Below are 56979 nucleotides of genomic sequence, written 5' to 3' on the forward strand. Positions count from 1 at the left end.
ATCCTGAGCCTGTCGAAGGATGTGGGGCCAGCGCCACGCCCGCCGGGGGCTTCGACAAGCTCAGCCTGAGCGGGATCGAACCGACGGTTGAAACGAGCGGAAGGAGACGGCGCCCGCTTTTGTGGCATGGCGGCATGCGCCGAATGGCTGATGTGTTGGGGGAGTCAGCCGATAGGGCCAACGGCAACAGTGCTAGAAGGCGAAGAGCCGATTTGGCAGCAGGAACGCATAGCTGCCGTTAGCCAGCAAGACCAACACCAGCGGCTCGCAATCTATTCCCTGCGCAATAAGCCATTACGATCGCGGCCCATCCTAAAGCATGAGGGTCACCGAATAGATCAACAATAGTGCCGATAAAAAGAACTACCATGCCGACGCCGCATACTTTGAGAATTTGGTCGTGCCGAACTTGAAAATTAGGAACGGTTGTGGCTGTTGAATATGATAGCAATATTATAGATAGCGACGATGCCGTGACAACAAAAATTTCAGATCGCAAAATGGCAATGCAACTAGCCAATAGGTATAGGCAGCCCAACCATTTTTGGATCGAGCGGACTTCAATCATGTGTGTCATCGCCGCCCTCGCTCGCAGCACTGCCTGTCAGTGATAAGGCGCAACAATGCTTTCCCAAAAGCCGTTTGGAAATGGCCAGTATTAGCATGAATGATTTTTCATGGAGTGGCAGCTTGGTTGGCGTGTCCGAACCGGCGGGTTTTGGCACGAAGTCGCGCTCGGCAGTCATTGGAATCAAAAAAGGCAGGGAAGCGCGTGCTCCCCTGCCTTTCCTCGAAATCCGGCGTCCGGCTCAGAACTTGTAGTTCGCCATCAGCCCGAAGTAGTTGCCGTTCTTGCCGCCGTTTTGCTGGAACGAGTTGCTGGCGGCGAAGTAGGTTTCCCAAAGGCGGAAGGCCATCCGGTCGGTGACCTGCCACGAGGCTTCGAGGTTGAGGTCGGTACCGATCGTGCGGCTGCCCGCGTAAGGCGCGAAGCTGGCGCCCGAGGGGCCGATGTAAATGCCGTCTCCCTCACGCGCGCGCCACAGGAAGTCCGGGCCCGCCATCACGGTGATCGCCGGAGTCGGCTTGATGGTGACCGAGGGGTAGAGGTCCATCAGGTTGGAGAAGGTGAAGAACGCAGCCTCGCTGATCAGCGGCAGGCGAGCGGCGGCGGGGACGAACGTGCCCACCTTGTTGTCGGTCAGGTCCTTGTCGCCGCTGAAGTAGTTGGCGCGCAGGCCGACGCGCGGCTTCATCGCCGTCTCGCCGAAGGTGTAGCCGCCTTCGAACATCGTGCCGAAGGCCTTGATGTCCTTGCCGATGAAAGTGCCGCTCTGGTAGGTGCTCTCAAGATCGAGGTCCCAGTGCGGACCGCGCTTCCACAGGCGGCCGCCCCAGTTGTTGCGGTCGTCACGGCCGACGCCTGCGGCCAGCGTCGCCCGCTCGCGGTCCATCTCGTACCAGTAGATATCGGTGCCGAAGCCGGCGATGCGGTTCGGGGCGCTGATGTAGACGCCGTGGAAGTCGATCGCGTGGTTCGGGCCGTCGTCGAAGGTGCCCGGATCGATCTGGATCGGCTTCACCGCGAACATGTCGACCGAGACCTTGCCCGGCAGGATGTAGGTGGCGCGTATGCCCTGATAGGTGAAGCGCATGTTCAGGCCTTCGCGCACGCCCACCAGCTTGCCATTGCCCAGCGGCATTTCGAAGCGGCCGGGGCGGAAGGTGATCTTGCCGGCCTTGCCCAGCGGCACCGTCACGTCGACGAAGGCCTGGTAGATATCCACCTTGTCGCGGTTGGGCACGGTGGGGAACTGCTCGCCGAACTCGCGGTTGTCGCCCAGTTCGAGGTAGGCGCGCAGGTTCGGGCCGACATGCAGGTCCGCCAGCAGGCGCAGGCGCGACTGGACGGGATCATTGTTGTCGTTCGGCTTGAGGCCGAGCGACGAGTGATTCCAGTCGGTATAATAGACCCGGGCTTCGCCGCCGAGCGTCAGGTAGACGTCGTCATTGGCGATCGGGATGTGCTTGATCTTTTCCAGCAGCGGCGCGTTGGCGTCGGGCCGCTTGGACCAGTCCTCGGTCCAGCGGATGTTCTGCGGCAGGCCTGCGGGGCCGGGACGGCCACCGGGGACGGCCTCGGCCGGGCGCGACTGCGACTTGGCGGGGCGGATGCCCGGAGGGGCCTGGGTCGAAAGGGTGCCGCTCTCTCCGGTCTTGGCAGTGTCGGGCGGAACCGACTGGGCCAGCGCGGGATCGAAAGCGAAAGTCGCCGCAGCGGCAGTGCCGCAGGCAAGCAGGGTCAGGGCGCGGGGGCGCATGGTGAAAAATCCTCTCTGGAGCATGCTTCTAATTTAGATGGGTGACGGCCGGCAGGGGGCCGACCGTTCCCATTCTTTTGGTTTCGGGCCGTCAGGCGACTGCATTCTCGCGGTAACGGACCATCGAAAGAATGACACCGGCAACCAGCGTACCGCAGGCCAGCGTCATGGCGACGGGCGCGAGGCCCCAGCCTGCATTGAACAGCAGGCCTGCCGCAATCGGGCCGAACGCCGCGCCCGCACGGCCGACGCCGATCACCAGTCCGGTACCGCCGCCGCGCAAGGCGGCAGGGTAGCTCTGGGCGATCACGGCATAGAAACCCGCGATGGCCGCATTGGTGAAGAAGCAGGCGATGCAGGCTATCAGCGAAAGGCCGCCAAGCGTCGTGAAGCCCTGTCCAAACATGGCGACGGCAATCGCGCCGAGGACCATGGAGCAGACCACCAGCGGGCGAATGCCGATCTTCTGGCTGAGCAGGCTGACCGTGACCGAGCCGATGGCGCCGCCCACATTGGCCCAGACCAGCACGCCGCCTGCCGATGCCGGCGCGAAGCCGAGGTCGACGACGATCTTCGGAATCCACTTCACCAGGAAGTAGAAGGTCATCATGTGGAAGAAGCAGACGGCGGTCAGCATGATCGTCACGCTGGCAAGGCCCGGCGCGAAGAGCGCGGCAACGCTGGTGCGTTCCTTGACAGGATCGGCGGGCGGCAACGTGTCCAGCGGCTGGCGGTTCTGAAGGACCAGCGTGCGGTTGATCTTCTTGAGCGCGCCGGCGGGGCGCTTGAGCAGCAGGAAGGCCATCGTCTCGGGCACCAGCCAGAGGACCAGCGGGATGAAGCAGGCGGTCACGATCGCGCCGAATTCGAAGACCGATTGCCAGCGGCCGGTCGCGGCGAGTAGCCCGGCGGCGACCGAGCCGCCGACAATGGCGCCCATCGGATAGCCGCCCGCCATGATCGCGACGGTGAGGTTGCGGCGGCGTGCGTTGGAGCATTCGGCGACGACCGCATTGGTCGCAGCGAGCATGCCGCCGATGCCAAGGCCGGTGAACAGGCGATAGACCGAAAGGACGGGCACGCTATTGGCGGTGGATGCCATGAACATGCCGATGCTCATGATGACGAGGCAGGCGAGCAGCATGGGGCGGCGGCCGACGCGGTCGGCAAGGCTGCCCAACACGAATGCGCCGATGCCCATGCCGAACAGTTCCATCGACAGCACCAGGCCCAGTGCGGCACGATCGATACCCCAATCCTTGGAAATGCCGGGCGCGGCAAAGCTGATCGACAGAACATCGAAGCCGTCGAGGGCGTTGAGCGCGGTTGCGATGCCGACGGCAATGACTTGCCGGTAATGCATCGGTTCGCGCGCAATTATGGCGCGGGGGTCTTCCATGCACTTCTCCTGTAGTTCCGCTGCCGCTTGTCTTGCTCTTCAGGCGCGGTCGTATTTGTTGTCTCAGGGCGGTTCAGCCGTCACGGGCCGGTGCCGCCACCGAATATGTGCGCTGCTGGTCGCGGGTCTTCATGGAGTCCTCAAGCGTCTCTCTACGCATTGAGGCACAAATGCGCAGATTGGATAGCCTCGAAACTGCGACCAGTTCCTCCGGTGCGAGCAAGATTGCGCCGTGGTGAATCGGCCCCCGCCGATCGCGGCGGCGGGCAAGATCCTGTTCTTCCTTGGTAAGTTTGGAGGTGGTGAGGGCGGCCTGCTCGTAGGTCTGGAAGGCGGCTCGGGCGGCGGGGGCCACCAACGCGTGGAGCGCGCGGTTGAGGCGATAAGCTTTGGTGCTGCGGCCGAGCATACCGGTAAAGGAGCGTTCGATTCGCTCTGCGTCCGCCAACTGCTCATGCATGCCGGCTGTCCTTTATCCGCATCCGTTCCCATGCGGCGCGGTTCCGGATGCGCTGGAGCCCACCGGTCCTGCCGCTTGTGCCCCTTTTAGCACGCAGAGACGCGGAGACGCAGAGGGATCGTGTTGCGCCGTCATCTCCGCGTGAATCCAGAATAGCGGGGCCCCCGCCTTCGCGGGGGCGACGGGGGTCTTGGGAGGGGGAGGGGTTTCAGGTGATCGCTGCGGTGCCGGATCGCGCCGGAGTATTTGGCTGAAGCGGCGGGCGGACAGCAAAAAGGCGCCGACAGCATGTGCTGCCGGCGCCCTTTTCATTCGGCTGTCAGGGGCGTGCGCCGGTCAGCGGGAATGTGCCGAAGGGGCCGTTGGCATTGTCCCCGGTCATCCGGCCGTCCTTTACCGTCACGTCGTAACTGACGGTGATCGGCATCGGCATCGAGGCCTTGCCCTCGAACTTGGCACGGCCGTCCTTGATGCCGCCGGCGACGTTGACGGTGCCCTGCTCGGCGCTGACTTTGCCGGTCACCACGTTGCCGTTCACCATCAGGTCCATCACCGCCTTTTGCGGGCCGACCGGGGTCTGGATCACGATGTTCCACTTGCCCACGAAGTCCTGCGGTTTCGCCGTGCTGGCGGCGGCCGCCTTGGCCTTGTCCAGCAGGGCCTGCTTCTCGGCCGGAGCCGCTTGGGCGCGGGCCCGCAGGTAGAAGCGGATCGTCTCCAGATCGCTGTCCGAGATATCCGCGAAGGGCGGCATGCCGTTCATCTTCAATCCGCCTTCCTTCACGACCTGCCGGAACGTCGCGGCGTCGGTGATGATCGGCGAGTAACGCAGGTCGGGCGCCGCGCCGCCGCCGACGGCATTCCAGCCGTGGCAAACGATGCAGGCCCGGGTCCCGAACAGCATCGCCCCTGCCTGCGCCTTGGCGAGGTCAGGCTTGAAAGTGGGATCCTGCGGCGGGGTCGGTTCGACATAGGTGTAGGGCGGGATCGTGTCCGTGCCATTGAGCGCGAACGTCAGCACCCGGCGCGGCAAGCGATAGTCGGTGCGATAGGCCGCGTTGCCCAGCGACTGCATGCCCGCACCCTGACCGCCCGCGCCGGTGATGACGGTGACGTACTGCTTGCCGTTCATGCGATAGGTGATCGGCGCGCCGACGATCGGGCTCTCGGTCTTGAACGACCAGAGTTCCTTGCCGGTCTTGGCATCGCGGGCGACGAACTTGCCGTCCACTTGCCCTTCGAACACCAGCCCGCCGCCGCTGGCCATCACGCCGCCGGGCCATGTGCCGGGCAGTTCGACTTCCCAGGCCAGCGTCTGCGTTACCGGGTTCCAGGCGCGCAGGAAGCTCTTGTGGCCGCCGGGCAGTTCGACTTCGGGGATCAGCGTGACGCCCATGCCCTTGCTGATTTCGCCGCCGCCGTTCTGACCGTCACCGATCAGCGCGCCCATCTCCAGCACCGGGATATAGACCAGCCCGGTCTGCGGGCTGTAAGCCTGCGGCATCCATGAATGCGCACCGGTCGGCCCGGGCCACATCTCGAACATGCCGGGCTTGCCCGCATAGCGGATACCGGGGTTTTCGACCGGGCGGCCGGTCTTCTTGTCGATATGGTCCGCCCAGCTGACCTTGGCGATCTTCTCGGCGGAGATGAATTCGCCGGTCTTGCGGTCGATCACGTAGAAGAAGCCGTTCTTCGGTGCCTGCATCAGCACCTTGCGGTCCTTGCCGTCGATCTTCAGCGTGGCCAGCGACATGTCGGTGGTGGCGGTGCAGTCCCACTGCTCGGCGGGACAGACCTGATAGTGCCACTTGTATTCGCCGGTATTCGCATCGACCGCGACGATCGAGGCAAGGAACAGGTTGTCGCCGCCACCGGGGCTGCGCAAGTTCTGGTTGTAGGGGAAGCCGTTGCCGATGCCGAGGTAGATCATGTTTAGCTCGTGGTCGTAGCTGAAGGCGTTCCACGCGGTGCCGCCGCCGCCGCGCCGGGTGCCGTCGGGGTTCTTCCAACCGCTCGGCCATGTCTTGCGCATGACCGCCTCGGCCTTCTGATTGACCGGCGAAACCTCGTCTCCGGGGGTGGTGTAGAACCGCCAGGCAAGCTTGCCGCTCTTCTCGTCATAGGCCGAGACGAAGCCGCGCGCGGGGCTGATGTCCGCGCCGCCGAAACCGACGATGACCTTGCCCCCGAACACGCGCGGCGCGCCGTTGGAGTTGCGCGGGGCCTGATCGGGATAGTCGTAGGTCTTCCAGGCTTCCTTGCCGGTCTTGGCGTCGAGCGAGATCACATAGCCGTCGGTGGTGACCAGGAAGACATGGCCCGCGTCATAGGCGATGCCCTTGTTGCCCCAGTTCATCTGCAAGGCCGACTTCGCGCGCTCACGCGTGCCGCCGTCGTATTCCCACAGCTGCTTGCCGGTCACCGCGTCGAGCGCGCGGATATGCGAATGCCCGCTGGTGAGGAAGACCTTGCCCTCGGCCATCAGCGGGGTGCTGGCGGTGTAGCCCGGCTCCAGATCGGCATGCCACGCCAGCTTGAGATTGCCGACCGTGTCGGTGTTGATCTCGTCCAGCGGGGAATAGTGCGTTTCGCCCGGCGTGCGGCCCCAGCTCGGCCATTCGTCGGGATCGGCGATCATCCCTTGTTCGATGGTCTGCGCGGGTTTGTGGCAGGCTGACAGCGCCAGAGGCGTCAGCACCGCAAGGGCAAGGCGCAGCGCGGCGGTAACGGGACGTGCGTTCAAGGCTTCTTCCCCGGATTGTCTTTGTCTTTTCGGGACAAGGGCTATCAGCCGCGCGCCGCCTTGGGAAGAGTTGCTATACTGAGTGTATCATATCTTGAGGTCCTTCATCGCCCACGCGAAAGGCCCCGACCCTCCGCGCGAATGTTTCGCATGGAAAACCGGGGCCCTCGGGCATCAGACACCCAGGGGATTCAGCGGGTGCCAGTGCCCATGGGGATGGGGGTGCCTTCCTTCAGATAGACGCGATTGTCCTCGATCCGATCGACATTGTCGAAGGCGATGAAATGGTGGGCGCCGTCGGAACTATCGGACCGGGTCAGCTTGATCTGGTCATCCTTCACCTCGTCGATAGTGCCGACATGTTGGCCGCCGGCATCGGCGACTTCCATATGCTCACGAATGCGAAGCTTCTCGAACATGAGACGTTCTCCCGAATTTTTGCGTGTGATGCAGGAAGAACGGGTGGGCTTGGGCCTTCGTTCCGTCACTGGTCCGAGCGGGGCCACGGTTCGTGGAGTCCAAGCGGCGGTGCCGCGAAATTCGCCTTCAGCGAATTTCCAAACAGTCGGCCCTGCGACAATTTGCGGCTTGAGAAGGCGCGGCGCCCGCGCTTTTTATCCGCGCTTCTTTCCGGTGCGACCAATCCACAGAGACGGGGACATATTCGACCATGCGCAAATGGCATCGCTGGCTTTCGATCTTTTTCGGCATCTTCATTCTCTGGATCGCGGTCACCGGCGTGCTGAGTCAGGTCGCGGCGCTCTGGCCCACCGGACAGACGGCGGCCGAGGCGAAAGCGGCCGCCACGCCGCCGCCGGGCTTCGTCTGCCCTGAAGGCTGGCGCTGCATGCCGCCGCGTCCGGAAGGCGGCCTGCGCTCGATGGTGGGGCTGTTCCACCACCTGCATTCGGGCGAGACGTTCGGCCCGATCGGCACGCTGATCTCGGTGCTTTCGGGGCTGGCGCTGATGTTCTTCTCGTTCTCGGGGATCTGGCTCTACGTGCAGATGTGGCGCTTCCGGAACCGGCGGGAACTGGCGCCGCGCTGGTTCTGGAAGTGATCGGTCACAGGTCTGCTTGAAGGAGCGCCGGAAGCGATTCCGGCGCTCTTTTCATCTCAGGGTTCCGCGCCCAGCCCGAAAGTGGCGTCCCCGCGCGGCGCGAGCAAGATCCGCTCGCCATCGATGCCGTCGATCTCGCTCACCGTGATGAAGGGGTGCCCGGCTTCGGCCAGCAGGACTTCCTGACCGTCCACCCGATCGACCACGCCGAGCACGGCGCCTTCGGCATCGATCACGGTCATGCCCTTGCGCACGAAACCGGATTCGGTGGGCCAGGAGGTTTGTCCGTCATCGCTCATCATCTTTCCTCCAAAGGCCGTCATACCGGCTTGCAAGGCCCGCAATCTCGCGCGATCCGGCGAGTCGCGCAATCACCTCTGGTCTACCAGTGCTAGCGTCCCCATATTGGCGGAGGCGCAATATGTGCGCACACGGCTGTTGGTAACTCGCCGGAGCGCCTCCACAGGTCAGGTGTTTTTTGGTTATCTGGCGATCTTGCTTCGGCCATCGTGCTGCAAGCGAAGTGTTTTCGTCCCGGAACCCGCGCCGCGCCGCCATCGGCGCTTGGCGAATCGTTCCGGGCCGCCATGTGAATCGCGCACCGGAGTTGTCCGCCCATGTCCCTTCTCGAAGCCCGCAAGACCTACAAGCCCTTCGAATATCCATGGGCCTATGACTTCTGGAAGACGCAGCAGCAGATCCACTGGCTGCCCGAAGAAGTGCCGCTGGGCGAGGATTGCCGCGACTGGGCGCAGAACATCTCGGAGCATGAGCGCAACCTGCTCACCCAGATCTTCCGCTTCTTCACGCAGGCCGACGTGGAAGTGCAGGATTGCTACCACGAGAAGTACGCGCGCGTCTTCAAGCCCACCGAGATCAAGATGATGCTCACCGCCTTCTCCAACATGGAGACGGTGCACATCGCCGCCTATTCGCACCTGCTCGACACCATCGGCATGCCCGAGAGCGAATACGGCATGTTCCTTGAGTACGAGGAACTGAAGGCCAAGCACGACTATCTGCAGAAATTCGGCGTCGACAACGACGAGGACATTGCCCGCACGCTGGCCATGTTCGGCGGCTTTACCGAGGGCGTGCAGCTCTTCGCCAGCTTCGCGATGCTGATGAACTTCCCACGCTTCAACAAGATGAAGGGCATGGGCCAGATCGTCTCGTGGTCGGTGCGTGACGAATCACTGCACTGCGAAGGCATCATCAAGCTGTTCCACGCCTTCTGCGCGGAGCGGAACTGCCTGACCAAGGCGGTGAAGGACGACATTGCCGACCAGTGCCAGACCACGATCCGTCTGGAAGACAACTTCATCGACCTCGCCTTCGAACTCGGCCCGGTTCCGGGCATGACGCCGAAGGACATCAAGAAGTACATCCGCTACATTGCCGACTGGCGCCTTGGCCAGCTGGGCCTGAAGCCGATCTACCTGATCGACGAGCACCCGCTGCCCTGGCTCCAGCCGCTGCTCAACGGTGTGGAGCACGCCAACTTCTTCGAGACCCGCGCGACGGAATACTCGAAGGGCGCCACCCGCGGCGACTGGAACACCGTGTGGTCGAACTTCGATTCGCGCCGCAAGGTGAAGGCCAACGATGTCGATGTGGTCGAGGAGCACTCGGAACCCGACATGTTCGGCGGTACGCAGGCGGCCGAATAAGGTTTCGGCCTGACGAGCGTGGGGCCGAATAACCGCGCCGTTTTTGGCGGGGCACCGGCCTGATATTGTTGACGAATTATCAGTTCCACGACTTCGTCGCCCCCGCGAAGGCGGGGGCCCCGCTTCTTGTGGAGATCTCGGCTCTGCACAAGAAAAGCGGGATCCCCGCCTTCGCGGGGATGACGGGTTTTGGGGTCTGCTTCGAAGCATCTTAGCTGAGGGATTTGGCCACCCAGCCGGACCTCGCTGCGGTCGGCTCTGCATGTAGGGGCGTTGCCGGTCCTGAAACCCCGCATCGCCCCTCAGGCATGCGGGGTTTTGCTTTTCCGATTCCTCAGCACCAGTTGCGGCGATAGCCTATCCAGCGCTCGGCCAATCCCTCGTCCACCAGCACCAGACCAAGACTGTGCCCGCCGCGCGTGATGACGCGCAGTTGACGGCCATAGCGGTCGGTATCGCGGCCGTCGTTCCAGGGTTCGAGCGAGAAGGGCCCCTGATTGAGCAACTCGGTCATCCGCGCCGTGGCCCGCGCGCCGAGTGCGGCTTCCTGCGGGCAGGACGGCGTGCTCGTCTCGGGCGCGTTGATGTCCGCGATGCGGATCTTCTTGCCCTCGTACCAGATGGTGTCGCCATCGACGACGCAGGTACGGCGCGCGCGGCCGTGGCAATGCGCGAAGTGGGCGGCGTCGGTATCATGCACGGTGGCGGCGAAGGGAAGCCGGACGGACGGTGCGCCGGGCCAGAAGAACACGCCCGCCGCAATGGCGAGCGGGGCGACGATCCAGATCGGTGACAAACGCAAACGGCGCGACCTTGGAGGCGCTTTCGGGCGCGTGTAGCCCTGCTGCGGATCGCGGGCCCCGGCTATGGGGATCACATTGGAACGGCGGCGAAAAAACATGATTCACGCGGCAATGAGGGCTGGGTCAGGTCCCGTATTCGCGCGCTTCGGTTTCGTCAAATTCGCCCCGGCAAGTGCGGATCAGGCTGTCCAGCTCGGCGCGGTGGAAGGCGTGTGTCAGCCGGACACCCAGTATGCCGCCCTCGGTCCAGCGCACGCGCCCCTCGATCGGCGGTGCGCCGTCGATCTTGATGACCACCTGATCCGAAATTTCGAGCGCGAGGACATTGCTCTGGCCCGCATCGGACAGGCAGCCGATGCGGCAGCCCTCCTGCGAAAGTTCGACAAGCAGGCCGCTGCCGATGCGGCGGCCTTCGTGATGGATTGTTGCCTTTCGGCGTACGGCGAAGCGCTGATGGGCGCTGTATCTCAACACTCTCACAGGCGGCGCCCCCCGGTCTTCCGATCCTGACTCGAACTTTATTGCTCCGAATCGAGCGTGATCCTCTATGATTACCAATTGGTTACCGCGACTTGCTTGATGCGGCAATAAGATTGAATTTATCAGCCCAGAATCTCATAAATACGGCCGATCCAGCTCAACAGATAAGCCAGGAACGCCAACGGCAGCACGATGTGGAAGCGCCGGTTGGACGTCCACGCGGCCAGCAGGAACAAGGCGGCGCAGACGGTCAGCCGGATCGGGTATTCGGGGCCCAACGCCTTGAGATAGGCCGGTCCCTTGATCCAGGTGTCGATCCAGTCGGCCGCGCAGACGGCCACCAGCAGGCCGAAGAACCAGACGCGCCGGGACAGGAAGTAATCCTCGTAGCCGGCGTAATCGTCCATCCACTCGGGAAACAGCAGGCTGGCCAGCAGGTAATGCAGGAAGGCGTAGCCGAGGACGAAGGTGAACAGTTCGAAGCGCCAGACGGTGATGCGGTCCAGTGCGAACTCCCACCACCAGAAGTGGACGGTCATCACCAGAATTACCGCCACCCATGCCAGGTGCGCGGGATAGAGCGGACGCCGCCGAGGGTGCTGGACGATGCCCGAAATGCCGGACAGCAGACGGGTAAGCGCCAGACCGAGGACGACGCCCACCAGCACGCGAACGTGCAGGAAGACCTCGCTTGATGCGGCGCCGTGGCCCATCGCTAACGCTCCCGGTGGCGGCTTTCGCTCAGACCGTCCAGGTGCCGGGATTGGGCATGGGCAGATGCTTCTGCGCGTTGAGCAGGCTCATCACGCAGCGCACGATCACCAGCACGCCCACGGCCGCCAGCACCAGCAGGCCGATCACCACGATCAGCAGCAGGCCGCCGATGATCGAGCCGATCAGGCCGATCCAGAACGTGTTGATGAGGTACTGATAATGCGAAGCCTGCCAGTCTCCGTCCCCCGTCGCCTCGCCCCGCCAGACATAGGCGAGCACGATGCCGACGATGGCGGTAACCCCGGTCACGCAAGAGGCCAGATAGAGCAGGGCGATGATGGTCGGGTGGTTGAATTCGAAACCGGAACCCGAGGTGCTGCGGTCGAGATCGTCCATGATGCTCTCCCTGTATGGTCCGGGCATGATGGCCCAAGGCGGAATGCTGCCTCTATTGCCAACCCGGCGCAAGTGATGTTTCTCAAAGGGATATAGGGCCTGTCACCGGAGCGATCACTAAGGGCACCGGCATTTCGGTGCTGGTCTTGCGGCAGGTCCGGGTTACCACAGGCGTCGCACGGCCGCCACGTCAGGGCACGGAAGCGCGGCCGGAAACGAGGGGGAGAGAGGCCGTGACCGAGATCGTGATCGAGATGCGCAGCGGAGCCGTGTCCGGCGTTGGGCAGCCGGGGCTGACGCGCTTTCTGGGCATTCCTTATGCGAAGGCGGGACGCTTCGAGGTGCCGGGCCCGGTTCCGCCATGGCAGGGCGTGCGTGCGGCCGATCGCTTCGGGCGGCAATGCCCGCAGCAGTTCGGCGGCAAAGTCCGCCGCGATGTGCTGGAGAGCGAGGTCTATGGCGAGGATTGCCTCTACCTCAATGTCTATTGTCCCGAGGGCGGGGCACCAGAAGGCGGTGTAGGGGGCCCGAAACCGGTCATGGTCTGGATCCACGGCGGCGCTTTCCTTGCGGGCGGGGCCAATTCCTATGACGCTTCCCGGCTTGCGCGGGAGGGCGACATCGTGGTCGTCACCATCAATTACCGGATCGGCGTGCTGGGCTTCGTGAACTTCGGCGATGCGCTGGGAATCCCGGCGATCCCGTCCAATCTCGGTCTGCGCGACCAGATCGCGGCGCTGGAATGGGTGCGCGACAATATCGCCGATTTCGGCGGCGATCCGGGCAAAGTGACGATCTGTGGCCAGTCCGCGGGATCGATGTCGGTCTCGCTGCTCCTGCTTTCGCCGCTGGCGCGCGGGCTGTTTCACAGTGCCGTGATGCAGTCCGGCGCGGTCAGCCTGATCCATGATCGCGACCGGTCGATCCGGGACGCGCGGCGCTTTGCCGAAGTTCTGGGGTTGGACCAGTCGAGCCTGCAACGCCTCAGGACCATGGATATTGCCGAACTGATGGAAGGGCAGACGGCCGTCGGCAAGCAGTTGAAGAACGCCATTCCCGCCGCGCCCTGGTACGACGGGGATGTCTTGCCTGCCTCGTTCGAAGCCGCGCTTGCGACCCCGGCCGCGCCGGTTCCGCTGCTGGCCGGCGCCACGCGCGATGAAGTGCGGCTGTTCGACGTGATGCCGGGGGACATCCTGCCCACCAAATGGCCGGATCTTGAAGCCTTGTTGCACGATCAGTTCGGGCCCGAACAGGCTGCGCGTATTCTCGCTGCCTATCCGCGTAGCCGCAAAGGGCGGATCGCGCTGGGGTCTGACCTGACGTTCATGATGCCCACCCGCCACTTCGCAGAGCGGCATGCCCGGCACAGCCCGACGTGGTTCTACCGGTTCGACTATTCGCATCCGCTGGTCGGCCCCACGCACGGGCTCGATCTCACGGTGTTCTGGCCTTTCCGCGGGCTCAAGATGGCGCTGGTTCGGGGCGGTCCGGACAGTGGCCGCCGGGCCGAGCTGGGGCGGCGGATGCGTTCGCATGTGGCGCATTTCGTGCGGCACGGCGATCCGGGCGACATGTGGCCGCGCTATGAGGAGACGGCGCGCAAGGTGCGGATCTATGACCTTGCCGACCGTTTCGAGGCCAACCCGGAGGCGGAACGCTATGCGGTCTGGGCCGGGCGGGATGTGGAGCCGGGGCGGGGGAAGTAGGGCGACAGAGCCTCACCATTTTCCCCACAGAGCCTCGTCATCCCCGCGAAGGCGGGGATCCCGCTTGTTCCGGCGGCGTGGCGAAAAAGCAGCGGGGCCCCCGCCTTCGCGGGGGCGACGGAGTGCGTTAGAAGAGGGTCGCCTCAGCCACTTGGGCGCCTATCAGTTCAGTCCAAGGAACAGCCCGGCCAGCGCCGCGCTCATCAGGTTCGAAAGGCTGCCCGCGCAGAGCGCCCGCACGCCAAGGCGGGCGATGATCGGCCGCTGGTTGGGCGCAAGGCCGCCGGTCACCGCCATCTGGATCGCGATCGACGAGAAGTTCGCAAAGCCGCAGAGCGCGAACGTCACCACGGCAACCGTGCGCGCCGAAAGCGCGGTCATGTGGCCAAGATCGATGAAGGCGACGAACTCGTTGAGCACGATCTTGCTGCCGAACAGGCTGCCCGCCTGCAACGCTTCATGCCAGTCGGGCGTGGCGAGCAGGTAGAAGATCGGCGCGAAGACATAGCCGAGCAGGCCCTGGAACGTCACGTCGGCAAAGCCGAACAACCCGCCGACCCAGCCGACGATGCCGTTGGCCAGCGCGATCAGCGCGACGAAGGCCAGGACCATGGCGCCCACGGCGACAGCCAGCTTCACGCCGGTCTGCGCGCCTTGCGAGGCGGCCATGATGATGTTGGCGGGCTTTTCCTCGTCATGCTCGACGGCTTCGGGCTCGTCGATGTGGACGCCGGGCAGGTGAGTCACATCGGCGCGGTTGAGCGCGGCGGCGGCGGCACCGGCAGGCGGCAGGGTGCTTTCATGCACGTCCGCCTCGTCCCCGACCGGGCGCGGATCGGGCATGATCATCTTGGCCATGAAGATGCCCCCCGGCGCCGACATGAATGCGGCGGCGACGAGGAAGTCGATGCGGATGCCCATCGAGGCATAGGCCGCCAGGATCGTGCCCGCCACACCGGCAAGACCCACGCTCATCACGCAGAACAGCTGCGAGGGATTGAGCGAGGCAAGGTAGGGGCGGATCACCAGCGGGGCCTCGCTCTGGCCCACGAAGATGTTGGAGGCGGCGCAAAGGCTTTCCACCTTGCTGATCCCCGTCACCTTCTCCAGCGCGCCGCCGATCCAGCGGACCACCAGCGGCATGATCTTCAGGTAGTAGAGGATCGAGATCAGCGAGGCGAAGAAGATGATCACCGGCAGTGCCGAGATCGCGAAGCTGTGGCCGCCGATCTCCGGGCTGGCGAGCGGGCCGAACAGGAAATCGACGCCCGCATGCGCGAAGCCGAGCAGGCTCTGGACGCCGGACGCCGCGCCGCCCAGCATGTCCTTGCCGAACGGAATGTAGAGCACGAACGCGGCGAGCCCCGCCTGCAAGGCGAACGCCGCACCCACTACGCGCAGGCGGATTGCCTGGCGGTTGGTGGAAAGAAGAAAGGCGGCGGCCATGATGAGAACGATGCCAAGCAGGCTGTAGGCGACGTGCATCGTCCCCATTTCTCCGAAAAATGTGCTGAATCTGTGCGCAAACCTAAAGGCGCACTTTCGTGACGGCTAGTGCAATTGTTTCGCGCCCGTTAGAGCATCGTCATGGAACCGCAAGCCCCAGTAAGCGCGCAATCCCGCGCTGTGACGATCCCCCGTTCGATGTTCGTGTACATGCCGCTCTATGGCGGGCTGGTCGTGCTCGCGGGGGTTCTGGGGATCAAGATCGCCTCGCTGGGCCACTGGCCGGTGGTCGGCAATCTGGCGGTGGAATCGGGGATCTTCGCGTTCCTGTTGCTGGTGGTGCTGTCCAGCGCGGTGGCCGAACTGCACGGCACGGTTGTCGCCACCCGACTGGTGCGCTTCGGTTTTATCCCGCTGATCGTTTCGATGAGCCTGCTGACCCTGGTGATCCACGTGGTTCCGCCCGCCCCGTTCTGGAGCGATCAGGACGCCTATGCCCGCCTGCTGGGACAGGGCGCGCGGATGCAGTTTGCGGGGCTGGTTTCCTACGGCGTGTCGCAGACCCTCAACGTCACCGTGTTCGCGCGCCTTGCCGCCGGGCGCGAGGGCAGCATGCTGATGCTGCGCGCGTGGATTGCCAGCCTGTTGTCGCAAGTGGTCGATACGCTGATCTTCATCACGATCTCGTTCGCGGGCGTGCTGCCGCTGTGGTCGATCATGGAAGGGCAGATCATCTCCAAGGTGCTGCTGTCCACGATCATGGTGCCGCCGTTCATCTGGCTCTTCGTGAAGCTTGGCCGCAAGCTGGATGGTGTATAAGATTGCGGTGAAATAATCGGTCTTTCGGGGCCGGAAACGGGTTTTAATTCTGTGCAAGGGGTCTAAAGCGCCTCCATGCCGAATCCGCACGATCCCGCCATGCTCTCGAAGGCCGAGACGCTCGTCGATGCGCTGCCCTACATGCAGCGTTATGCCGGTCGCACGTTCGTCGTGAAATACGGCGGCCATGCCATGGGCGATCCTGAACTGGCGCGAGATTTCGCGGAAGACGTGGTCCTGCTCAAGGCCGTCGGCATCAACCCCGTGGTCGTCCACGGCGGCGGCCCGCAGATCGGTGCCATGCTCAAGACCATGGGCGTCGAATCGCGCTTCGTGGACGGGCTTCGCGTCACCGACAAGGAGACCGCCAAGGTTGCCGAAATGGTGCTCTCGGGCGTCATCAACAAGGAAATCGTCGGCTGGATCGCCGAAGCCGGTGGCAAGGCCATGGGCATTTCCGGCAAGGACGGCGGCCTCGTTACCGCTTCCAAGGTCCAGCGCACTGCCAAGGATCCGGACAGCAATATCGAACGCGTCGTCGATCTCGGCTTCGTGGGTGAGCCTGCGCGGATCGACATCGGCGTGATCGAGACGATCTCGGCTGCCGGGATGATCCCGGTGATCGCCCCGATCGCGCCGGGCGAAGACGGCCAGACCTACAATATCAATGCAGACACCATGGCCGGTGCCATCGCCGCTGCCCTCGGTGCCGCGCGGCTGTTCCTGCTGACCGACGTGCACGGCGTGCTCGACAAGCAGGGCGAACTGCTGACCGACCTCCGGCCCGCCGATATCAAGGTGCTTCAGGAAGACGGCACGATCTCCGGCGGCATGATCCCCAAGCTGGAGACCTGCGTCCACGCGGTCGAGGCCGGGTGCGAGGCGGCCGTCGTGCTTGACGGGCGGGTTTCGCATGCCATGTTGCTGGAAATATTCACGCAGGAAGGCGCCGGTACGTTGATCCGGGCCGGCTAGCTCTTCCCGCAGCAGGGGAACCTCCGGCAGAAAGGCCCATTCTATCAAGATGCGTACCAGATTCGTTCTCACCAGTGCCGTTCCGGCCTTCATGCTCCTGCTTGCAGCCTGCAACCAGCAGCCGGCCGCCGAACCGAGCGGGGGGGCAAGTCTGGATACGAGCGAGGCCGCCGTCGTCGAGGACACGCCCGGTGACGATGCCACGGCCGCGGCCGCGGGCAGCCCCGCGATCAAGCTCGACGCGGATGCGCTGAACGAGCGCCGCGATCCCGAGCGTCTGCTGCGCTTCTACACCAATGCCCTGCGCGCCGGTGACTGGGCTTCTGCCGCCCGCGCCTGGAGCCTGGATGCGCAGATGACGCCGGAGAAGCTCGCCAAGGAATTCGGCGGCGATGCCAGCCCGAAGATCGCTGTGGGCAAGGGCGACGTCGAAGGCGCCGCCGGTTCGCTCTATTACGAAGCACCGCTGGTGATCGACTTTGCCGACGGCCGTCCCTCGCGCCGGGGCACCATCGTCCTGCGCCGCGTCAACGACGTGCCGGGGGCGAGCGAGGAACAGCTCAACTGGCGGATCGAGCGCACTTCGACGCTACCCTGACCTGCAAGAACGCGCTGCCGGGCCCATCGCGGCCCGGAGCGAAACCGGTATTGGTCGATCCGCGTCCCACCGTGGTGGACGCGCCCTTGCCCCGGCGCGGCCTACTCGGCTATCAGCGCCTGAGAATATGCTGGAAAGTCCGCATTTCGCGGGCAGGACAGGCATGACCCCCAAGCATTCAAGGAGCCGGCGTTGCTGTTCCTCACCCTCTACCAGATCATCGACTACCTGATCAGCATCATCGTCTTCGTGGTGATCGTGCAGTTCGTCCTCGGCCTGCTGCTCGCGTTCAACGTGGTCAACCGGCACAACCAGTTCGTTTCGGCGATCTGGACCGCGCTCAACGCGATCCTGGAACCGATGCTCCGGCCGATCCGGCGGATCATGCCGAACACCGGCGCGATCGACTTCTCGCCGATGGCGCTCATCATCGGCCTGAAGATCCTGCAAATCATTCTCGGCAATCTGGCAAGGGCTTACTACTGATGGCGCAGGCGTATATCATCGACGGCAAGGCTTTTGCCGAAGGCCTGCGCGCACGTGTCGGCACCGCCTCCGTGGGCTTCGAGGCCCGCACCGGCCGCAAGCCCGGCCTTGCCGTGGTGCTGGTGGGCGAGGACCCGGCCAGCCAGGTCTATGTCCGCAACAAGGGCAAGCAGACGCTGGCCGCTGGCATGGCGAGCTTCGAGCACAAGCTGCCCGCCGAAACCAGCGAGGAAGACCTGCTGGCGCTGGTGCGCGAACTGAACGAAGACCCGCGCGTCGACGGCATCCTCGTCCAACTGCCGCTGCCTGCGCACATGAACGAGCAGAAGGTCATCGCCACGATCAACCCCGACAAGGACGTGGACGGTTTCCATGTCGTCAATGTCGGGCGCCTTGCCACCGGGTTGCCGGGCTTCGTGCCTTGCACGCCGCTGGGCTGCGTGATGCTGCTGAAGGACAAGCTGGGCTCGCTTTCCGGCCTTGATGCCGTGGTGATCGGCCGCTCGAACATCGTCGGCAAGCCGATGGCGCAGTTGCTGATCGCCGAAAGCTGCACGGTCACGGTCGCGCACAGCCGCACCAAGGACCTGCCCGAAGTGGTCCGCCGCGCCGATATCGTGGTGGCTGCCGTCGGCCGTCCGGAAATGGTCAAGGGCCACTGGCTCAAGCCCGGCGCTACCGTGATCGACGTGGGCATCAACCGCGTCCCGGGTGCCGAGGAAGGCAAGACGAAACTTGTGGGCGATGTCGATTTCGCCTCCGCCGCCGAAGTTGCCGGTGCGATCACGCCGGTTCCGGGCGGGGTCGGCCCGATGACCATCGCCGTCCTGCTGCGCAACACCCTCGTCGCCGCCCACCGCAACGCCGGTCTGGAATTCGACGAGGGCGCCCTTTGAGCCTCGGCCGGGCTCTCGCCGGCGTGGCGGCGCTGGCATTGGTGACAACACCGGCGCTGGCCCGTCGCCCAGATCGAGCGCCCGGCGTGGGCACTGCCAACCCTAGCGCGCTGATCGCGGCGGAGATCGCCTTCGCCCGCATGGCGCGCGAGAAGGGGCAGTGGACCGCCTTTCGCGAAACCGCCGCCGAAGACGCGGTGATGTTCGTGCCGGAGCCGGTCCGCGCGCAGCAATGGCTCAGTGGCCGCAAGGACCCGCCCGCCGCCGTGCAGTGGCAGCCCGCGCAAGTCTGGATGAGCTGCGACGGCACCTTGGGCGTCACCAAGGGCGCCTGGCAGCGGCCGGACGGTTCGGTCGGCTACTTCACGACGATCTGGCAGAAGCGCTGGAAGAAGACCGATTACCGCTGGGTGCTCGATCAGGGCGACACGCTGGCGCAGCCTTTGCCGAATAGCGACATGCTCTCGGCGTCCGTGGCGGATTGCCCGAGCGGAGGCCCGCGCCCCGATGTGCAGCGTCCCGAACCCGCCAAGGGCCCTCCCGGCATGACCGGGGAAGGCCGTTCGGACGACGGTACGCTGACATGGTCCTACCGCGTCGCTGCCGACCAGTCCCGCTCGCTCGTCGTCTCGCTGATGAAGAACGGCACCATGACCGAAGTGATGCGCAGCGACGTCGCCGCGCCCAAGGCCCCGTAAACCGCATGTACGAACTCTTCCTCAGCGCGTTCGTTACGCTCTTCGTCGTGATCGACCCGCCCGGCTGCGCGCCGATCTATGCCGGCCTTTCGGCCGAGGCGAACCGCTCCCAGGCGATCTCCATGGCCGGCCGCGCCTGCCTGATCGCCACCGCCATCCTTGTGGTTTTCGCGCTGTTCGGCGCCCAGTTGCTGGGCGCGCTGCACATCGAACTCAACGCCTTCCGCATCGCCGGCGGCATCATGCTGTTCATGATCGCCATCGACATGGTCTTCGAAAAGCGCACCCAGCGCCGCGAGGAGCGGGCCGAGAAGATCATCGCCCACAATGCGGAAACGCCTCAGGTGGATGACGTTTCGGTGTTCCCGATGGCGATGCCGATGCTGGCGGGACCGGGCTCGATCGCGACGATCATGCTGCTCACCTCGCGCGCGCAGGGCGTGGAGCAGAAGCTGGCGATCCTTGCGGCGATGGTATCGGTGATGGTGCTGAGCTTTGCCGCGTTGGCCGCTGCCGGACCGTTGATGCGGGTGCTGGGCGACAAGGTGGAGGCGGTGATTACGCGTCTGCTGGGCGTGCTGCTGGCAGCATTGGCGGCGCAGTATGTGATCGACGGTGTGAAGGCCGTTCTGCTCTGATTTCGGGTGGAGGTACCCTCCGCTGGCAATCAACCTCCCCAACCATAACCCGTCATCCCCGCGCAGGCGGGGATCCCGCTTGTTCTTTTAAAGCACGCAGAGACGCGGAGACGCAGAGGGTGCAGAACCGCTCGGCCTCTCTGTGTGAACCAAAAAAGCGGGGCCCCCGCCTCCGCGGGGGCGACGAAGTGATTTGGGGTAGTTGGCGGCGGGCCGGGGCCGAAGCTGGGGCCGCGGGTTACCCCGCTAAAGCCAGCTTCGCGGCTTCTTCGCGCACCACGCGCGGCTGATCCGGCCAGATCCCGCGCGTATCGTAGACCAGCTTGTCCGCACGCTCGGCCAGCGGCACCACGCGGAACACGTCGTGGTCGACGAGGACGATCAGGATCTCGCAGGTCTCCAACGCATCGTCGATGTCGATCTGCACCGCGCCGGTATCGGTGAATTCGATGGGAAGCTGCGCCGCATAGGGCTCCACCACGTGAATCCGGCTGCCGAACTTGCGGGCGAGGCGGCTGGTAACGAAGCGCGCCGGGCTCTCGCGGAAGTCGTCGATGTTGGCCTTGAAGGCGAGGCCGAGGCAGGCGACTTTCGCCTCCGGATTGGCCTCAACCAGCGCTTCGGCCTTGGCGATCACGTGGTGCATCTTGTGATCGTTGACGCCGCGCGCGGTGCGGATCAGCGGGGTTTCCTCGGGCGCGCCGTGGACGATGAACCACGGGTCGACGGCGATGCAGTGGCCGCCGACGCCGGGGCCGGGCGTCAGGATGTTCACGCGCGGGTGGCGGTTGGCGAGGCGGATCACCTCCCACACGTCCAGCCCCATGCGGTCGGCCACCATCGACAGTTCGTTGGCAAAGGCGATGTTGACGTCGCGATAGGCGTTCTCGACCAGCTTGGTCATCTCGGCCGAGCGCGCGTCGGTGGTCACGCATTCGCCGCGCACGAAGCGCTTGTAGAAGGCCAGCGCCTTGCGCGCGCAGCGCGGGGTGATGCCGCCGATCGAACGGTCGTTGTTGGTCAGTTCCTCAAGGATGCGGCCGGGCAGCACGCGTTCGGGGCAGTACGCAATCGAGACATCGGGGGTGTCGCGCGTGAGGCCCCCCTTATCACTACAGGGAATCTTCAGGTCCGGCCGCAGTTCGGCGATCAGGTCGCGCAGCTGTTCGGTGGTGCCGACCGGCGAGGTCGATTCGAGGATCACCACATCGCCCGCCTTCAGCACCGGCGCGACCGAGCGACCGGCGGCAAGGACATAGGAAATGTCCGGCGCGTGGTCCTTGTCGAACGGCGTCGGCACCGCGATCACGAACACGTCTGCAGGCGCGATCTGCGTCGAGGCCGAAAGCAGCCCGCGCGCAACCACGCCCTGCACAAGGCCGTCGAGATCGACTTCCTCGATATGAATCTCGCCCCGGTTGATGGTGTCGACCACCACCTGCGAGACGTCGAGGCCGAGTACCTTGCACCCGGCGCGGGCGATCACGGCGGCGGTGGGAAGGCCGATGTAGCCGAGGCCGACAACGCAGACGTCAGGCTTGGTTTCCGATTTCATTCGCAAGCAGCTCCACGATTCGGCGCGATGTCTGCCCATCCCCGAACGGGTTGTGGGCACGCGCCATGGATTCGTAAGCTTCTCTATCGTCGAGCAGTGTTGAGATTTCGGTAACGATCGTCTCGGCCGAAGTTCCGACCAATTTCGCGGTCCCGGCCGCCACGCCCTCGGGCCTTTCGGTGGTCTCGCGCATGACCAGAACCGGCTTGCCCAGCGCGGGGGCTTCCTCCTGCACGCCGCCCGAATCGGTCAGCATGATCTCGGCGATGGAGATCAGACGGGCGAAGTGCGGATAGTCGAGCGGTTCGATCAGGGCGACATTGTCCAGCCCGGAGAGGCGCTCGTTCATCACCTTGCGCACGTTGGGGTTGAGGTGGACGGGGAAGATCACCGCCACGTCGGGCCGCGCCGCGATTTCACGGATGGCCGTGGCGATCTGCTCCATGCCCTCGCCGAAGTTCTCGCGCCGGTGGCTGGTGACGCCGATGATCCGCTTGCCCGCGAAGCGCGCTTCAAGCTCGGCAAGGTCCGAAGCGAGCGCGGGCTGGCGCTCGATTTCAGCGGTAACCCAATGCAGCGCGTCGATCACGGTGTTGCCGGTGACGTGGACCCGGTCCGGGGCGATGTTCTCACGCAGCAGTGCGGCCTCGCTGGTGCCGGTCGGCGCGAAGTGGAGGCTGGCCATGCCGCCGATGATCTTGCGGTTCACTTCCTCGGGCCAGGGGTGATGGATATTGCCCGACCGCAGCCCCGCCTCGACGTGATCGACCGGCAGTTTGCGGTAATAGGCGGCAAGCGCGCCGGCCATGGCCGTGGCCGTGTCTCCCTGCACGATCACCCGGTCGGGCCTGACTTCGTTCATGACTTTGCCGAGCCCGGTCAGCAGGTTGGCGGTCAGTGCATCCAGCGTCTGGTCGGGCCGCATCACGTCCAGATCGTGATCCGGCACGATTCCGGCAATCTCCAGCACCTGATCGAGCATCTGGCGGTGCTGCGCGGAAACGCAGACCACGCATTCGAAACGCGGATCGGCTTTCAGCGCATGGACCAGCGGGAAGAGCTTGATCGCCTCTGGCCGGGTGCCGAAGACAAGGAGGATGCGGGCCGGAGAAACAGGGGCAGGCTTGGTCATGCCGCGGGCCTATCAGGTTAGTATTAAGCTTGGATAAAGCGGCTCATGCGGCCAGCAGGGCGGGATGCGGGTCATCGTCGTTGGAGGACGATGGCCGGGTACGTGGACGCCTGCGCGTTCCGGCCACGCGTTTGCGGGTGTGGCGCCGGGGCGCGCGCAGGAGGGCGGAAAGGAACGTGCCGAGGGCCTTGATCCGCACGCTTGCCGCCACGAGCGCAACGGCGGTTATCGCATCGATCAGCGTCGATATCTCGAACGTCATCGCCCAGGAGGTCAATTCCGGCAGCGCCATCGACGAGAGGTGCAGACCCTCGCCGCCGAGCAGCCAGGACACCAGGCCGACGAACCCGGCAAGCGTCAGCACCAGCAGCACGTGCCCGCGCGTTACCCGCGACAGGCGCCGGGCGAGGGGGATCACCAGTCCGTCATGCCAGATCCGCCCACGTAGACTGGTTCGCGGCGCGGTGGCCAGAGTCAGCAGGGCGAACAGGCATAACGATTCGAGAATCATTGCGGACGCACCTTGGCTGACTCGCTGGAAAGGCTGGATAATGTCCGGTCATGAGGCGGGTACGAAGTTAAATCCGCGCAAGCTGGCGGCGGTGCTTTATTGGCGCGGATGGAGGGCTCCGTGGACAAACCCGCCGGGGCTATTGCCCCACCCCGCGCCATCGGGAATGACTGCGGCATGTCTATCCTGAGCGACAAGTGGATCCGCGAGCAGGCGCTCGAACACGGAATGATCGAGCCCTTCGTCGAGGCCCAGCGGCGCGACGGGTGCATCTCTTACGGCCTCTCGTCCTACGGCTACGACGCCCGCGTCGCGCCGGAGTTCAAGATCTTCACCAATGTCGATTCGGCGGTGGTGGATCCGAAGGATTTCGACAGCAATTCCTTCGTGGACCGGCACACCGATGTCTGCGTGATTCCGCCCAATTCCTTCGCGCTGGCGCGCACGGTCGAATATTTCCGCGTGCCGCGTGATGTGCTGGTGATCTGCCTTGGCAAGAGCACGTATGCGCGCTGCGGCATCATCGTGAACGTCACGCCGCTCGAACCGGGCTGGGAAGGGCATGTGACGCTGGAGTTCTCCAACACCACGCCGCTGCCGGCCAAGATCTATGCCAACGAAGGCGCGTGCCAGTTCCTGTTCCTCAAGGGCAATGAGCCTTGCGAGACCAGCTATGCCGACCGTGCGGGCAAGTACATGGGCCAGCGCGGGGTGACGCTGCCGAAGCTTTGAGGGCTCACGGCTGGTCCTCGCTTCAGAGCCTCCTTCGCAAAACAACCCTCGTCATCCCCGCGAAGGCGGGGATCCCGCTTGTTCTTTGCGGGCGCGGCGAGAAGGAAGCGGGCCCCCGCCTTCGCGGGGGCGACGGAGTGATTTTGGGCGAGCCGGGGTTAGCGCGCTTCTTCGCCCGATTACTTACCCGACCACACCGGCTTGCGCTTTTCCGCGAAAGCACGCGGGCCTTCCTGAGCGTCCTCGCTGTTGTAGGTGTGTTCGTGCGCGGCACGCGCGGCTTGTAGCGCGGCGGAGCGGCCCATTTCGGTCGACAGCATCACCGTCTCGCGCGCGGCCTTTACCGACAGCGGCGCGCCTTCCAGCACTTCCAGCGCCAGTTCGATGGCCGCGTCCAGCACCGCGCCGGGCTCGGCCAGGCGGTTGACGAGGCCGATCTCGTAAGCGCGCTGGGCGGTGATCGGCTTTCCGGTCAGCATGATCTCCATCATGATCCGCTGCGGGATCATGTGGATCAGCGGCGAGGCCCAGGGGCTGCCGCGCCCGACCTTCACCTCGGTAATCGCGAACTTGGCATTGGTGCTGGCGACGCAGAGGTCGCAGGCCTGCGCGATCATCCAGCCGCCGGCGAAGGCGTGGCCGTTGACGGCGGCGATGGTCGGCTTGGTCAGTTCGATGGTGTCGTAAGGCAGCGCGTAGAGATCGCGCGGCGGCACGGCCATGCCGGTTTCGACCATTTCCTTGAGATCGCCGCCCGCGCAGAAGGCTTTGTCGCCGCTGCCGGTGAGAATGGCGATGCGGGCCGAGGCGTCGGCTTCGAACGTCGCCCACGCCTCGCGCAGTCCTTCGCGCACTTCGCGGCTGAGGCAATTGCGCTGTTCGGGGCGGTTGATGGTGATGACCGCGATGCCGTCTTCATGTGCGTCGTAAATAACGGCTTGGGTCATCGCTTCAGGCTTTCTTGGGATTGGAAGACAAGGGGTTTCGCGCGGAGGCGCGGAGACGCGGAGAAAACGTGGGGTGCCGTAGGCACTATCCCGCTTCCGAACCTTGCATTGTACGCTGGCGTTTCAGTGAATGAGTCTTCGGCGCGGGTCAGCTTCTCCGCCTCTCCGCGCCTCCGCGCGAAATCGTTGTGGAGGAGCGGGCCCACCGTCAGAAGCCTCGCCGCGCGATCTCGAATGCCTCGCGGTCGAGCGCCTCGCGGAAGTCGGGATGGGCGATGGCGACGAGCCGTTTAGCGCGTTCGGCCAGGGTCTGGCCCTTGAGCTGCGCAGCGCCGTATTCGGTGACGATCACGTCCACTTCGGTCCGCGCAGAGGTGACCGGCCCGGAGAGGGCGGTGACGATCTTGCTAACCGTGCCGCCCTTGGCGGTGGAGGCCAGCACCATCAGCGAGGCACCGCCCGGCGAGCGCGCGCCGGCGCGCACGAAGTCCACTTGCCCGCCGGTGCCGCCGAGATAGCTCGCGCCGGATTGCTCGGCATTGACCTGTCCGGTGAGGTCCACTTCCAGCGCCGAATTGATCGTGACGAGGCGCGAGAGCCGCGACAGCGTCCCCGCATCGTGGGTGTAGCTGGTGGGCGTCATGCGGATCGCGGGGTTGTTCGCGGCCCAGTCATAGAGCCGCCGCGTGCCGATCAGGGCGCCGTTGATCGAGATACCCTTGTCGATTTCCTTGCGGGCATTGGTCAGCACGCCGGCTTCGGCAAGGTCGACCAGTCCGTCGCCCAGCATGCCCGAATGGACGCCAAGGTCGCGGCGGTCGTGCAGCAGGCGCAGGATCGCGTCGGGCACCGCGCCGACGCCGGTCTGCAGCACCGCGCCGTCGCCGATGAATTCGGCACAATGGCGGGCGATGGCTTCGTCGGTGGGGCCGATCTTCGCGGGGGCCACTTCCACGGGCGCGCGGCTGACGTGGACGGCCACGTCGATCAGGTCACCGGGGATCGTCTCGCCCGGAACGTAGGGCACCTGCTCGTTGACTTCGGCGATCACGAAGCGCGCCTTGTCCACCGCCGCGCGCACGTAGTCGGAGATCAGGCCGCAGCTGTGATTACCCTGCGCATCCGCCGGGCTGACCTGAATCATCGCGACGTCGCAGGGCATGATCCCGGCCTCGATCAGGCAGGCGACCTGGCTGACGTGGACGGGGATCACGTCCAGCGCATTCGCCTTGGTCATGCTCCGCAGTGCGCCGATCGCGCCCATGCTGGAGAGGCGGAAGGCGCGCGCGCTGTCGGGCGTGAACAGGCCGGAGAAGCTGGTGGCGATGAAGGCGTGGAGGCCGCCGACAGCCTCGCCCTGTTCGATCAGCGCTTCGACCAGCGTGGTCGGCTCGCCGCAGGCCTGGCCGAACACGATGCGGTCGCCCGGTTTCAGGAACCGCGAAAGGTCGAGCGTTTCGGGGGTGAGTTTGAGGGTCATGACACTACCTCTCCAACCCCACTCCGCTCATCCTGAGCTTGTCGAAGGATGGTTCGCAGCGCAGCGCCAGCGCCCTTCGACAGGCTCAGGGCGAGCGGAGTTGGGCGTATGAGGTTCATTGCGTGCTCACAGCTTCCCCGCCTGCCGCAGCAGCCGTTCGGCGCGGGCGAGGTAGGGGCGGTCAAGCATGCCGCCCTTCCAGCCGATGGCGCCGACGCCCGGATTGGCGGCGAAGATGTCGACGATTTCCTGCGCCTCGGCGATCTCCGCCTCGGTCGGCGTGAAGGCCTCGTTGATCACCGGCACCTGCGCCGGGTGGATCGCCATCATCCCGCGATAGCCGTCGCGGCGGACCTTCTCGGCGCGGGCCTTGAGCGCTTCCAGATCCTTGAAGTCGGCGCTGATCGTCTCGATCGCGGTGACGCCAGCGGTCGCCGCGCCCAGCACGGTCAGGCTGCGCGCCAGTTCGTACGTGAAGGAGTACGATCCGTCCGCATTGCGGTTGGACGATGCGCCGATGGAATCGGCCAAGTCTTCCGCGCCCCAGGTCAGCGCCACCACGCGCGGCGCGCCCTTGTAGTTGCCGGTGTGGAACATTGCCTCGGCCGTTTCGGTGATCAGCACGATCACCGGGGTCGATCCCTGTTCGATGCCGTTGGCCACTTCCAGCGCTTCGAGATAGCGGTCCAGCGTCTCCACGTCCTGCCGGCCATAGACCTTGGGCAGCATGATCCCACCGGGACGCGCGGGCATCACCGCCACGAGATCGTCCAGCGTATGCGGCCCGTCGAGCGGGTTGATCCGGACCCACAGGCGGCCGCGCTGCTCGGGGTTGGCCTTGATGAAGTCATGCACCATCGGACGCGCGGCGGCCTTGGAGTCCGGTGCGACGGCGTCTTCGAGGTCGATGAGGACGATATCGGCCTCACCCTCCATCGCCTTGGTCATCTTCTTTTCGCTGTCGCCCGGCGCGAAGAGCCAGGAGCGGGCGGCGATCGGTTCGTGCTGGAACGGCAAGTCTTGGATCCTTTTCCCTCGTCGCCCCCGCGCAGGCGAGGGCCCCGCTACCTTCTTACCCGCCGCGAGGAAGCGGGGTCCCGCCTGCGCGGGGACGACGTGATGTGATTACGCAGGGTTCACGAAGGATTGAATAGCCCGTTTCCTCAATAGGACTTGGGCAGTTCCAAAACCCTCTCGGCGATGAAGTTCATGATCTGGTGCGGGCTGACCGGGGCGATGCGCGGGATCATCACTTCGCGGAAGTAGCGCTCGACATGGTATTCCTGCGCATAGCCCATGCCGCCCATGCTCATCATCGCGGTCTGGCAGGCCTCGTAGCCGGCCTCGGCGGCGAGGTACTTGGCGCTGTTTGCCTCGACGCCGCAGTCGAGACCCTTGTCGAACAGGGTCGCCGCCTTGAACACCATCAGGCTGGCCGCTTCCACTTGCATCCACGCCTTGGCGAGCGGGTGCTGGATCCCCTGATTCTGGCCGATCGGTCGTCCGAACACCACACGCTCGCGGGCGTAGCGCGAAGCGCGCTCGATGGCGACGCGGCCCAGGCCGGTGGCCTCGGCGCCCAGCAGCACGCGTTCGGGATTGAGACCCTTCAGCAGGATGCGGAAGCCCTGTCCCTCCTCGCCGATGCGATCTTCCTCGGGAATGAAGAAGTCGGTGATGAACATCATGTTCGAGCCCACCGCGTGGCGGCCCATCTTGGGGATGAGGCGCGTCTCGATCTTCTCGCGGTCAAGCTTGCAATAGAAGAGCGTCAGGCCGTCGGTCTTCTTCTTGACCTCTTCCAGCGGCGTGGTGCGCGCGATCAGCAGCATGCGGTCGGCGACGTGGGCGTTGGTGATCCAGATCTTCTCGCCGGTGACGCGGTAGCCGCCGGGCACGCGCTCTGCACGGGTCTTGAGGCTGGTGGTGTCGAGCCCGGTGTTCGGCTCGGTAACCGCGAAGCACATCTTCTCCTCGCCCGAAAGGATCGGCGGGATCATGCGCTGCTGCTGTTCCTCGGTGCCGAAGAGGATGACGGGTTCGAGCCCGAAGACGGGGCCGTGGATCGCCGAGGCGGCCGTCATGCCGCCGCCGCTTTCGGCCACTGCCTGCATCATCACCGCCGCTTCGGTGATGCCGAGGCCCGCGCCGCCGACGCTTTCAGGCATGGCGACGCCGAGCCATCCGGCATCGGCCATCGACTTGTGGAACTCGAACGGGAATTCGCCGCTGCGATCCTTTTCCAGCCAGTACTCGTCAGAGAACTGCGAACAGTGCTTGAGAACCGCCTCGCGGATGTTCTGCTGGTCGTCGGTAAAGGCGAAATCCATGGCAATCCTCTTGTCTTCCCGCTGATCGAAGTAGCAGCGCGGCCCATCGCTCACAACCATCATCGTGCCGATATGCGCCCACCAAACGCAAATACGAATGGTTTTCGCTCCGGCGGTGAGTTACCCATGGCATGACAAGAAGGAGAGGGCCTTGACCGCGAGCAAGGAAAACAAGGGAACGGGGCCATTGGCGGGCCTGCGCGTGGTGGACCTCACCAGCGTGGTCTTCGGGCCCTATGCCACGCAAATCATGGCGGATATGGGCGCCGAGGTGATCAAGGTGGAGCCGCCCGAAGGCGACAACACCCGCTGGATCACCAAGGGCCCGGTGCCCGGCATGGGCGGCATCTACGTCAATGTGAATCGCGGCAAGCGCGGTATGATGCTCGATCTGCGGCAGGAGCAGGATCGCGAATCGCTGCGCCGCCTGATCGCCACGGCGGATGTCTTCATCCACTCGATGCGCGGCAGCGCGATCCGCAAGCTCGGCTTCGATTACGAGGCGGTACGCGCGATCCGGCCGGACATCGTCTACACCAATTGCTACGGCTATTCGCGTCGCGGGCCGGAGGGCGACAAGCCCGCCTATGACGATACCATCCAGGCCGAATGCGGCATTCCGCATGTGCAGGGCCTGATGAACGGCGAGCCCGGCTATGTCGCCACGATCATGGCGGACAAGGTGGCGGGCCTCCACGCGCTCTACGCAACGATGATGGCGCTCTATCACCGCGAGCGTACCGGAGAGGGGCAGGAAGTCGAAGTCACCATGTTCGAGGCGATGACCTCGTTCATGTTGGTGGAGCACGCCAACGGCGCGATGTTCACGCCGCCGACCACGCCCGCGCACTACCACCGCGCGGTCGAGCCCAACCGGCGGCCCTACAAGACCAAGGACGGCTATGTCGCCGCGCTGGTCTACAACGACAAGCACTGGAACGCGTTCATCGAATCGGTGCAGCCGGAATGGGCGTCTGACGAGTTCTCCACTCTGGAAAAGCGCGCGCGCCAGATCGGCCGGGTCTACGGCTTGCTGGGCGAGACGTTCCTCACCCGCACCACGCAGGAATGGCTGGATACCTTGCAGGCGCTCCACATTCCCTGCGCGCGCCTGCGCTCCACCGACGATCTGTTCGACAACGAGCACCTGAACGCCATCGGCTTCTTCGAAGAGGTCGAGACCGAGCAAGGCCCGGTGCGCTTCCCCGGCGTACCGACGTGGTTTTCCGCCACGCCCGGCAAAGTGCGCGGCCCCGCGCCGATGCTCGGGCAGGACAATGAAAGCGTCCTGTCCGAACTCGAAAGCGTCGCCGGGGCGATAGCAGTCGATTCGAAGTAAACAGTACTGTTGATTTCACCTGACAGCGTCCCGAGGCTTGCGCTAACCACCTGTTCAAGCCGGGCGCTGCGAAAGGCAGGTTCCCTGAGAACTGCCGGCACCGAAAATTGGGATCGAGAAGAAAGGCACCACCATGTACGACGACCAGCCGCAAGCCGAAGCGCCGGCCAAGGCCCAAAAGGGCACCCCGGTTTACAAGCGCATTCTCGACCTGTTCGAGGCCGAGGGCATCAAGACCCTGTTCGGCATTCCCGATCCCAACTTCGTCCACCTCTTCCTTGAGGCCGAGACGCGCGGCTGGACCGTCGTTTCGCCGCACCACGAAGCGTCTGCCGGCCACATGGCCGCTGCCGCTGCCCGCATCACCGGCAAGCCGGCACTCTGCATCGGCACGCTCGGGCCGGGCATGGCGAACATGATGCCCGCGATCCAGTGCGCCAAGGTCGAGAACGATCCGGTGATCTTCATGGGCGGCCAGCGCGCCCGCATCACCGAGCGCCGCGTGCGCCGCGGCCGCATCCAGTTCGTCCGCCAGGAGCCGATGATCGAGGATTCGGTCAAGTTCTCCAGCTCGATCGAATATGCCGACCAGACCGACGAAATCGTCCGCGAGGCGATCCGCGTCGCCATGTCGGGCACGCCGGGACCGGCCTATATCGAATATCCCGCGCATATCATTCTCGAAGAGCTTGATCTGCCGCCGGTTCTGCCGCCGCACCGCTACCGCCTGACCAACCAGGGCGCCGACGGTGATCGCATCGCCGAAGCGGCCGAGATCATCCGCAACGCCAAGAACCCGGTGCTGCTGGTCGGCCACGGCGTCCACACCTCGAAGTCGGGCGCGGCGGTTCGCGAACTCGCCGAACTGATGCAGTGCCCGGTGATCCAGACCTCGGGCGGCACTTCGTTCATCGAAGGCCTTGAGGATCGCACCTTCCCCTACGGCTTCTCGGAAGCCTCGATCGACGCCGTTGTCGAAAGCGACTGCTGCGTGGCGCTGGCCACCGAACTGGGCGAGCCGAGCCACTATGGCCGCTGGCGCCACTGGGTGGACAACGAAGCCAACCGCAAGTGGATCTACGTCCAGCAGGACCCGACCGCCGTTGGCGTCAACCGTCCGATCGACGTGCCGCTGGTGGGTGACGTCCGCGCCGTGGTTCCGCAGCTCGTCCGCGCGCTGAAGGACACGCCGCGCAAGGCTGCTCCCTCGCTGGCCGAGTATATCGAGCGTGACGCCCAGCAGCTTGTCGAACTGGCCGAGGACGCCGCGTCCAAGCCCGACGGTTCGACTGCGAAGATGCACACTAGCCAGTTCGTCACCGAAGCGACAAAGGCCTTCCCGAAGGATGGCATCCTGATCCGCGACGGCGGCGCCACGGTGATCTTCCAGTGGACCTACTCGCAGGCCAAGCCGCATGACGTGATCTGGAACCAGAACTACGGCCACATCGGCACCGGCCTGCCCTATGCCACCGGCGCCATGCTCGCCGACCAGGCCGAAACCGGCAAGGTCCGTCCGGGCATGCTGCTCACCTCGGACTCGTCGTTCCTGTTCCACGTCGGCGAACTCGAAGTCGCCGTGCGCAAGAACCTGCCGCTGGTGATCGTGGTTGGCGTCGACTTCCAGTGGGGTCTCGAAGTGGGCGTCTACAAGCGCACCTTCGGCAAGGGCACCAAGGAAACCGGCGTGCACTGGTCCGACAAGGTCCGCTTTGACAAGATCGCCGAAGGCTTCGGCGCGGCGGGCGAATATGTCGAGAAGGCGGCGGATATCGGCCCGGCCATCAAGCGCGCTTACGAGCGTGGCGGCTGCACCGTGATCCACGTGCCGATCGACCCGGCCGCGAACTCGGAAGAAATGCCGAACTACTCGGAATTCCGCACCTGGTACGCTGAGGGCACCCAGTAAGCCGGACACCGGAAAACCAATGCAGACCTGAAGCGAAATCGCTCCCTCTCGATCCGAGTGTGGGGCGGTTTTGCTTTAGGAACGGGAGAGAACGATGCGCAATTACACCCAGTTCTATATCGACGGGCAGTGGGTCGATCCCATCGCGCCGCGCACCGCACAAGTCGTCAATCCGGCGACCGAGGAAGTTTCCGGCACGATCTCGCTCGGCACCGCCGCCGATGTCGACAAAGCCGTCGCCGCCGCCCGCCGCGCCTTCGCCACGTTCGGCGAGACCAGCGCCAAGGAACGCCTCGATCTGCTCGAAGCGATCCTGGCCGAATACCTGAAGCGCGAAGCCGAGCTGGGCGAGGCCGTCAGCGAGGAAATGGGCGCGCCGATGTCGCTCGCCTGCGGGTTCCACACGCTGCTCGGCAAGGGACATCTCTCCACCGCGATCGAGGTCCTGAAGGAATTCAAGTTCGAGGAACAGCGCGGCGTCACCCTGATCCGCAAGGAGCCCATCGGCGTCTGCGGCATGATCACGCCGTGGAACTGGCCGATGAACCAGACGTGCGTGAAGATCTTCCCGGCCCTCGCCGCCGGTTGCACGATGATCCTCAAGCCGCCGCAACTGGCGCCGTATTCGGCCCAGATCCTGGCCGAAATCCTGCATGACGCGGGCGTTCCGGCGGGCGTGTTCAACATGGTGCAGGGCAAGGGCAGCGAGATCGGCACCGCGCTCTCCACGCATGAGGACGTGGACATGATCTCCTTCACCGGGTCGGAGCCGGTGGGCGTTCAGATTCAGAAGGACGCCGCCGATACGGTCAAGCGCGTGGGTCTCGAACTCGGCGGCAAGTCGGCATGGATCGTGCTCGACGACGCCTCGCTCGCCGCTAACGTCGCCGCCGCCACCGGGGGCATGATGGGCAATTCCGGCCAGACCTGCTCGGCCGGTTCGCGCCTGCTGGTGCCCAACGCGCGCATGGACGACGCCATCGCCGCCGCCACCGAGGCCGCGAACGGCGTGACCGTGGGCGATCCCAAGGGCAACTTCGCGATGGGCCCGGTCGTCTCGAAGAGCCAGTACGAGATCATTCAGGGCTATATCGAGAAGGGCATCGAGGAAGGCGCCAAGCTCATCGCCGGCGGCCCGGGCAAGCCCGAAGGGCTGGACAAGGGCTACTACGTCAAGCCCACCGTCTTCGTCGGCACCAACGACATGGTGATCGCGCGGGAGGAAATCTTCGGCCCCGTCCTCGTCATCATCGGCTACGACGATGTGGACCACGCCGTCGCCATCGCCAACGATTCCAACTTCGGCCTTGGCGGCTATGTCTCGGGCGAAGACCTCGACACCGCCCGCGCCGTTTCCCGCCGGATGCGCACCGGCGCGATCTGGGTCAACGGCGGTTTCGACTTCCACGCACCGTTCGGTGGCTACAAGCGCTCCGGCAACGGCCGCGAGTGGGGCGAACATGGCTTCGCCGAATATCTCGAAGTGAAGTCGGTGGTCGGCTGGAACGCCGCCTGAGCCATCAGGTCAACCGCAAGGGAACTGGCGGCACACTTGAATCGCCAAGTGTGCCGTCGCCCCCGCGAATGCGGGGGACCCGCTTTTTTTGGGGCATGCGGTCTCTTTGCGAGGTGCGTGACCCCACAAAGAACAAGCGGGATCCCCGCCTACGCGGGGATGACGGGCAGTTTGGGGTGAGGGGCCCGACGTTGCCGACGTTCTGAGTTCCCGGTTCTCGCGACTTCTCACCGTTTCGCGATGCTTCAGGCGTGCCCGTTTTGGGCCAGCGTGGCGGAAGCCATGAGGCGCCAGATATTGGCCGCATCGTTGCGATAGGCCGCGTCCGATTCGTCCGGCCCGACATGGCGAACGATCTCGGCACCCGCTTCCATCATGAATTCGTCGGGTTCATGCAGCGTTTCAAGCACGGCGCGTGCGGCCGTGTTGAACTGCCTTTGACGCGAGGCGTCCAACGCCTCCCATTCGCGGCCATCCAGAGATGCCGCCAAAGCCCGCGCGGTCCGTTCGAGAAATGTCATCGCACCATCCATGCCCAGTGGAGATTGCCAGCGGACACCAACGCGCCTCGGAATGCAATCGTGATGCGGCTTTCGCCGACCGGATTTCACATTCGTAATGGGGGGAATGGCGGCGCAGTCGGCTGGCCATTGACGGACCGTCACCGATGGCAAACCACGGATTCCGGCCCGCCGGAAGATGGCGAAGGGGCTGGATTCCGCAGGTTTGGGAATGGTGGGCGATGACGGGCTCGAACCGCCGACCCTCTCGGTGTAAACGAGAGTTCGCCACCTAAAATCCACGATTTCCGTTCCCTTGCCGTAGAACGGAGCGTGAATCAATGTCGAACATATGGGCATCCGCTGACCATTTGCTGACCACTTTTCGCGACCTCATCATCCCCGTGAAGGGCATCTACTTCGACCAGATCGCCGCCGGCACGAAGTCTCATGAGTTCCGCTCGCAGGACGAGCGGTGGACCAAGCGGCTCGATGGCCGGACCTATCGCCATGTGGTGATGACGCGCGGCTATCCGAAGGGTGGCGGTGTGGAGGGCGAGACCCGTCTAACGCGGGTGTGGCGCGGCTTCGACCGGCGGACCATCCAGCATGAGCACTTCGGCGCAGATCCGGTCGCGGTCTTCGCGATCGATGTTTCGGAGGCGGCGGTATGAAGATCGCAGCGCACCACATCCCCGGCACGTCGGAGCACAAGCTATCGTCGATGCTCCACAGCAACGCGTCGTGAAGCTGCTGCCCTCCGCGCCTCCCGAGCCACACACGGGAGATGAAGGATGAGCCGGAGGCACAGGCTCCGGCTCATCCTTGGCTTATGCGGCTCGCATCAACTGCTGTGGATCGTCGCCGTAAAGGTCTCGCATCCAACAGTGGATCTGCTCATTCACGATCCGATGTAGCACCTTCAGACGCTTCACTTCCGATGGATGCGCCTTTTCGGCTTCTGCTTTCGCTATCGCCAGTTCCAAGCGATTGCGCTCTTGGCGCAGCAAGGTGAACAGCCTTTCCTGCATGGTCATGGCTCCCGGGCATCAAGGCTGCGCATGGCAGACATTATGTCGACGAGACGGACTGGTTCGGACGCGCCAGGCGGTTGCCTCAGATCGGGACGATCTTCGACTGCACGGGCGTCGGAAGCCCAGGACGCCAAGATTGCGCGTTTAACTTCCGGCTCTAGCTGGGGTCGTTCCATGAACTCGAATGGATGATGAAATTTGGAGAGGGACATTGCGTTGCCTCCTTTCTTCCAACTCTCCTCGCATTGGCGGTGATTCCGCCGCCCAAAATATTTGCATTCTGGGTCTTGAGGTCAAGGGCTTTTGCGCCGCCGCCCTCTAGTCGTTCCGACTTAGAAGCGCGACCGGATCGATCGTGTAGGCAGCTCCAGCCCGGTCTGCAATGTGGCGCGGGGTGCTCAGCTTTCCGTCTCCTCCTCTCCACCGGCGCGAGCCTCAGCGAGCAGGGCATCAACCATTCTGGTCCATGCCCACTCCATGTCATGCCAATCGATGCCGTGGCGGGCCTCATGGCCAAGGCACTTCTCGCCTTCGCCGCTCACCGCGCGCGATGGCAGCCGGATCGCCTGGATCACGGCGCGGGCGTTTTCCTTGAGTTCCTCCTGCAAGTCCTTGTCGAGGCCGTCCCAATCGTCGTGTCCGCTCTCTGACTCGGCCAAGGCTCGTGCTGCGCGTTCGATCATGAGCATCGTGTTCTCCCTCCACAGATGATGAACGGAAGGTAGCTCACCTGGAGGCTGGCGTGGCATGAACTTTCGGATAGGGCGGCCGTCATGATTCCGGACGACTACTTCTATCTAGAGTGGTCAAAATCTGACGCTTGTTAACCGTCCGGCCTGGTTCGGCAATGGCCGAGGTTGGTGGATTGCGTACTTCGACCGTTAGCTCCGGAGAGGTGACCGAACGGTAAGAAGCGCAGTGAAGTCCGGGTTCTCCACCGCTGCATCCTCGTCAGCCAATTGGTAGATGCCAGGTTGTGCATACTCGATAGCATCGAGAATGGGAGCGATGACGAAATCTTCGCCAGTGTCTTGTTGAATGACGATGCCGGACACCTGATCGGCTGACGTGACCGTTCCGTAAACCTGCTCACGCCGTATCAACTGATCATCGTGATCGACATACGTAATGCCGACAAGAACCGTTGAGCCGATGAGGTCATTGGCAAACTCATCGCTCCAGCCGTCTTCGCCATCCAAGCTTTCGAACTCTGTCATCCCCTCTTATGCTTCACGCGGCGAATGTCTGCAATGGGGCGGATGCTGCCATTCTCGCAAAATCGTCCCGGAAGGGCGCGAAGTGGTGGGAAGCTGCCGTTCCCATTCTGGTCCGAGGCGCGGCTACAGCTGCCGTCCGTGGAGCGCGCCGCCGAGGCAGCAACGCGCCCAATTCAGACACAAAGAGGCCGTCGTGGCGATCCCGACAGCGGACGGTGGGCGTTATCTGGGCAGCGGCCACGTGCACGGCAGCGAACGACAAATTGGCGCGCTGATTCGAACGGCTCGGATTGGAGATCGGCACCGTGCCCTATTCCGCTTTAGCGGTGACGGCTACCCACCAACCTACGCGGAAGGCGCATCGATCAGCGATCGACGCGCCTTCTTGAACCTCTCGTCAGTTCCCCGTCGGCATTCCGATCCGGAAACCTTCACTGGCGAGCTGGTCCTTGATGTGCTTGAAACGCTCGTATTGAGTGAGCGTGATCGGCCCCGAATAACCCTCACCCTGCATCTTGCGAGGCGGGTATTCGAGATAAGTCTTCATGAGTTCCTTGATCGCCTTGTTGATCGTCACCAGCGTCCAGGTGTGCTCGGTGTAGTTGTTCATGAAGATGTCGTAGCGTTCCTGCGGGTCCTGCCAGAGATCGAACACCTGGGGCACCGTCGCGACATAGGCATTGGGGCCTTTCCATCCCAAGTTAGTATCGACGGCAAGACCGCCCGTGGCCGCCCCGTTGTCGCCACGTACGTTAAAGCATGCCTTGTAGTTCCCCACACGCGCGGCACCGGGGGTGAGTTCGTCTTCGGTGAAATAAAACCAGCTGTCGCGTTCCGACTTACCTTTGCCGAAGAGGACCGGTGACATGTCATAGCTGTCGAAGATGATCGGTTCGCCTTCACGATCCTTCTCTGGTAGCTTGATGCCGGCCAAGGAGGCGAATGTTGCCATGTAGTCGAGGCCGCCCACGATGTCGGCGTTCCTCGTGCCCCCCTCAATGCCGGGGCCCCATGCCAGCGAAGGTACGCGATTGCCGCCTTCGCGGATTGTGCCCTTGGTCCCGCGATAGGGCGTATAGCCGGCATCGGGATAGACATCCTGCCATGCGCCGTTGTCGGTGGTCCAGAAGACGTAAGTGTTGTCATCAAGGCCCAGCTCGCGGAGCTTGTCCATGATCGCCCCGATGCGCGCGTCATTCTCGACAAGCGAATCCGAATACTTGGATTTCGACAGTGACTTACCCTTGAAATCGGGGTGGGGCATGCTGGGCTGATGCATCTTCATGAAGTTGATGTGCATGAAAAATGGCTCTTTGGAATCCTTGACGCTGTCAAGATAGTCGAGCGAAGCCTTTTCAACATACGAATCGTAGTAGGGGATGCCGACTATACCATTGTCCGGGTCGTCAACGTACTGCCCGTTGACTTTGAACACTTCCTTCGGCTCCTCTCCGGCGTTTCCGGAAAGGGCCCCCTTGGTCACCTTTTCGAACATCGTGCGCAGTTCCTCGTCCATGTCAGGGAACCACTCGGGGTCTGCATAAGTGTAGGCGTTCAGGTGATAGAGGCCGACATATTCCATGCGGTCGTAACCATGGGCGGTGGGCATCGCATAGTCGGACTCGCCCAGGTGCCACTTGCCGGTGAAGTAGGTCTTGTAGCCGGCTTCCTTGAGCACTGAGCCCAACGTCCACTCGGCCGCAGGAAGACCGCCGCCGTCACCCTGAAAAGCCACCGTCGTCATGCCGCTACGGTTGGGGATACGTCCCGTCAGGACGGCCGCGCGACCTGGAGTGCAACTGGGCTGCGCGTAGAACGACAGGAACTGCATGCCTTCAGCCGCGATGCGATCAAGGTTGGGAGTAGGCATTCCGCGATTTTCGCCGCCCCCGTAGCAACCCGCATCACCATATCCGAAATCGTCGGACAGGATCAGAACGATGTTTGGCTTGCGCTTGTCTGACATTAGGATCTCCTGCTGATAGCCTGGACGAGATATCTCGTCCGCACCGCGAGTGCTTTCACACTGCCATTGCGCCTCCTGCAGGCACTCGGGAGGTGCCGCGGCAGCAGACTTCTATCGGTTATTCCCTCGTGGCTGTGGCGCGCCAATTGGGGTTTACCCTATGTTGCACGCGTGCTGGCGCCCAGATCACTGTCGGAGAAAGTCGGAATCCCGGTCAGGCTCGCGGGTTGGCTTGCGGCAACGGGAAACCGTTTCGGTGGGGAAAGCTGCAAAGGGCAATTAGGCGACGTTTCGGTCGAAATCCGCAAGTCCGGAATCGGCCAGCCACCGTCATAAACCGGGAACGAGGGAACGGCGGGTTTCAGGGAATCCGCCCCGTGTCGCAAATGTCCGCAAGGGGGCGGTTTCTGCCAGACCGGTTTCGGATTAAAATCCTGCAACCCTGCCATTCCGGTTTCGGGAGCCTGGCTGAGCACCTCCTAAGCCCGGAAGTGGTGGATAGCGGACGCTTACATACCAGCCGAGGGTGCCCGAGCGTTCGTGAAACGACCTGCTCCATAGAAGCCGAGTGCTCCGTGCATAGAAACCCTGATGGCAGCACCGGTCCGTGCGCCGGTATACCTAATGGCCTTGCGGGCGTTGGGCCGCGATCCTCTGGAGGGTGCTATGACCGCTGCCACCAAGCCAAACATCGTCATGATAATGGCCGATGACGTAGGAATCTGGAACGTCAGCGCCTACCATCGCGGAATGATGGGCGGCAGCACCCCCAACATCGACCGTCTCGCGAGCGAGGGTGCGCTGTTCACCGACTACTACGGCCAACAGTCATGTACGGCGGGACGGGCCGCATTCATCACCGGACAGACGCCCTTCCGCACGGGCCTGCTTAAAGTCGGCCTTCCGGCGGCAAGACAGGGCCTACAGGATTCCGACCCCACCATCGCCGAATTTCTCAAACCGCTCGGCTATGCGACCGCGCAGATTGGCAAGAACCATCTGGGTGACCGGAACGAGTACCTGCCCACGGTGCACGGCTTCGACGAGTTCCACGGGATACTCTACCACCTGAACGCGATGGAGGAGCCTTACTACCCGGATTATCCCAAGTCCGATGAGTTCCTCGCCAGGTTCGGCCCGCGCAACATCATCAGCAGCGTCGCGACTGACGTGGATGACCCGACCGAAGATCCGCGCTGGGGCCGGGTGGGCAAGCAGAAGATCACCGACGCTGGCCCGCTGCCGCCCCGTCCCGGTATGGACCCGGCCGCGAAGGTCAATATGGAGGACATCGACGCGGACCTGGTGAAGCGATCGTGCGATTTCATCGACCGCTCGTTTAAAGCAGGCCAGCCGTTCTTCCTCTGGCACAACTCCACCCGTTGTCACTCGTGGACGCACCTCTCCCAGGAATGGGACGGAAAGACGGGGTACGGCCTATTTGCTGACGCCATGGCCGAGCTCGACTGGATCGTGGGCGAACTGCTCGCTAAGCTTGATGAGCTTGGGATCGCAGACGACACCATTGTGCTGTTCACGAGCGACAATGGTGCGGAGGTGTTCAGCTGGCCTGACGGCGGCAACCATCCCTTCCGAGGCGAAAAAGGAACGGTATACGAAGGCGGGTTCCGGGTGCCGATGCTTGCGAAGTGGCCAGGCGTCATCGAGCCAGGCGCGATCATCAACGAGGTCATGTCGGCCGAAGACTGGCTGCCGACACTCGTTGCGGCCGCCGGCGGCGATTCCGGTCTGAAAGAGAAGCTGCTGGACGGCTACGAGGCGGGCGGGAAGACGTTCAGGACCCATCTCGACGGGTACAACTTCATGCCGTTTTTCGAAGGTGAGGTTTCCGAAAGTCCGCGCCGCGAGTTTTTCTACTTCAGCGACAACGCTGACCTCATGGCACTCCGCTTCGATGAGTGGAAGATTACCTTCAAGACAATCGTGGGCAACCTCTTCAGCGGCAAGGAGGACACGACAAACGTCCCGATCGTCACCAACCTGCGCGTCGATCCGTGGGAGAGATATCAAACAGAGTCGACGTCATATGGCGAATGGTGGGGGAAGAAGCTGTGGGTCATGATGCCCGCGACGATGATCATGGGCAAGTTCCTCGCCACCTTCAAAGACTATCCGCCGAGCCAGATTTCCGGCTCCCTCAGCGTGGAAAAGGCATTGCAGGCGCTAGAGGAAGGTGGCCGGAAGAACTGAAAAGCGCGGTCGGGTAGCTGTTGACGGCCGCTTCGTCCGCTTTGGGGCGCTCGCTGCCGTTTCCCCGGCGGGTGCCAAGCGTGTGATCTCCACCTCTGGCCCTTAGCAGTGCCCGATTGCTCGGGCTGCTTGCACGGTCGTTAGCGGAGCACTCTTGTCCCAGCGCGTCGCAGGATTTCGAAGATATTCCGCCGACGCGCTAAGATATTTGATCTCCTCCTTAGATGGCGCTTCGCCGTAGCCCCTGGGAATGACGGAACATCCGAACTGTTCAACGCTGATCTTCTGTGCTTCGAAGGCCGACCCTGCATATTCGGCGGCGCCCTTAATCTCGTCTTCGGTAGGCTCAATTGGCCATAAGAGGAGGCCTTTCAGCCAGCCACCCTTTCGCACGTGGGTGGCCATCCATTCGTCATAGCGGATGACCTTTTCGACAGCAGCGGCGCGTTGCTGAATGCCCGATTTGCTTTCCAATTTATCTGTGATTGGTGTGGCACAGACAAAACGGATTACGAAGTAAGCAAGCAGCGCCACGCCCCCCAAGGCGTATGGCATTGCTTTGATAGCTGAACGCACCTTCGGATGCCGGGCCTCTTGCTTGCGGAAATACGGCGTGAAATGCTCCGAAATATAGTCTAGCGCGGGCACCCAAGACGGATCGCAACTGCCCTTTATCTCCGCGATTTGCTGTTCCACAATAGTCGGACCATTTTCCCGACCATCGGCGGTCTTCAGCAGAGCATCGACGTACTTGCCTCTAACTTCGTTGAAGCGGGCGACTGCGGCATCGTGGCGGGTCTTGGCTTCCTTCCACTGACTTTTGTCCAGAGTACTTTCAGCGTCCACCAAAGAGACGATTTCTGCCGCCAACTCTAAAAGCTGATCGAAGTAGTCTTCCGCCATGCCGAATGCCCCATCGACGAATCATATCACGAGCGTGTTCGCTTACCCTCGCGCGACTATGTTGGAAAGTTGACTATTCCCTTCCTAGGGCGCTTCGCACGGCTCTGTGCCGGACAAATTCATTTCGGAGGGGAAGCCCGGCCGCCGGGCGCCTATTTGCTGTCAAAACCCCTCCGGCTTTGGACGTAACGCGAGTGCCCGGATGCCACCGGGAAGCAGGTTGCCGAACGTCCGCAATTGGGCGGTTTCTGCCGTTTCTTCGGCGGGTACCAAGCGTGCGATGTCGACCACTAGTCGACGCCGAGACCGGACGGCCCATGGCATCTGCTCTCACGGGGCCTGAACGGGCTGCGGAGCGAAGGAGGGCGGCGCGCATCGCACTCGGAGTGCGGCCGCCCTCCGGCCCATTCCCGTTCAGAGGCGTGGGCCAGTCGCTGACGTACGGTGGGAGCCTGTGGTTAGACAAGATGCTCACCCGGAAGAGTTGAGCGCTTTGTGGCTGTAATCCAGTCGGAAGGGGCCGCCACCGCCAGTAAGGTGTGCCGGCCCCCCTGCGATGTCGCCCGGCACCCGAGGGCAGGGATCAACCGAGCTGCGACCCGTGACAGAACGTCTACAAGTCTGCCGGGTTCCAACATCACGACGGCCGGTTCACCCGATACCCGTTCACGCCGGGCCGGGCTGCGGCGCCACGACCTCAGAGAAGGATCGGTGGCTTCGATGTGGCCGGCGCCGATCGCTGGATCCACGGCACGTCGGTTCGATCAACCACCAGCGGTAATTCCCACGTCCGCAGCAGGGAGAATGCTTCGTCCGGAGTGCCGTCAGTCCATCGCGCCCGGTCTTCGGACGGGAGGATAGTCGGCATCCGGTCGTGCACGTCGGACATCTGTTCGCTGCCCGGAACCATGACCATCGAATAGGCATCGCCCCACTCGATCGTCGGGGTCCAGATGCCGGCGACAATGAATGGCTCGCCGCCCGGCAGCGAATACCAGGTGCGGGTCATCCGGCCCGCTTCGCCCTCGGCCTCTGCCCACGCGGTGACCGGGATCAGGCAGCGCCGGTCCCGGAAGCTGTCGCGCCACATCGGATTGCCGCGAAGCTTGTCGTCGCGCGCGTTATTCGTGGCGGTGGGTTTCAGGGCCTTGCCGGTCTTCTTGCTCACTGCGTGCCGTGGAAAGCCCCACGTCATCGTGCGCACCGCGCCCTCGGCGATCACCAGCCCCGTGTATTTCGGGTAGACCTCGGACGCGAAATTCGCCCCGACAGCGGGCATGGCCGAGAACAGCTTGGCGACCGCGTCGGCCGGCGACGTCATCCGGTAGAGATTGCACATGCCCGCATGATGGCCGTGCGACGAACAGAGTCAATCCGACTCCCCATGCCGGTATGTTCTCTATATGTTCGAATCCAAGATGACGAATCGGAACGCCTGATGCGCTGGTCGAAAGACGGACTGATGGAGCCGACGTGCATATTCGAGGCCGCGACCCTGCATCACTCGGTGCAGGTCGTCTGCCGGTGCGGGCATAGCGCGCGGTTCGAATCGCATGGTGTGTGGTGGCACTTCACGCGGCGAGGTTGGGACGACCGCTTTGGCCCGGCACGCAAGCGGTTCTGGTGCCGCGTGTGCCGGTCGAAGGAGCGGAAGAAGGTGCATCCCGTGAAGCTGGAGCCCGTGAACTGGAAGGAGGGCGACTTCGAGTTGCCTTGGCCGGACGAGCGTCGGTGGAAGGAAGCAGTGAGAAGCGTTCGATGAAGGAGGAACCGATGAAGGACAAAACGAAATTGACGGACGACCTCATTCGGGAGCTGAACCTACAATGCAGCGGCTACGGCGGGATCCGCAACGAGGAACTGGTGCCGGCCGACAGCCGGTTACGGCAGATGGGGAGGGTGGAGAGCCCCGCCGAGCGCGGACCGTTCGGCCGGTGGCTCGTGCGGCAACAAGCCGCAAAGGGGTTGTTGGCGCGCCTGGTGAGCGCGGCGAATGCCGATCCGAAATTTCCGTTGGATGGCGATCCCGAGGCAGTGCGCGACCGGCTTCGTACGTGCGGAGCGGACGGGAACATGTTCGCGGCGATCGACGACGCGGAGCTGGACTGGCTTTCGCTGTGACTGCCGATGTTCGGGAGTTCCCGTCTGACGGTTTCCTTCTCGGGCCCGGCCATTGCGGCGCACCGAGCGAAGACCGCAAATCGCTGTGCCTGCTGTCCAAGGGGCATAAGGGCGAACACGAGATGGCATGCTGGGAAGGGTTCCGTATCAGGTCGCCATGGAATGACGGCAGAACAATCCCGTTTCGCGGCTTCGCGGGGTAGAATGGCAAATTCTAAACCAAATGATTCGTGGATCCGAGATTACGCCGTAGCGCGCGGCATGAACTTCAAGTGGCGCACGTTCCCGGACCAAGGGCGCTGGAAGGCAGAAGTGACGCTTGGACACCAAGGCTCCCCGGGGTGCAGCTGGGTCGGGAGAGGGGATACCGAACAGGAAGCCCTCGACCAAGGGATGCACTACGCAACCTCGTATTACGATGCGATCCGCGATGCCGGAAAGCAGCATGGGACCCCGCCGGCGGGGTGGTGAGATGCTACTTGGCCGCTTGGGCCAGATCCTGCGCGATTAGCCCTTGGGCCCATTCGTGGGCACTGCGGGCATAGACGTAGCTGGCGTCGCAGGCGGTGAGGTCGGCTTCGGAGACCGCCACGAGGGCGGCGTCGGCGCTTTCAGCATGAACTTCGGCACCGTCACCTTCGGCGGGGGCGGCGGCAGAGGTTCCGGCGGACTGCCGCACGCGGTGAGCAGCGATGTAATACCGCAGGCCAGCATTATCGGCCAGCAGCGCATCATGCGTGGTCTGGGCATCTTGGGCGATCTCCTGTGATTTGTGCTCGGCCGATGCGGTGGCGGCCTTGGCGGCGGCGACCTGCTTGGCCCAGTCCGCTCGCGCGCCGGCCAGTTCGGTCTTCGCGGCGTCGCGCTGGTTGAGCGCATCGGTCTTGCCGCTCCACAGCCACCAGCAGAGAGCCAGCGCGACGATGAGAGCAACCTGCCAAGGGTAGCGCTTGGCGGTATCCCGTAGCCACGACAGCCCGGACCAGCCGATGCGAAGGATTGCCAACGCCCAACTCATCGCATCCACCCCTTGAGCTTGGCGAGCTGGGCTTTCCGGTCGGCAAGGCCATTGACCCCGCCGTTGATGCGGTGCGTGATGCCCTCGACATCGTCCTTGTCGGCGAGGGCGTTGAGGCCGTTCATCTTCCAGAATTCGAGAGCGATCCTCAGGCCGATGGCCGGATCGGCGGCGAGGGCCGGATTGCCTTCCAGGTCGATCCCGAGGCGCTGGCCATAGGCTCGGTAGTTCGATCGCCCGGTGATCTGGATCGGGCCGCGCCCTTTGTAGCGCTTGCCGTCCCCCGGCTGGCTGTTGCCGAGATCCGCGCGACCTTCGTAACGCTGCTGCGCCGGGGTGGGGCCCCAGATCTCCTCCATGTAGTGGAAGCCGCCGCTTTCGTGGATGACCTGCCCGAGGAAGTGCGCAAGCCGCAGCGGGCTATCCATGATGCCGTAAGGCGCGAAGTATCGCGCGGCGGTGGCAGCGAGGGCGGCGGCGCGGTCGGCGGAGGCGCCGCAGCGCTGGAACAGGGCAGCGAATGATACGGGGCCGAAGACGCCATCAGGCTTGGCGCCGACGGCGGTTTGCAGGGCACGAACGTCCATCGTTCATTCCTTTCGATGCGACACGTAGTCGAGAAGGTGGGTGATGATGCGGCGTGCGAACGGGTCGACTTCCAGAAGCAGGCGATCCAGCCGCCAAGCTCGCCAGTGACAGAATGCCGACAGGCCGACCGAGATCAGCAGCACCAGGGCGAGCGTTTCGTTCACGGCGCGCTGTCCTTCATGTCGCTGTCCATGCCGATCCGCTTGCGCACGATCGTTTGGAGAGCATCGAGGAAGAACGCGAAGCCGAGGGCGCCGAGCACCATGGAGAACAGCACCACAGCCTCCACGGGCCAATCGCGCAGCTTGCCGATGACGACGGACAGGGTAGCGAAGGCTGGAAGGGCGGAAAGCTCCGAGAACACCATCCAACGGCGTTTCCGTTCCCAGAGGTCGAGGGCCACCGGATCGGAAGGCATGTCGGGAGCCATCCCGAATAGCATCCAGCCGAGCCGCGCGCCGCAGAGCGCGAGGCCGCCGAACAGGGAAAGCAGCCACAGAATGAAATCGTCGAGTTTCATGAAATGCCCCGGGAATGGAAGTTGAGCGCGGCACAGCTGGCCGCGGCGATCTGTCGGCGCGGAATCTGGTCTGTCAGCGTTGGGGTTGGTTTGGATGGAGGGGCATCACCCCTCCATCAGCATCGCCATCTGGTAGAATTCATACGCGCGGTGGCAGTGGCCGGGGCCTTCGCCGACCCGCTGGGCGAGCCAGTCCACGACGGCAGCGGCGCGGATACCCCACGCCATCCCATTATGCTGGGCGAGGCCCACGTAGGCGCTGATCGTCTCGCGGCCGTACGGCCGATCCGCGAGGCCAAGCGGATAGAGGGCAGAGAGCCAGACGGCGCAGAGCAGGATGTCGAAGGCCCGGAGCAGAGCCCCCAGCGACTGGCGCAGCCGGCGGATCATGAGGGCCAGCCTTCCGCGATCCCGGCCTTTGCGGCGGCGAACTCCTCATCGGACATAGCCTCGGTCCTGGCGTCGACCTCTGCATCGATCGCGTTCTTGCGGAGCTGCGCGGCGCTGATGAAGCGTGCCACCGTCGAGCCGACGGCAACCATGGTCGCGGCATCGAGCGTGACGATCGAGTTATCCGACAGGCGCCAGTCCATCGAGAAATCAGACGTCGTCATCGTGGCGAGGGCCACTGCGCCGACCAGATTCACGCGGCTGGCCAGATCGGTATCGATCCGCTTGGTTTCCTCGCCGATTTGCACGGTGCAGCCGCCCGCCTGCACCGCGTTGCGCTGGAGGCGGGCGAAGTAGCGCAGCGTGGCCTGCTGGCAGGCGAGCGGGAAATCGGTCTTGGACACGATCTTGCCGCCTGCATAGGGCCCGGCGTCGCTCGCGAGCCACTGGACAACCGAGAGTAGGGAGAGCTGATCGCGGGGAACGGCATCCGGAGGCAGGTTGATGCTGGTCCAGTTGACGAAGCTGTCGCTTCCCATGCCGATCGGCGCGATGGTGACGCCGGCGATGCCCCGGGTTGCGACGGCCACGGTGGTGGTCGTGTCGTCGTCCCCAAGCGTGACGCTGCCGATATCGTAGATCGTGGGCACGTCGTCCGCGTCGGTCGTGAAAATGTACATGAAATTGCTCCTGATGGGCCGGTGTTGATGCTCAGCGGTCGTCCAGTTCCGGCTTCCCTGCGCGGCTGGCGGTAATGGCGCCGTTGATGGCGAAGTTGGCGGCGGCGGTGGCGGATCCCGCCGCGTTCGTCGCCGACGTGGCGGCCGAGGTCAGACCTGGCGTAGTCGCCTTGCTTCCCGCCCGGGCGCGAGCGCGGCCCAGCAAGAAGCCGAGGCCGAACAGAGCCCCCGCGAGAGCGAGGGCGACAAGAATCCATAATTCCATGGGGTTATCCTTCGGTGCTGATGATGGTTGCGCGCTGGGTGTTGCTGCCCGCGCCGTTGCCGGTGCCGGTGTATGTGGGGAAGGCGCGGTTATCGATGAGGACCCGGTAGTAACAGGCGGTCGTGCCGGTCGCGCCGTTGTCCGTGAAGGTGAAGTTTCCGGCGATATTCATGCTCAGAGAGCCCGGATCGCCGCCCGCTGCGGGGGTGAATGAGTAGCTGCCATTGTAGGTATTCTGGGCAAGCTGGGTCCAGTTCGTGCCGTCTCGGCTGCGGTAGAGCGTGACGCGGAACGTCGGCGTCGTGGTGGTCGTCATGGTCGGCCCGCTGGAGAAGCTTCGCGACATGTTGAACACCGCACTGACGGCAACGGTCTTGGTACCGCCGTTAGTGCTGAACGGCCCGAGGATCGTTTCCGAGCTCGGGTCCATGTTGGTCGTGCCCGTAATGCTGTTCCTGAAGCTGCCGGTCGTGATGGCGCCGCCGAAATATGCCTGACCGTCCGTCCGGAGGTACTGGACCGCGTTGGCCTCGTTGCATGCGGACAGGTTCGACTGATACGGCCCATACCATTCGATGAACTGGTTCGACGAACCGAACGGCGCGCCGGTGACCTTCATGTAGCCGCCGCTCTGCACGACCGTCCGGCCGTTCGTGATGTCCATCGAGTAGGTGCCGCCGGCATTCTTGATCGTGCCCGCTGTCAGGGTGCCGACGTTGGCGGCGATGGCATCGAGCGACGTGACCGCGATGTTGGCCGCAGTGACCGCGCCGACGGCGAGCTTATCCGTCGTGATGACGCCGTTCGCGATCTTGGTACCGCCGGTCTGCTCGGTGATTTCCACGTCCGAGAAGAAAAGCTGCACCGGGCCATTCGCCCAGTTGTAGATCGCGAATGAGGCCCAATACATGCCTGCGGGGCACGTCCACGTCATGGCATAGTCGGTAAACCCGGCAACGATTGGACCATTACCAGCGACAAGTTCCGTGAAACCTGCGCGACTGCTCACCCGCACATATCCGTCAGCAGGCTGCGTCGCCGTGTAGCACATGCGCATGTAAAGGCCGTTCGTCGTCACGGCGCTTCCGCCCACGGTGGCGCGCACAGAATACGTCCGGCCGGGGACGACTGGGAATGCCTTGTTCAGCGCGCTGACCGTCGCGGCGGTGGTGGGCTTGGTGTACCAGAAGCCGGATCGCCCGGCATCGCCCCAGCCGAACCCACCGACGAGCTGTCCGTTGTTCGAACCCTCATCCGTCACCCAGCCGCCAACGCCCTCCAGAGCCTTGCCGTTGGTCACGAGGTTGGAGCCGGTCGTTCCGACGAGGAGCTTCTGCGTGGTGATCGTCCCATCAACGATCAGCGAGGCGTCGGCGAGCTTTTCAAGCTCCATGTCGCCGCAGAAGGTGCTGCCGACGACGTTCTGCGTGCCGTCCGATTTGCCACGGTCGACCCAGAAGCCGTAGGTAAACGAGGTCGCTCCCGCAGGCACCGTGACGGTCGCTGTCTGGTACTTCCACCCCGCAACGGTGTTATTGGCCGCAACCTGCCCGGTGATGACCGCGCCCGTGACGTCATACCAGTAAAAGCAGAAGCCGACGCCCCCGGTAGGGGTGTTGCCCGTGTCGATCCACGTCCAGCCGCTGATTTTGTACTGTTCGCCCGCCTTGCAGGTGATGCGTCCGTTCCAGACGTTGTCGCGGGCACCGAACGAGGCGCCATAGGTGCAGGGCCACGCGTTCGCTGTCGAAGCCGGAGACCGGCTGAGCCAGCCCGCCCACATGGTGGCGCCGCCGAGGAACGTCGGGTCAAGGTTGAGACCCTTGTTCGTCACGGCCATGTTCTGCGCCTGGACCGCGCCGGCTCGGAGCTTGCCCGCGAGCGTGGCGTTGCCGTTCTCGATCACGAGCGCGTCGTAGTAAGCCGAGCCATCGGTGTTCGCGAGTTGGATCTTGGAACCCGCGAGGCTCACGATTGCCGTGGTGCCGTCCGTTTTGGCTGCGATGACGGCGGTAGACGTGCCCGCGCCCGCGACGGTCTGCCAGTAAGCCGAGGTCTTGCCTTGCAGCGTCGTGATCGCCCCGGCCTGAGTGGTCACGCTGGCGCTCAGCGTAGCGATCTGGCCCGTGCTGATTTCCGCGTCCGATGCAGGCCGCACCGAACAGCGGTACACGTTGATCGTCTTGGCCGTCAGCGTTCCCATGGAACTCCAGTTGGCCATGAGGAACAACGACGCCTTCACGGTGGCGGTGTTGGTGATCCGCACCATCTTGCGGATGGGATATACTTTGCCGACTACCGGGGACGGAACGAAGTCCGAGAACTTCATCGTCAGGTCGTCGGTGACAGCGTTGGATGCGTCGTTGCCTCGGAACAATACGCCCGCAGCGGAGAAGTCCCCGCTTACGAGTTCCACGTCTGCTTCGATGACGTAATAGCCCTCGCTGATCTTCGCGAGACCGGTGCCAGCGGGGTAAATCTGCTGGAGGCCGGTGTTGGCCGCTGTGGCCACGAACTGCGCATAGTAGGCCGAGTTGCGACCCGTGGCCTGCTTCGTGGGCGCGGTGCCAGCCCAGTTAGCCCATCCGGTAGGGAGACCACTTGTGGGCCAGTCGTTGAAGGACGGGTTCGTGTTCAGGCCGCCAACCGCGACCGTCGCTGCAACAGTTGCACTGGTCGTCGCGCTCGCGGCGCTGGCAGTCGCGCTCGCCGCCTGAGTGGTGGCGACGCTCGCGTTGGTTGCGGCGGCGTAGCTGCTGGTGACGTCGGTGATGGTGATACGGCGGAACTGGACCTGCGAACCGACGACAGAACCGGACGCACGCTGGTGGCGCAAATAGGGGCGCAGCCATACCGGGGCGGCGCCCGTGCTGTCATTGCCCCACGCGACCACGGCGGGCTGACCATTGGCCGCCGCAATAGCCACGTCGCTGAAATACCCGGTCAGTTTGTAGACGGTAGCGGTGTCGGCAACAGTCTGGTTGGCGTAGGTAACCCCGGCGTTGCTGGCGTAGCTCCCGTCAAACTTGCGGATTTGCAGGGAAAGCTGCGGCACGTCGCCCGACGCGAAGACGGTGCACTGCGCCTCCGCCTCGACCTTGTAGATTTTGCCGGGCGTGGCGGGAAGCAACGCGCGCGGACCAAAGTCCACGTACGTGAGAGATGCTGAAATCGGGAGACCCTGATAGACCAACCCGTAACCAGCCGCCGCTACGACCTGCGCGGGATCAATACGGGCGACCGCCGCAGGGGCCGCCTGAGCGGTTACGGCATTGACGAAGTTGTAGGCGTCGTCCGCGATGGTCATCCGCTCCGGGAACGTGCCCGCGACGACGTTGCCCGCGTTGACTGCATCCGTGATGTCTTCGATGACAAGATCGGTCCAGAGCACGCCGAACGGCGAGTTCGAGCGCACGAACGGACGCGCGGTGTCGAAGGTGCCCGCCGGGACGGTCAGCACGCCCGTGACGAAGGACCACGTATCGGCAACCCAAGCACCTACGGTCACATAGCTGCTGGGGTTCGTAATGGTGCCCCCGGTGTTCTTGGTACCGAAGAAGCCGAAACCAATGCCGCCGCTGCCCGAGGTCGAAGGCACCTTGACCCAACCGGAGACCTTGAAGGTGCGACCGTTGAACGACCCCGCGTACTCGGTCCCGTAGTACATGTTGAAGCTGGTGTTGCTGAGCACGTAGGATCGTGCCGGGGACGGCGGGCTGTCTCCCGCCACGACCGACGCGCTGGACCACAACCCGACCGAGTTGGACGTAAGGACTGGCTGACCGATCAGGTTGCCACTCGTCATCTGCTGCGCAGCGGCAGCCTGAGTGGACGCCGTGAGCGCACTGGCGGAAGCGGCAGTAGCCGAGGCCCCTGCGGCGGTCGATTGCGTGCTGGCCGTCGTGGCGCTGGTCGCCGCAGCGTTCGCGCTGGCGTTCGCGTTATAAGCCGCGGTGATATCTTCGAGTAAAAGCTGGCAGCACTGGGAATTGTTCGCGACGCCAGCAGGGTAGCCGAGGGCAACCTCCGCCTTGATAGTTACGATGGTGCCCGCGACGGCGGACGCGTCGATCTCTGCAACAATCGTCTGCCACGTCGTGCCACCAGACGAGTACACGCTGGTATAGGCCGTACGTGCGTTGCTGCTGTCAAAGCCAGCGAGACGGACGAACGGACGATGGGTCGCGTCAGCCGTGCCGTTCCGAACCTTGGCGGTCGCCCGGTACCGGTGGCCCGGAATGATTGGGAGGCCGTTCTTGGTCCGGAGCAGGGCGTAGTTGGTGGACGCGCCCGTGCTTACGGTGGCGCCACCGTCCGTGGTGCTCCACGTAACTCCGCTGGCTGGCAGACCTTCGAAGTCGAAGAACTCCCCACTATTCTCGAAGGTGCTTGGGATCGTCGTTGCGGCGCTTTTGGAAGCAGCGGCAGCGCTGGATGCTGCGACGCCCGCCTGCGTGGTCGCCGTCGTCGCGGAGCCAGCCGCGCCGGTCGCGGAGGTGCTGGCGTTGTTCGCGTAGGTCTGCGCATTACCGGCCTGCGTCGTCGCCGTGGTGGCGCTGGCCGCAGCCGCAGTCGCGCTGTTCCCCGCATCGGTCGCCTTGGTCGATGCCGTGCTTGCCGAGGTCGCGGCAGCGGTGGCCGATGCGTCTGCGGCATAGCTTTCGGTGATGTCGGTCCAAATGAGATCGGACCACATGACACCGTACGGCGTGTCCGACCGAACGAACGGGGCAGCCGTGGCGAAGTTACCCGGCGTGCTGATCGTCACGTCGAATGGCGTCCAGCCCGTGGTGGTCGTGATGGTGAGCTTGGTGTTGAGGGAACTGCCGTCCGTACTGCTGGTGCCGAGGATGCCGACGCCGACGTTCGCCGCGCCGTTCGGGTTCTTAACCCAGCCCCGGCAGCGGATTTTGCGGGACGACCAATTGCCCGAACGATAGGCGCCATCGCGCACGTCGTTGCCGTTGCCCTGCAACAGGACTTTGGTGTGGCCCATACCAGTCGGACCCGCGTCTGCCGTGACGGTCGCGTTGAGCCACTGGCCTACGCTATTGTCGTCGAACGTGCCCTTCGAGAGCAGGTTCTGCTGCGCGTAGTTCTGCGCGTAACTCGCCTGCGTGGCGGCAACGCCTGCCTGCGTTGTAGCAGTCGTCGCAGAACCCGCCGCGCCCGTGGCCGAAGTCGCAGCGTTGTTCGCGTAGGTGCTCGCATCACCCGCCTTCGTGGTGGCGATGGTCGCTTGGTTCGTGGCGGTAGTAGCCGACGTGCTGGCGTCGCTTGCCTTCGTGGTCGCGGTTGCGGCCGATGCCGCCGCCGCCGATGCCGAGGAGCCCGCATTGCCCGCCTGCGTGGTGGCAACGCCTGCCTGCGTGGTCGCGGTCGTGGCCGACCCGCTGGCGCTGGTCGCGCTGCTCGCCGCGTTATTGGCGTAGGTCTGCGCATCACCGGCCTTGGTCGAGGCTGTGGTCGCGGCAGTGCTGGCCGTCGTGGCGCTGGTTGCCGCGTCGCTGGCCTTGGTCGTCGCTGTGGTGGCAGCAGTCGAGGCGGCCGTCGCGCTATTTCCTGCGTTGGTCGCGGCAGTAGACGCCGTTGTGGCGTATCCACTCGCTTGGCTCGCCGAAGTTCCCGCGTTGGTCGCCGAGGTGCTCGCCTGTCCCGCACTGGTCGAGGCGGCGCCAGCCGATGAAGCGGCGTTGGTCTCGCTCGTCTTCGCGTTGGCGGCAGCGGTCTCCGCCTGCGTTTTCGCGGTCGCCGCGTTGGTCGCTGCGGTATCTGCGCCCGTTTTGGCCGTCGCTGCGGCAGTTGCCGAGGTCGCGGCAGCGGCCTTCGAGGCGTCGGCGAGCGTCTGCGCAGCTTGCGAGGCGTCCTTTGCCGCCCCGGCCGCTGTCGCATAGTTGGATGCGGCCGTTTTGGAAGCATCCGCAGCCGCTGCGCTGTCCGCCGCGCTGGCGGTAGAGCCGTAAGTCTCGATCAGCTCGTTGATGTTGTCGGCGCTGGTATGGACGGTGCTTACGAAATCCGCGGCGAGTTGCGCGGTCGCGATCTCGCCGGAAATATCGGCGCCATCCACGCCCGTCTTCCAGGCGCCGTCGGTGAAGGTGTAGAGCTTGCCACCGAAGTAGACGGCACGGCCTTCGAAGTTGTCCGTCGTCGGCAAGTCTGAGACGATTTCGTATCCGGCTTTGACGCGCGACAGCGTGAAGACCTGGTCGAAAATCAGCCCCGCGTAATCATCCGATCCGGTCGCACGCATGGCGAGCGTTGCGGTATCCTCTACCAGCCCACCTGTAACGGAATAGGTGTTGCCGCTGAGCGTGGCTGTAAGAACATTCGGGTTGTCGACCAGCTCGATCGTGAATTGGGAGCTGACGTCAGTCGTCCCGCGCATCACGCGGAATTGCCCCGTCGCGGTCGAGTAGTCGATGACGTTGCCGTTGGCATAGGCGAACAGGTTTACGGCCGGCACCGTGAGGTAGGCAGTTACCTTCGCTGTCACGCTCAGATCGTCGACTTTGCTTTCGATCGTCGTGATCTTGCCGGTGCCGGTGGCGACGTTGGAGAAGATCGTAAAATCGCCGGTGATCGTACCCACCCGATAGCCGATCCGAACATCGTACCGCGTCTCGCTCTCCAACGGCGAGATGACGTGCAGCACGGGATCGACAGTCGAAAGGATAGCGGAGTTCGTCCAAGCGTCTGCATTGTGCAGGCGGTAGTCGATGACCACCGCATCCGCCGAAGGCATCTGGCTTACGCCGGAGACCATCAGGGCCGGGAAGCCTTCGCCTGAGGTCGTGCCGGTCACAGCCCATTCCGTCTCAGCGGGCGCCGGTGGCTTCAGGGCTGCAGCGGAGAGCGAGAAAGGCGACGGCGGTGTTGTGGACTGGCCGAGGGCGAACGCGTGCTTCGAGTAGGTCTCAGTGACCGCCGCAAAGGAGACCTTGCCCGTGGACGGATCGATCGCGCGCTTCGTGATCAGGACAGGCTGGTTATCGAGACCTTCCTCGGGAACGTCGAGATAGACCACGTCGCCAGTCTTGAGACCGATCCATTCCGGACCGGTCGTGAAGGTGAACGGCCCGGCCTCACGGCTGTTGACGATGTCATAGGCGGCCAGCTGTCCGGGCTGCTTTGCCTGGTCGCCGGAGAACACCTGCACCAATGGATAGTCGATTTCCTTGGTGCGCTGGCCCTTGTCTGCGGTGACATACTCGTCGACGGTGATGGCGGTGCCGGAAATGACCGACCAGTCGCTGGCTTCGTCGACGTAGCGTGGAATGACCGTGTTGAAGCGATCACGCCGGCTCTTTGTCATGGCCAGCGAAAGGCCGTCCAACAGGTGACGGCTCTCGATCGTCGCGATAGCTGTGCGCGGGGTGTTGACGCGGCAGCCGATCATCGCGCCGGTTTGCGTCGGCATTGCGCCGCCGGCCTGAAGGATCCGCTTCAGCGTGTCCCATTTGCTGTCCGTGGTCCATTCAACGCCGCCCATTTTCCAGGCGTTGGCGTCGCAGATGTTGGCGCATTCGACGAACTCGACAACACGGATGGTAGAAACGGGCGCGCCGATGCCGCATGTCCGCTTACCGTTTTCCCAGCGGCCGAGCGCCCAGGTGAGCGCATGAAGGCCGGGATTGTCCGACCACTCGTAAGTGCTCTCGTTCAGCGCGCGGTGCGATCCGGACCCACCAGGATAGGTGCTGTCCTTTCGTGGATCGTAGACCTTAACCCACTTGCCGATCCACGCGGGCTCCGGGGCGCCGGCCCCGAACATGTCGCCTTCTTTGTTGTAGCGCAGGCACCACATGGCATGGGTAATGCCGGACAGTTTATGGGCGCTGGTCCATCCGGGTGCAGTTCCACCGCCGAGGGAGAGGGCAAGGGCGCTGGCTTGCGGGCTGTCACCCAGATGTACCTTCTGCGCCATGTAGTCGTAGTAGGTACCGACGGCATTGCCCGTGGTGGCACTGAACGTGATGGCTTCGTTATCGGCCGTGAACTGCTCGATTCCACCAATCTGGCCGCCGATGCTGAGCAGAGCGCCGAACCAGAGCAGGTCGTTGAACTTTGTGTATCCCGGGCGCTCACTGGTCGCGGCGAAGATCCGCAGGCCCGACATGCGCGTTCGACCCATAGCGTAGGGAAGGCCGCTCTGCGGATTCGTGGTGAATTTGGTGGGGTCGCCCTGAGCCGAGATGCCCGGCGCCATCTTGGCGGCAGCGAAACTCAGTGCGGCGGCCGCCAGACCTGCGAAGGCGCCTATGGTCGTAATCGTCCCTACCGAGATCCCGGCTACTACGCCCGTCGTACCCATCGCAGCCGCGCCGAGGACACCAGCACCGGCAAGCGCGCCAACCCCAGTGGCGACGAGTGCCACGGCACCCACCACCAGCGCGGCCGTTTTCAGAGCCTTGGCCATTACAGGATACTCCAGGCGCGTAGGATGTTCTTCGGCGTCATGGTCACGAGGCCGGGATGATTCTCATGGAATCCGAACAGGTTGCCGTTGCCTGCGTACAGACAGATGGTGCCGATAGGGCTGTCTCCCTCGATCTCGGCAATATCGCCCAGCATCAGGTAGGCGGGGGGAATCGGGCAAAGGCCGATCCCATCCGCCATCTCGGCGAGGGTGGAATAACCTAGGCGCTTCAGCGCGCGCGCGGCGCCCAGAGGCGACGAATAGCGCCCGGCTTTCGAAAGCGACAGCTTGAGGCCGATTTGCCGGAGATGGAATGCTGCAACCTTCGCGCAATCGACCTTGCCCCATTCAAATGGCAGCTGGCGATAGCGGGACATGGTGGCCTCGATCGCTGCGTGGCGTTTTTCGAGCGGGGTCATCAGAATACCGCCCTGGCTGCGGTCTGGAGCGTCCATACGGGGGCGCTCTTCGCGGTCGCGCTGCTCTTTGGCGGCTTGGTCCCCCAATAGAGATTGAGATCGGTGCCGGTCATGAAGTCGAGCCCCAGTTCGCCCGGCCAGATGGACTGGTGCCAGCCGTTTGTGGCGCGCTGGCCTTCTTCCACCTCGAACAGTCGCTCGAAGACGCTGACGATCGTGAAGGACAGCGTCCGCGCGCCGGTGCCGTCGGTCCCGACAGTCGGCACGTCAATCTCCCCAAGGAACAGGATTTCCGGAGTGCCGATGGCCATGCCGGTGAGGGGGTCGGCGGCGCCGACCATCAAGGTCGCCGTGCAGCCTTGCATGCTGGGGTTGGCCAGGACCGCGGTCGCGCTCAGACTTGGAGGATATAGCGTGACGGTGATCTCGGGCGCGTCATCGCCGTCTTCCTCCGACAGCTCAGAGATATCGGACAGCGTGCCGAACGTCGGATCCTGACCTGTGTAGGTCTCGCCAGCAATCACGATGCTCGCCGATCCGTCTAGAAGGCACAAGTTGTAATCGGGGAGTTCGATCTTGAGCGCGCCGAACAGTAGTACGGTTGGCTGCGCGAGCGCATTTTTAAGGGCTGCGTCCACGGTGACCTCAAAAAAAAGGGCCGCCCGAGGGCAGCCCATGTACAAGTTAATTGTCGGTCGAGGCTAGGCAGGCAGTACGCCAGCCAGCGCCAGGCCGGCACCCGCGATAAAGCACAACAACGATGTGCCGAGCGAACCAAGGCCGCCGTAAAGATAGAAATTGCCCCGCCGGTTAAGCGCAGCTTCCTTCGCGACTTCGCGATCGACTATGCCAGTATTGAGGCTTCGTTGATGCCGCCACATTTCGAGCGCGGTCTGGATGTAATAGGTGTGCTGGCTGAAAAACGCGAAAAGGTGCGCAAGAAGGACGAGGGCTACTCCGAAG

At 64.0% G+C, this 56979-nt stretch carries 54 protein-coding genes (1 of these 54 running past the window's edge); 18 read left to right on the forward strand and 36 right to left on the reverse strand.

What is annotated here, in order from left to right:
- Positions 1 to 809: 809 nt before the first annotated feature.
- The 5 genes from EDF56_RS18370 to EDF56_RS18390 all read right to left on the reverse strand — a co-directional run bounded on the left by EDF56_RS18370 (position 810) and on the right by EDF56_RS18390 (position 7345).
- Entirely contained in the window at positions 810 to 2321 is a 1512-nt protein-coding gene (locus EDF56_RS18370; RefSeq protein ID WP_132390113.1) for an alginate export family protein, read from the reverse strand.
- 91 nt (positions 2322 to 2412) lie between these two features.
- Complete coding sequence (locus EDF56_RS18375; protein WP_132390115.1) at positions 2413 to 3720, reverse strand: MFS transporter; 1308 nt, start codon at positions 3718 to 3720, stop codon at positions 2413 to 2415.
- Between the two features lie 73 nt (positions 3721 to 3793).
- The gene (locus EDF56_RS18380; protein ID WP_132390117.1) at positions 3794 to 4180 is read right to left on the reverse strand and encodes a hypothetical protein; all 387 of its coding nucleotides are present in this window, start codon (positions 4178 to 4180) and stop codon (positions 3794 to 3796) included.
- 319 nt (positions 4181 to 4499) lie between these two features.
- Positions 4500 to 6926, reverse strand: a complete 2427-nt coding sequence (locus EDF56_RS18385; protein ID WP_243652681.1) for a PQQ-dependent dehydrogenase, methanol/ethanol family — start codon at positions 6924 to 6926, stop codon at positions 4500 to 4502.
- Between the two features lie 191 nt (positions 6927 to 7117).
- Positions 7118 to 7345: a DUF2171 domain-containing protein gene (locus EDF56_RS18390; protein ID WP_132390119.1), complete on the reverse strand. Its 228-nt coding sequence runs from the start codon at positions 7343 to 7345 to the stop codon at positions 7118 to 7120.
- 251 nt (positions 7346 to 7596) lie between these two features.
- Here EDF56_RS18390 and EDF56_RS18395 point away from each other — a divergent pair, with 251 nt between their 5' ends.
- Complete coding sequence (locus EDF56_RS18395) at positions 7597 to 7986, forward strand: PepSY domain-containing protein (RefSeq protein WP_132390121.1); 390 nt, start codon at positions 7597 to 7599, stop codon at positions 7984 to 7986.
- Between the two features lie 56 nt (positions 7987 to 8042).
- On the opposite strand, the gene EDF56_RS18400 is transcribed toward EDF56_RS18395, so the two are convergent.
- A complete protein-coding gene (locus EDF56_RS18400) occupies positions 8043 to 8285 on the reverse strand; it encodes a DUF2171 domain-containing protein (RefSeq protein WP_243652682.1) in 243 nt (80 codons plus the stop codon).
- A 318-nt stretch (positions 8286 to 8603) separates the two neighbouring features.
- On the opposite strand from EDF56_RS18400, the gene EDF56_RS18405 reads away from it, so the two are divergent.
- Positions 8604 to 9656: a ribonucleotide-diphosphate reductase subunit beta gene (locus EDF56_RS18405; protein WP_132390125.1), complete on the forward strand. Its 1053-nt coding sequence runs from the start codon at positions 8604 to 8606 to the stop codon at positions 9654 to 9656.
- Positions 9657 to 9990: 334 nt separating this feature from the next.
- On the opposite strand, the gene EDF56_RS18415 is transcribed toward EDF56_RS18405, so the two are convergent.
- The 4 genes from EDF56_RS18415 to EDF56_RS18430 form a co-directional block, all read right to left on the reverse strand.
- The gene (locus EDF56_RS18415) at positions 9991 to 10557 is read right to left on the reverse strand and encodes a thermonuclease family protein (protein WP_132390129.1); all 567 of its coding nucleotides are present in this window, start codon (positions 10555 to 10557) and stop codon (positions 9991 to 9993) included.
- 25 nt (positions 10558 to 10582) lie between these two features.
- Entirely contained in the window at positions 10583 to 10939 is a 357-nt protein-coding gene (locus tag EDF56_RS18420; protein ID WP_165912246.1) for a PilZ domain-containing protein, read from the reverse strand.
- 122 nt (positions 10940 to 11061) lie between these two features.
- Complete coding sequence (locus EDF56_RS18425) at positions 11062 to 11652, reverse strand: hypothetical protein (RefSeq protein WP_132390133.1); 591 nt, start codon at positions 11650 to 11652, stop codon at positions 11062 to 11064.
- Between the two features lie 28 nt (positions 11653 to 11680).
- The gene (locus EDF56_RS18430; protein ID WP_132390135.1) at positions 11681 to 12049 is read right to left on the reverse strand and encodes a hypothetical protein; all 369 of its coding nucleotides are present in this window, start codon (positions 12047 to 12049) and stop codon (positions 11681 to 11683) included.
- A gap of 233 nt (positions 12050 to 12282) precedes the next feature.
- Here EDF56_RS18430 and EDF56_RS18435 point away from each other — a divergent pair, with 233 nt between their 5' ends.
- The gene (locus tag EDF56_RS18435; protein ID WP_243652683.1) at positions 12283 to 13758 is read left to right on the forward strand and encodes a carboxylesterase family protein; all 1476 of its coding nucleotides are present in this window, start codon (positions 12283 to 12285) and stop codon (positions 13756 to 13758) included.
- Between the two features lie 162 nt (positions 13759 to 13920).
- Here the strand turns inward: EDF56_RS18435 and EDF56_RS18440 are convergent, their stop codons facing one another.
- Positions 13921 to 15243 carry a NupC/NupG family nucleoside CNT transporter gene (locus EDF56_RS18440; protein WP_132390138.1) on the reverse strand — a complete coding sequence of 441 codons (1323 nt, stop codon included), beginning with the start codon at positions 15241 to 15243 and terminating at the stop codon, positions 13921 to 13923.
- A 102-nt stretch (positions 15244 to 15345) separates the two neighbouring features.
- Here EDF56_RS18440 and EDF56_RS18445 point away from each other — a divergent pair, with 102 nt between their 5' ends.
- The 7 genes from EDF56_RS18445 to EDF56_RS18475 all read left to right on the forward strand — a co-directional run bounded on the left by EDF56_RS18445 (position 15346) and on the right by EDF56_RS18475 (position 20314).
- Complete coding sequence (locus EDF56_RS18445; protein WP_132390141.1) at positions 15346 to 16023, forward strand: queuosine precursor transporter; 678 nt, start codon at positions 15346 to 15348, stop codon at positions 16021 to 16023.
- A 75-nt stretch (positions 16024 to 16098) separates the two neighbouring features.
- Positions 16099 to 16998, forward strand: a complete 900-nt coding sequence (gene argB, locus EDF56_RS18450; RefSeq protein WP_132390144.1) for an acetylglutamate kinase — start codon at positions 16099 to 16101, stop codon at positions 16996 to 16998.
- A gap of 49 nt (positions 16999 to 17047) precedes the next feature.
- Positions 17048 to 17596 (forward strand): hypothetical protein, encoded by a 549-nt coding sequence (locus tag EDF56_RS18455; RefSeq protein WP_132390146.1) that lies wholly within the window; start codon positions 17048 to 17050, stop codon positions 17594 to 17596.
- 192 nt (positions 17597 to 17788) lie between these two features.
- Entirely contained in the window at positions 17789 to 18082 is a 294-nt protein-coding gene (locus EDF56_RS18460; protein WP_132390148.1) for a YggT family protein, read from the forward strand.
- Positions 18082 to 18978, forward strand: coding sequence for a bifunctional methylenetetrahydrofolate dehydrogenase/methenyltetrahydrofolate cyclohydrolase FolD (gene folD, locus EDF56_RS18465; RefSeq protein WP_132390150.1), 897 nt, complete (start codon positions 18082 to 18084; stop codon positions 18976 to 18978). The genes EDF56_RS18460 and folD overlap by 1 nt, the downstream gene beginning before the upstream one ends.
- The gene (locus EDF56_RS18470; protein ID WP_132390153.1) at positions 18975 to 19676 is read left to right on the forward strand and encodes a hypothetical protein; all 702 of its coding nucleotides are present in this window, start codon (positions 18975 to 18977) and stop codon (positions 19674 to 19676) included. Before folD ends, EDF56_RS18470 begins: the two co-directional genes overlap by 4 nt.
- A gap of 5 nt (positions 19677 to 19681) precedes the next feature.
- Positions 19682 to 20314: a MarC family protein gene (locus EDF56_RS18475; RefSeq protein ID WP_132390155.1), complete on the forward strand. Its 633-nt coding sequence runs from the start codon at positions 19682 to 19684 to the stop codon at positions 20312 to 20314.
- A 238-nt stretch (positions 20315 to 20552) separates the two neighbouring features.
- Here EDF56_RS18475 and wecC read toward each other — a convergent pair whose 3' ends face one another.
- From wecC to EDF56_RS18490, 3 genes are read right to left on the reverse strand one after another with little or no spacing between them, the layout of a single operon-like run.
- Positions 20553 to 21869 carry a UDP-N-acetyl-D-mannosamine dehydrogenase gene (gene wecC, locus EDF56_RS18480; protein WP_132390158.1) on the reverse strand — a complete coding sequence of 439 codons (1317 nt, stop codon included), beginning with the start codon at positions 21867 to 21869 and terminating at the stop codon, positions 20553 to 20555.
- The gene (gene wecB, locus EDF56_RS18485) at positions 21847 to 23001 is read right to left on the reverse strand and encodes a UDP-N-acetylglucosamine 2-epimerase (non-hydrolyzing) (protein ID WP_132390161.1); all 1155 of its coding nucleotides are present in this window, start codon (positions 22999 to 23001) and stop codon (positions 21847 to 21849) included. Before wecB ends, wecC begins: the two co-directional genes overlap by 23 nt.
- 43 nt (positions 23002 to 23044) lie before the next feature.
- On the reverse strand, positions 23045 to 23512 hold the full coding sequence (locus tag EDF56_RS18490; protein ID WP_132390164.1) for a hypothetical protein: 468 nt from the start codon (positions 23510 to 23512) through the stop codon (positions 23045 to 23047).
- 177 nt (positions 23513 to 23689) lie between these two features.
- On the opposite strand from EDF56_RS18490, the gene dcd reads away from it, so the two are divergent.
- Entirely contained in the window at positions 23690 to 24244 is a 555-nt protein-coding gene (gene dcd / locus EDF56_RS18495; RefSeq protein WP_132390167.1) for a dCTP deaminase, read from the forward strand.
- 179 nt (positions 24245 to 24423) lie between these two features.
- Here the strand turns inward: dcd and EDF56_RS18500 are convergent, their stop codons facing one another.
- From EDF56_RS18500 to EDF56_RS18515, 4 genes are all read right to left on the reverse strand, one after another.
- Entirely contained in the window at positions 24424 to 25191 is a 768-nt protein-coding gene (locus EDF56_RS18500) for an enoyl-CoA hydratase-related protein (RefSeq protein ID WP_132390170.1), read from the reverse strand.
- 208 nt (positions 25192 to 25399) lie between these two features.
- Entirely contained in the window at positions 25400 to 26671 is a 1272-nt protein-coding gene (locus tag EDF56_RS18505; RefSeq protein WP_132390172.1) for an acetyl-CoA hydrolase/transferase C-terminal domain-containing protein, read from the reverse strand.
- A gap of 126 nt (positions 26672 to 26797) precedes the next feature.
- Complete coding sequence (locus tag EDF56_RS18510) at positions 26798 to 27688, reverse strand: CoA ester lyase (RefSeq protein WP_132390175.1); 891 nt, start codon at positions 27686 to 27688, stop codon at positions 26798 to 26800.
- Between the two features lie 146 nt (positions 27689 to 27834).
- Positions 27835 to 29001 carry an acyl-CoA dehydrogenase family protein gene (locus EDF56_RS18515; protein WP_132390610.1) on the reverse strand — a complete coding sequence of 389 codons (1167 nt, stop codon included), beginning with the start codon at positions 28999 to 29001 and terminating at the stop codon, positions 27835 to 27837.
- Between the two features lie 151 nt (positions 29002 to 29152).
- Here EDF56_RS18515 and EDF56_RS18520 point away from each other — a divergent pair, with 151 nt between their 5' ends.
- From EDF56_RS18520 to EDF56_RS18530, 3 genes are all read left to right on the forward strand, one after another.
- On the forward strand, positions 29153 to 30340 hold the full coding sequence (locus tag EDF56_RS18520) for a CoA transferase (RefSeq protein ID WP_243652685.1): 1188 nt from the start codon (positions 29153 to 29155) through the stop codon (positions 30338 to 30340).
- Between the two features lie 133 nt (positions 30341 to 30473).
- Positions 30474 to 32249 carry a thiamine pyrophosphate-binding protein gene (locus tag EDF56_RS18525; protein ID WP_132390179.1) on the forward strand — a complete coding sequence of 592 codons (1776 nt, stop codon included), beginning with the start codon at positions 30474 to 30476 and terminating at the stop codon, positions 32247 to 32249.
- A 94-nt stretch (positions 32250 to 32343) separates the two neighbouring features.
- Complete coding sequence (locus EDF56_RS18530; RefSeq protein WP_132390181.1) at positions 32344 to 33765, forward strand: aldehyde dehydrogenase family protein; 1422 nt, start codon at positions 32344 to 32346, stop codon at positions 33763 to 33765.
- Between the two features lie 245 nt (positions 33766 to 34010).
- Here EDF56_RS18530 and EDF56_RS18535 read toward each other — a convergent pair whose 3' ends face one another.
- Positions 34011 to 34286, reverse strand: coding sequence for a hypothetical protein (locus EDF56_RS18535; protein WP_132390184.1), 276 nt, complete (start codon positions 34284 to 34286; stop codon positions 34011 to 34013).
- 320 nt (positions 34287 to 34606) lie between these two features.
- Between EDF56_RS18535 and EDF56_RS18545 the strand changes: the two genes are divergently transcribed.
- Positions 34607 to 34939 (forward strand): ASCH domain-containing protein, encoded by a 333-nt coding sequence (locus EDF56_RS18545; protein ID WP_132390187.1) that lies wholly within the window; start codon positions 34607 to 34609, stop codon positions 34937 to 34939.
- 156 nt (positions 34940 to 35095) lie between these two features.
- On the opposite strand, the gene EDF56_RS18550 is transcribed toward EDF56_RS18545, so the two are convergent.
- From EDF56_RS18550 to EDF56_RS18570, 4 genes are all read right to left on the reverse strand, one after another.
- Positions 35096 to 35302, reverse strand: a complete 207-nt coding sequence (locus EDF56_RS18550) for a hypothetical protein (protein ID WP_132390190.1) — start codon at positions 35300 to 35302, stop codon at positions 35096 to 35098.
- A gap of 395 nt (positions 35303 to 35697) precedes the next feature.
- Positions 35698 to 35982 (reverse strand): hypothetical protein, encoded by a 285-nt coding sequence (locus EDF56_RS18560; RefSeq protein WP_165912247.1) that lies wholly within the window; start codon positions 35980 to 35982, stop codon positions 35698 to 35700.
- Between the two features lie 198 nt (positions 35983 to 36180).
- Positions 36181 to 36516 carry a hypothetical protein gene (locus EDF56_RS18565; protein WP_132390198.1) on the reverse strand — a complete coding sequence of 112 codons (336 nt, stop codon included), beginning with the start codon at positions 36514 to 36516 and terminating at the stop codon, positions 36181 to 36183.
- Positions 36517 to 36913: 397 nt separating this feature from the next.
- Positions 36914 to 38482, reverse strand: a complete 1569-nt coding sequence (locus EDF56_RS18570) for an arylsulfatase (protein WP_132390200.1) — start codon at positions 38480 to 38482, stop codon at positions 36914 to 36916.
- A 666-nt stretch (positions 38483 to 39148) separates the two neighbouring features.
- Here EDF56_RS18570 and EDF56_RS18575 point away from each other — a divergent pair.
- Complete coding sequence (locus tag EDF56_RS18575; RefSeq protein WP_207904738.1) at positions 39149 to 40693, forward strand: arylsulfatase; 1545 nt, start codon at positions 39149 to 39151, stop codon at positions 40691 to 40693.
- A 102-nt stretch (positions 40694 to 40795) separates the two neighbouring features.
- Here EDF56_RS18575 and EDF56_RS18580 read toward each other — a convergent pair whose 3' ends face one another.
- On the reverse strand, positions 40796 to 41596 hold the full coding sequence (locus EDF56_RS18580; RefSeq protein ID WP_132390203.1) for a hypothetical protein: 801 nt from the start codon (positions 41594 to 41596) through the stop codon (positions 40796 to 40798).
- Between the two features lie 697 nt (positions 41597 to 42293).
- Entirely contained in the window at positions 42294 to 42935 is a 642-nt protein-coding gene (locus EDF56_RS18585) for an SOS response-associated peptidase family protein (protein ID WP_132390206.1), read from the reverse strand.
- Between the two features lie 45 nt (positions 42936 to 42980).
- Between EDF56_RS18585 and EDF56_RS18590 the strand changes: the two genes are divergently transcribed.
- Positions 42981 to 43358, forward strand: coding sequence for a hypothetical protein (locus tag EDF56_RS18590; RefSeq protein ID WP_165912249.1), 378 nt, complete (start codon positions 42981 to 42983; stop codon positions 43356 to 43358).
- Positions 43359 to 43369: 11 nt separating this feature from the next.
- On the forward strand, positions 43370 to 43717 hold the full coding sequence (locus EDF56_RS18595) for a hypothetical protein (RefSeq protein ID WP_243652686.1): 348 nt from the start codon (positions 43370 to 43372) through the stop codon (positions 43715 to 43717).
- 475 nt (positions 43718 to 44192) lie between these two features.
- Here EDF56_RS18595 and EDF56_RS18600 read toward each other — a convergent pair whose 3' ends face one another.
- The 11 genes from EDF56_RS18600 to EDF56_RS18645 all read right to left on the reverse strand — a co-directional run.
- Positions 44193 to 44723, reverse strand: a complete 531-nt coding sequence (locus EDF56_RS18600) for a hypothetical protein (protein ID WP_132390211.1) — start codon at positions 44721 to 44723, stop codon at positions 44193 to 44195.
- An 8-nt stretch (positions 44724 to 44731) separates the two neighbouring features.
- A complete protein-coding gene (locus EDF56_RS18605) occupies positions 44732 to 45322 on the reverse strand; it encodes a glycoside hydrolase family 19 protein (protein ID WP_132390213.1) in 591 nt (196 codons plus the stop codon).
- Between the two features lie 3 nt (positions 45323 to 45325).
- Positions 45326 to 45487: a hypothetical protein gene (locus EDF56_RS26020; RefSeq protein WP_165912250.1), complete on the reverse strand. Its 162-nt coding sequence runs from the start codon at positions 45485 to 45487 to the stop codon at positions 45326 to 45328.
- Positions 45484 to 45843, reverse strand: a complete 360-nt coding sequence (locus tag EDF56_RS18610; protein ID WP_132390216.1) for a hypothetical protein — start codon at positions 45841 to 45843, stop codon at positions 45484 to 45486. The genes EDF56_RS26020 and EDF56_RS18610 overlap by 4 nt, the downstream gene beginning before the upstream one ends.
- Before the next feature lie 105 nt (positions 45844 to 45948).
- Positions 45949 to 46233 carry a hypothetical protein gene (locus EDF56_RS18615; RefSeq protein WP_132390219.1) on the reverse strand — a complete coding sequence of 95 codons (285 nt, stop codon included), beginning with the start codon at positions 46231 to 46233 and terminating at the stop codon, positions 45949 to 45951.
- Positions 46230 to 46913 carry a DUF4376 domain-containing protein gene (locus tag EDF56_RS18620; protein ID WP_132390222.1) on the reverse strand — a complete coding sequence of 228 codons (684 nt, stop codon included), beginning with the start codon at positions 46911 to 46913 and terminating at the stop codon, positions 46230 to 46232. Before EDF56_RS18620 ends, EDF56_RS18615 begins: the two co-directional genes overlap by 4 nt.
- A 31-nt stretch (positions 46914 to 46944) precedes the next feature.
- Positions 46945 to 47178 (reverse strand): hypothetical protein, encoded by a 234-nt coding sequence (locus EDF56_RS18625; RefSeq protein ID WP_132390225.1) that lies wholly within the window; start codon positions 47176 to 47178, stop codon positions 46945 to 46947.
- A gap of 4 nt (positions 47179 to 47182) precedes the next feature.
- Positions 47183 to 55597, reverse strand: a complete 8415-nt coding sequence (locus EDF56_RS18630; RefSeq protein WP_132390228.1) for a hypothetical protein — start codon at positions 55595 to 55597, stop codon at positions 47183 to 47185.
- Positions 55597 to 56016 carry a hypothetical protein gene (locus EDF56_RS18635; RefSeq protein ID WP_132390231.1) on the reverse strand — a complete coding sequence of 140 codons (420 nt, stop codon included), beginning with the start codon at positions 56014 to 56016 and terminating at the stop codon, positions 55597 to 55599. The genes EDF56_RS18630 and EDF56_RS18635 overlap by 1 nt, the downstream gene beginning before the upstream one ends.
- Positions 56016 to 56654 carry a hypothetical protein gene (locus EDF56_RS18640; protein ID WP_132390234.1) on the reverse strand — a complete coding sequence of 213 codons (639 nt, stop codon included), beginning with the start codon at positions 56652 to 56654 and terminating at the stop codon, positions 56016 to 56018. Before EDF56_RS18640 ends, EDF56_RS18635 begins: the two co-directional genes overlap by 1 nt.
- Before the next feature lie 63 nt (positions 56655 to 56717).
- Positions 56718 to 56979, reverse strand: the 3' portion of a protein-coding gene (locus EDF56_RS18645) for a hypothetical protein (RefSeq protein ID WP_132390237.1). The gene runs 260 nt beyond the window's last position; 262 of the gene's 522 nt are visible here — the last part of the coding sequence; its start codon lies off the right edge, out of view; its stop codon occupies positions 56718 to 56720.

The organism is Novosphingobium sp. PhB165 (assembly GCF_004341845.1).
In the GTDB taxonomy this organism is placed as follows: Bacteria; Pseudomonadota; Alphaproteobacteria; order Sphingomonadales; family Sphingomonadaceae; genus Novosphingobium.

Coding starts and splice junctions, on each gene's coding strand:
- EDF56_RS18630 (WP_132390228.1), bottom strand. CDS start 55,597: ATGGCCAAGGCTCTGAAAACGGCCGCGCTGGTGGTGGGTGCCGTGGCA.
- EDF56_RS18370 (WP_132390113.1), bottom strand. CDS start 2,321: ATGCGCCCCCGCGCCCTGACCCTGCTTGCCTGCGGCACTGCCGCTGCG.
- EDF56_RS18375 (WP_132390115.1), bottom strand. CDS start 3,720: ATGGAAGACCCCCGCGCCATAATTGCGCGCGAACCGATGCATTACCGG.
- EDF56_RS18405 (WP_132390125.1), top strand. CDS start 8,604: ATGTCCCTTCTCGAAGCCCGCAAGACCTACAAGCCCTTCGAATATCCA.
- EDF56_RS18620 (WP_132390222.1), bottom strand. CDS start 46,913: ATGTACATTTTCACGACCGACGCGGACGACGTGCCCACGATCTACGAT.
- EDF56_RS18580 (WP_132390203.1), bottom strand. CDS start 41,596: ATGGCGGAAGACTACTTCGATCAGCTTTTAGAGTTGGCGGCAGAAATC.
- EDF56_RS18625 (WP_132390225.1), bottom strand. CDS start 47,178: ATGGAATTATGGATTCTTGTCGCCCTCGCTCTCGCGGGGGCTCTGTTC.
- EDF56_RS18390 (WP_132390119.1), bottom strand. CDS start 7,345: ATGTTCGAGAAGCTTCGCATTCGTGAGCATATGGAAGTCGCCGATGCC.
- EDF56_RS18550 (WP_132390190.1), bottom strand. CDS start 35,302: ATGACCATGCAGGAAAGGCTGTTCACCTTGCTGCGCCAAGAGCGCAAT.
- dcd (WP_132390167.1), top strand. CDS start 23,690: ATGTCTATCCTGAGCGACAAGTGGATCCGCGAGCAGGCGCTCGAACAC.
- EDF56_RS18615 (WP_132390219.1), bottom strand. CDS start 46,233: ATGATCCGCCGGCTGCGCCAGTCGCTGGGGGCTCTGCTCCGGGCCTTC.
- EDF56_RS18380 (WP_132390117.1), bottom strand. CDS start 4,180: ATGCATGAGCAGTTGGCGGACGCAGAGCGAATCGAACGCTCCTTTACC.
- wecC (WP_132390158.1), bottom strand. CDS start 21,869: ATGAAATCGGAAACCAAGCCTGACGTCTGCGTTGTCGGCCTCGGCTAC.
- EDF56_RS18605 (WP_132390213.1), bottom strand. CDS start 45,322: ATGGACGTTCGTGCCCTGCAAACCGCCGTCGGCGCCAAGCCTGATGGC.
- EDF56_RS18545 (WP_132390187.1), top strand. CDS start 34,607: ATGTCGAACATATGGGCATCCGCTGACCATTTGCTGACCACTTTTCGC.
- EDF56_RS18610 (WP_132390216.1), bottom strand. CDS start 45,843: ATGAAACTCGACGATTTCATTCTGTGGCTGCTTTCCCTGTTCGGCGGC.
- EDF56_RS18415 (WP_132390129.1), bottom strand. CDS start 10,557: ATGTTTTTTCGCCGCCGTTCCAATGTGATCCCCATAGCCGGGGCCCGC.
- EDF56_RS18515 (WP_132390610.1), bottom strand. CDS start 29,001: ATGGATTTCGCCTTTACCGACGACCAGCAGAACATCCGCGAGGCGGTT.
- EDF56_RS18425 (WP_132390133.1), bottom strand. CDS start 11,652: ATGGGCCACGGCGCCGCATCAAGCGAGGTCTTCCTGCACGTTCGCGTG.
- EDF56_RS18500 (WP_132390170.1), bottom strand. CDS start 25,191: ATGACCCAAGCCGTTATTTACGACGCACATGAAGACGGCATCGCGGTC.
- EDF56_RS18575 (WP_207904738.1), top strand. CDS start 39,149: ATGACCGCTGCCACCAAGCCAAACATCGTCATGATAATGGCCGATGAC.
- EDF56_RS18530 (WP_132390181.1), top strand. CDS start 32,344: ATGCGCAATTACACCCAGTTCTATATCGACGGGCAGTGGGTCGATCCC.
- EDF56_RS18490 (WP_132390164.1), bottom strand. CDS start 23,512: ATGATTCTCGAATCGTTATGCCTGTTCGCCCTGCTGACTCTGGCCACC.
- EDF56_RS18430 (WP_132390135.1), bottom strand. CDS start 12,049: ATGGACGATCTCGACCGCAGCACCTCGGGTTCCGGTTTCGAATTCAAC.
- EDF56_RS18585 (WP_132390206.1), bottom strand. CDS start 42,935: ATGTGCAATCTCTACCGGATGACGTCGCCGGCCGACGCGGTCGCCAAG.
- EDF56_RS18560 (WP_165912247.1), bottom strand. CDS start 35,982: ATGATCGAACGCGCAGCACGAGCCTTGGCCGAGTCAGAGAGCGGACAC.
- EDF56_RS18570 (WP_132390200.1), bottom strand. CDS start 38,482: ATGTCAGACAAGCGCAAGCCAAACATCGTTCTGATCCTGTCCGACGAT.
- EDF56_RS18590 (WP_165912249.1), top strand. CDS start 42,981: ATGCCGGTATGTTCTCTATATGTTCGAATCCAAGATGACGAATCGGAA.
- EDF56_RS18635 (WP_132390231.1), bottom strand. CDS start 56,016: ATGACCCCGCTCGAAAAACGCCACGCAGCGATCGAGGCCACCATGTCC.
- EDF56_RS18400 (WP_243652682.1), bottom strand. CDS start 8,285: ATGAGCGATGACGGACAAACCTCCTGGCCCACCGAATCCGGTTTCGTG.
- EDF56_RS18475 (WP_132390155.1), top strand. CDS start 19,682: ATGTACGAACTCTTCCTCAGCGCGTTCGTTACGCTCTTCGTCGTGATC.
- wecB (WP_132390161.1), bottom strand. CDS start 23,001: ATGACCAAGCCTGCCCCTGTTTCTCCGGCCCGCATCCTCCTTGTCTTC.
- argB (WP_132390144.1), top strand. CDS start 16,099: ATGCCGAATCCGCACGATCCCGCCATGCTCTCGAAGGCCGAGACGCTC.
- EDF56_RS18505 (WP_132390172.1), bottom strand. CDS start 26,671: ATGACCCTCAAACTCACCCCCGAAACGCTCGACCTTTCGCGGTTCCTG.
- folD (WP_132390150.1), top strand. CDS start 18,082: ATGGCGCAGGCGTATATCATCGACGGCAAGGCTTTTGCCGAAGGCCTG.
- EDF56_RS18395 (WP_132390121.1), top strand. CDS start 7,597: ATGCGCAAATGGCATCGCTGGCTTTCGATCTTTTTCGGCATCTTCATT.
- EDF56_RS18535 (WP_132390184.1), bottom strand. CDS start 34,286: ATGACATTTCTCGAACGGACCGCGCGGGCTTTGGCGGCATCTCTGGAT.
- EDF56_RS18565 (WP_132390198.1), bottom strand. CDS start 36,516: ATGACAGAGTTCGAAAGCTTGGATGGCGAAGACGGCTGGAGCGATGAG.
- EDF56_RS18440 (WP_132390138.1), bottom strand. CDS start 15,243: ATGCACGTCGCCTACAGCCTGCTTGGCATCGTTCTCATCATGGCCGCC.
- EDF56_RS18455 (WP_132390146.1), top strand. CDS start 17,048: ATGCGTACCAGATTCGTTCTCACCAGTGCCGTTCCGGCCTTCATGCTC.
- EDF56_RS18525 (WP_132390179.1), top strand. CDS start 30,474: ATGTACGACGACCAGCCGCAAGCCGAAGCGCCGGCCAAGGCCCAAAAG.
- EDF56_RS18595 (WP_243652686.1), top strand. CDS start 43,370: ATGAAGGACAAAACGAAATTGACGGACGACCTCATTCGGGAGCTGAAC.
- EDF56_RS18445 (WP_132390141.1), top strand. CDS start 15,346: ATGGAACCGCAAGCCCCAGTAAGCGCGCAATCCCGCGCTGTGACGATC.